The sequence below is a fragment of the Labrenzia sp. R5_0 genome, from assembly GCF_017743835.1.
Classification (GTDB): Bacteria; Pseudomonadota; Alphaproteobacteria; order Rhizobiales; family Stappiaceae; genus Roseibium; species Roseibium algicola.
Window position 1 is genome coordinate 1,483,410 of the sequence record NZ_JAGHRK010000001.1, and the last position, 57,671, is coordinate 1,541,080.

The 57,671-nt window shown below is 57.5% G+C and carries 39 protein-coding genes (2 of these 39 cut by a window edge); 22 read left to right on the forward strand and 17 right to left on the reverse strand.

Annotated elements, in window-relative coordinates:
• Together J7447_RS06805 and J7447_RS06810 are read left to right on the forward strand one after the other, a co-directional pair.
• Positions 1 to 546, forward strand: the 3' portion of a protein-coding gene (locus J7447_RS06805) for a FecR family protein (protein ID WP_209169139.1). It extends 468 nt beyond the left edge of the window; only the last 546 of its 1,014 coding nucleotides appear in the window; its start codon lies beyond the left edge, outside the window; its stop codon occupies positions 544 to 546.
• Between the two features lie 76 nt (positions 547 to 622).
• Positions 623 to 3,388 carry an EAL domain-containing protein gene (locus J7447_RS06810; protein ID WP_209169140.1) on the forward strand — a complete coding sequence of 922 codons (2,766 nt, stop codon included), beginning with the start codon at positions 623 to 625 and terminating at the stop codon, positions 3,386 to 3,388.
• Positions 3,389 to 3,421: 33 nt separating this feature from the next.
• Here J7447_RS06810 and J7447_RS06815 read toward each other — a convergent pair whose 3' ends face one another.
• From J7447_RS06815 to J7447_RS06840, 6 genes are all read right to left on the reverse strand, one after another.
• Positions 3,422 to 4,879, reverse strand: coding sequence for an NAD-dependent succinate-semialdehyde dehydrogenase (locus tag J7447_RS06815; protein ID WP_209169141.1), 1,458 nt, complete (start codon positions 4,877 to 4,879; stop codon positions 3,422 to 3,424).
• A 426-nt stretch (positions 4,880 to 5,305) separates the two neighbouring features.
• Positions 5,306 to 5,677 (reverse strand): helix-turn-helix domain-containing protein, encoded by a 372-nt coding sequence (locus J7447_RS06820; protein ID WP_228148044.1) that lies wholly within the window; start codon positions 5,675 to 5,677, stop codon positions 5,306 to 5,308.
• Positions 5,678 to 5,874: 197 nt separating this feature from the next.
• Positions 5,875 to 10,221, reverse strand: a complete 4,347-nt coding sequence (locus tag J7447_RS06825; protein WP_209169142.1) for a translocation/assembly module TamB domain-containing protein — start codon at positions 10,219 to 10,221, stop codon at positions 5,875 to 5,877.
• Positions 10,222 to 10,226: 5 nt separating this feature from the next.
• Positions 10,227 to 12,209, reverse strand: coding sequence for an autotransporter assembly complex family protein (locus J7447_RS06830; protein ID WP_209009516.1), 1,983 nt, complete (start codon positions 12,207 to 12,209; stop codon positions 10,227 to 10,229).
• A gap of 240 nt (positions 12,210 to 12,449) precedes the next feature.
• The gene (folD, locus tag J7447_RS06835) at positions 12,450 to 13,361 is read right to left on the reverse strand and encodes a bifunctional methylenetetrahydrofolate dehydrogenase/methenyltetrahydrofolate cyclohydrolase FolD (protein ID WP_022999442.1); all 912 of its coding nucleotides are present in this window, start codon (positions 13,359 to 13,361) and stop codon (positions 12,450 to 12,452) included.
• Between the two features lie 136 nt (positions 13,362 to 13,497).
• Positions 13,498 to 14,682, reverse strand: coding sequence for an AGE family epimerase/isomerase (locus J7447_RS06840; protein ID WP_209169143.1), 1,185 nt, complete (start codon positions 14,680 to 14,682; stop codon positions 13,498 to 13,500).
• A 237-nt stretch (positions 14,683 to 14,919) separates the two neighbouring features.
• On the opposite strand from J7447_RS06840, the gene J7447_RS06845 reads away from it, so the two are divergent.
• The 5 genes from J7447_RS06845 to J7447_RS06865 all read left to right on the forward strand — a co-directional run bounded on the left by J7447_RS06845 (position 14,920) and on the right by J7447_RS06865 (position 21,345).
• Positions 14,920 to 16,050 carry a polysaccharide biosynthesis/export family protein gene (locus J7447_RS06845; protein WP_055653909.1) on the forward strand — a complete coding sequence of 377 codons (1,131 nt, stop codon included), beginning with the start codon at positions 14,920 to 14,922 and terminating at the stop codon, positions 16,048 to 16,050.
• Between the two features lie 73 nt (positions 16,051 to 16,123).
• A complete protein-coding gene (locus tag J7447_RS06850) occupies positions 16,124 to 17,473 on the forward strand; it encodes a capsular biosynthesis protein (protein ID WP_209169144.1) in 1,350 nt (449 codons plus the stop codon).
• Between the two features lie 52 nt (positions 17,474 to 17,525).
• Positions 17,526 to 18,779: a capsular biosynthesis protein gene (locus J7447_RS06855; RefSeq protein ID WP_209169145.1), complete on the forward strand. Its 1,254-nt coding sequence runs from the start codon at positions 17,526 to 17,528 to the stop codon at positions 18,777 to 18,779.
• A gap of 290 nt (positions 18,780 to 19,069) precedes the next feature.
• The gene (locus J7447_RS06860; RefSeq protein ID WP_209169146.1) at positions 19,070 to 20,515 is read left to right on the forward strand and encodes a capsular biosynthesis protein; all 1,446 of its coding nucleotides are present in this window, start codon (positions 19,070 to 19,072) and stop codon (positions 20,513 to 20,515) included.
• Positions 20,516 to 20,535: 20 nt separating this feature from the next.
• Complete coding sequence (locus J7447_RS06865) at positions 20,536 to 21,345, forward strand: SDR family NAD(P)-dependent oxidoreductase (protein ID WP_209169147.1); 810 nt, start codon at positions 20,536 to 20,538, stop codon at positions 21,343 to 21,345.
• 70 nt (positions 21,346 to 21,415) lie between these two features.
• Here the strand turns inward: J7447_RS06865 and J7447_RS06870 are convergent, their stop codons facing one another.
• The 3 genes from J7447_RS06870 to J7447_RS06880 all read right to left on the reverse strand — a co-directional run bounded on the left by J7447_RS06870 (position 21,416) and on the right by J7447_RS06880 (position 32,316).
• Complete coding sequence (locus tag J7447_RS06870) at positions 21,416 to 22,774, reverse strand: aminotransferase class I/II-fold pyridoxal phosphate-dependent enzyme (protein WP_055653918.1); 1,359 nt, start codon at positions 22,772 to 22,774, stop codon at positions 21,416 to 21,418.
• 26 nt (positions 22,775 to 22,800) lie between these two features.
• Positions 22,801 to 30,408, reverse strand: coding sequence for a type I polyketide synthase (locus J7447_RS31515; RefSeq protein WP_209169148.1), 7,608 nt, complete (start codon positions 30,406 to 30,408; stop codon positions 22,801 to 22,803).
• Positions 30,409 to 30,777: 369 nt separating this feature from the next.
• Positions 30,778 to 32,316 carry a trimethylamine methyltransferase family protein gene (locus J7447_RS06880; RefSeq protein ID WP_209169149.1) on the reverse strand — a complete coding sequence of 513 codons (1,539 nt, stop codon included), beginning with the start codon at positions 32,314 to 32,316 and terminating at the stop codon, positions 30,778 to 30,780.
• 348 nt (positions 32,317 to 32,664) lie between these two features.
• Here J7447_RS06880 and bmt point away from each other — a divergent pair, with 348 nt between their 5' ends.
• Positions 32,665 to 33,693: a betaine--homocysteine S-methyltransferase gene (gene bmt / locus J7447_RS06885; protein WP_209169150.1), complete on the forward strand. Its 1,029-nt coding sequence runs from the start codon at positions 32,665 to 32,667 to the stop codon at positions 33,691 to 33,693.
• A gap of 296 nt (positions 33,694 to 33,989) precedes the next feature.
• Positions 33,990 to 35,267, forward strand: coding sequence for a ferredoxin reductase family protein (locus J7447_RS06890; RefSeq protein WP_209169151.1), 1,278 nt, complete (start codon positions 33,990 to 33,992; stop codon positions 35,265 to 35,267).
• Between the two features lie 42 nt (positions 35,268 to 35,309).
• Here J7447_RS06890 and J7447_RS06895 read toward each other — a convergent pair whose 3' ends face one another.
• Positions 35,310 to 36,224: a hypothetical protein gene (locus J7447_RS06895; protein WP_209169152.1), complete on the reverse strand. Its 915-nt coding sequence runs from the start codon at positions 36,222 to 36,224 to the stop codon at positions 35,310 to 35,312.
• A 240-nt stretch (positions 36,225 to 36,464) separates the two neighbouring features.
• Between J7447_RS06895 and J7447_RS06900 the strand changes: the two genes are divergently transcribed.
• The 4 genes from J7447_RS06900 (at position 36,465) to J7447_RS06915 (ending at position 39,847) form a co-directional block, all read left to right on the forward strand.
• The gene (locus J7447_RS06900) at positions 36,465 to 36,890 is read left to right on the forward strand and encodes a PaaI family thioesterase (RefSeq protein WP_209169153.1); all 426 of its coding nucleotides are present in this window, start codon (positions 36,465 to 36,467) and stop codon (positions 36,888 to 36,890) included.
• A 459-nt stretch (positions 36,891 to 37,349) separates the two neighbouring features.
• Positions 37,350 to 37,817 carry a 50S ribosomal protein L13 gene (gene rplM, locus J7447_RS06905; protein ID WP_006935155.1) on the forward strand — a complete coding sequence of 156 codons (468 nt, stop codon included), beginning with the start codon at positions 37,350 to 37,352 and terminating at the stop codon, positions 37,815 to 37,817.
• Between the two features lie 2 nt (positions 37,818 to 37,819).
• The gene (rpsI, locus tag J7447_RS06910; protein WP_022999426.1) at positions 37,820 to 38,296 is read left to right on the forward strand and encodes a 30S ribosomal protein S9; all 477 of its coding nucleotides are present in this window, start codon (positions 37,820 to 37,822) and stop codon (positions 38,294 to 38,296) included.
• 135 nt (positions 38,297 to 38,431) lie between these two features.
• Positions 38,432 to 39,847 (forward strand): MATE family efflux transporter, encoded by a 1,416-nt coding sequence (locus J7447_RS06915; protein WP_209169154.1) that lies wholly within the window; start codon positions 38,432 to 38,434, stop codon positions 39,845 to 39,847.
• Between the two features lie 8 nt (positions 39,848 to 39,855).
• Here J7447_RS06915 and J7447_RS06920 read toward each other — a convergent pair whose 3' ends face one another.
• Positions 39,856 to 40,302, reverse strand: a complete 447-nt coding sequence (locus tag J7447_RS06920) for a helix-turn-helix domain-containing protein (protein WP_051990147.1) — start codon at positions 40,300 to 40,302, stop codon at positions 39,856 to 39,858.
• Between the two features lie 70 nt (positions 40,303 to 40,372).
• Between J7447_RS06920 and J7447_RS06925 the strand changes: the two genes are divergently transcribed.
• A complete protein-coding gene (locus tag J7447_RS06925; protein ID WP_209169155.1) occupies positions 40,373 to 41,596 on the forward strand; it encodes an MFS transporter in 1,224 nt (407 codons plus the stop codon).
• 43 nt (positions 41,597 to 41,639) lie between these two features.
• On the opposite strand, the gene guaD is transcribed toward J7447_RS06925, so the two are convergent.
• The 3 genes from guaD to J7447_RS06940 form a co-directional block, all read right to left on the reverse strand.
• Positions 41,640 to 42,935, reverse strand: a complete 1,296-nt coding sequence (guaD, locus tag J7447_RS06930) for a guanine deaminase (protein ID WP_209169387.1) — start codon at positions 42,933 to 42,935, stop codon at positions 41,640 to 41,642.
• A 182-nt stretch (positions 42,936 to 43,117) separates the two neighbouring features.
• A complete protein-coding gene (locus J7447_RS06935) occupies positions 43,118 to 43,303 on the reverse strand; it encodes a hypothetical protein (protein WP_077293015.1) in 186 nt (61 codons plus the stop codon).
• Positions 43,304 to 43,394: 91 nt separating this feature from the next.
• The gene (locus J7447_RS06940; protein WP_209169156.1) at positions 43,395 to 44,342 is read right to left on the reverse strand and encodes a cation diffusion facilitator family transporter; all 948 of its coding nucleotides are present in this window, start codon (positions 44,340 to 44,342) and stop codon (positions 43,395 to 43,397) included.
• A gap of 286 nt (positions 44,343 to 44,628) precedes the next feature.
• Here J7447_RS06940 and speB point away from each other — a divergent pair, with 286 nt between their 5' ends.
• Positions 44,629 to 45,591 carry an agmatinase gene (speB, locus tag J7447_RS06945; RefSeq protein WP_209169157.1) on the forward strand — a complete coding sequence of 321 codons (963 nt, stop codon included), beginning with the start codon at positions 44,629 to 44,631 and terminating at the stop codon, positions 45,589 to 45,591.
• Between the two features lie 18 nt (positions 45,592 to 45,609).
• Positions 45,610 to 46,254, forward strand: coding sequence for a hypothetical protein (locus tag J7447_RS06950; protein WP_209169158.1), 645 nt, complete (start codon positions 45,610 to 45,612; stop codon positions 46,252 to 46,254).
• Positions 46,255 to 46,289: 35 nt separating this feature from the next.
• Here the strand turns inward: J7447_RS06950 and J7447_RS06955 are convergent, their stop codons facing one another.
• Positions 46,290 to 46,895, reverse strand: coding sequence for a DUF6653 family protein (locus tag J7447_RS06955; RefSeq protein ID WP_152510960.1), 606 nt, complete (start codon positions 46,893 to 46,895; stop codon positions 46,290 to 46,292).
• Positions 46,896 to 47,222: 327 nt separating this feature from the next.
• Between J7447_RS06955 and J7447_RS06960 the strand changes: the two genes are divergently transcribed.
• Complete coding sequence (locus J7447_RS06960) at positions 47,223 to 49,544, forward strand: EAL domain-containing protein (protein ID WP_209169159.1); 2,322 nt, start codon at positions 47,223 to 47,225, stop codon at positions 49,542 to 49,544.
• Between the two features lie 29 nt (positions 49,545 to 49,573).
• On the opposite strand, the gene J7447_RS06965 is transcribed toward J7447_RS06960, so the two are convergent.
• A complete protein-coding gene (locus J7447_RS06965; protein WP_209169160.1) occupies positions 49,574 to 50,155 on the reverse strand; it encodes a hypothetical protein in 582 nt (193 codons plus the stop codon).
• Between the two features lie 117 nt (positions 50,156 to 50,272).
• Entirely contained in the window at positions 50,273 to 52,078 is a 1,806-nt protein-coding gene (phaC, locus tag J7447_RS06970; protein ID WP_055653945.1) for a class I poly(R)-hydroxyalkanoic acid synthase, read from the reverse strand.
• Between the two features lie 233 nt (positions 52,079 to 52,311).
• Here phaC and J7447_RS06975 point away from each other — a divergent pair, with 233 nt between their 5' ends.
• The 5 genes from J7447_RS06975 to glpX all read left to right on the forward strand — a co-directional run.
• Entirely contained in the window at positions 52,312 to 52,563 is a 252-nt protein-coding gene (locus J7447_RS06975; protein ID WP_152506738.1) for a hypothetical protein, read from the forward strand.
• A 141-nt stretch (positions 52,564 to 52,704) separates the two neighbouring features.
• Positions 52,705 to 53,940 carry a GGDEF domain-containing protein gene (locus J7447_RS06980; protein ID WP_062488910.1) on the forward strand — a complete coding sequence of 412 codons (1,236 nt, stop codon included), beginning with the start codon at positions 52,705 to 52,707 and terminating at the stop codon, positions 53,938 to 53,940.
• A 342-nt stretch (positions 53,941 to 54,282) separates the two neighbouring features.
• Positions 54,283 to 55,500: an LL-diaminopimelate aminotransferase gene (locus tag J7447_RS06985; RefSeq protein ID WP_022999411.1), complete on the forward strand. Its 1,218-nt coding sequence runs from the start codon at positions 54,283 to 54,285 to the stop codon at positions 55,498 to 55,500.
• Positions 55,501 to 55,522: 22 nt separating this feature from the next.
• Positions 55,523 to 56,845 carry a homoserine dehydrogenase gene (locus J7447_RS06990; protein WP_022999410.1) on the forward strand — a complete coding sequence of 441 codons (1,323 nt, stop codon included), beginning with the start codon at positions 55,523 to 55,525 and terminating at the stop codon, positions 56,843 to 56,845.
• Positions 56,846 to 56,896: 51 nt separating this feature from the next.
• On the forward strand, positions 56,897 to 57,671 hold the 5' portion of the coding sequence (gene glpX / locus J7447_RS06995; RefSeq protein ID WP_022999409.1) for a class II fructose-bisphosphatase. It continues 221 nt past the right edge of the window; only the first 775 of its 996 coding nucleotides appear in the window; it begins with the start codon at positions 56,897 to 56,899; its stop codon lies beyond the right edge, outside the window.

A 57,671-nucleotide genomic window follows, 5' to 3' on the forward strand; every position in this document is an offset into this window, starting at 1 on the left:
GTCGAACGTGGCGTCGTCGCTGTGGAAGATTTTGCTTCCGGCGACAGGGTGAACCTGACAGCCGGTCAGGCTGCTGCCAGTGCACCGTCGAACCGGGTTGGCCTGTCTGTAAGCGGTCGCACCAAACCGACCGTAAAATCTGGAGCCAAGCGCGCGCCTGCATTCGAAACGCCGGCCGTGAAAAACGTGCCATCAAATGCAGCAGAAGCGAAATCGGCGAACTCGAACGGGAATGCCGGCAAAGGTAACAACAATTCCGGCGGCAATGGCAACGGAAATTCCGGTGGAAACGGTAACGGGAATTCTGGCGGAACCGGTAACGGCAATTCCGGTGGCAATGGCAACGGGAATTCCGGTGGCAACGGAAATGGCAATTCCGGAAGCGGTAACAACAACGCAGGCGGAAACGGTAACGGCAATTCCGGTGGTAACGGCAACGGGAATTCCGGTGGCAATGGAAATGGCAATTCCGGGAGCGGAAACAACAATGCCGGCGGGAACGGCAAAGGCAATTCCGGAAACGGAAACGGAAAAAACAAGAATTGACGGTAATCAGGATGCCGCAGGTGCGAGGCTATGCCACTGACACCTGAAGTGCGGACTGAGAAAGTGGGCGGTGGGTGTGCTGATCGGAAGCTCTGAACAGCGGAAACGGATAGCGAGCGCGGTCTTGATCGTGGTCGGCGTGATCGCCGCTGTGGCTGTTCTGCGCACGGTTGCCCTGACCACGGCGTTCGACCGGTTTCTATGGGAGTTTCGTTTCCACACGATCGAAAGACCGGTCTCCGGCGACATCGTGGTCGTGGATATCGATGCCAGAAGCCTGAATGAACTCGGCGTATGGCCATTGCCGCGCCGTCTTTATGCCGACCTGACAGATCATCTGGCTGAAGCGGGCGCCCGCGACATCGTATTCGACATCGATTTCAGCTCAGCTTCCAATCCTGAAGATGACACGCTGTTTGCAGCCGCGATCGAGCGCGCCGGTAACGTCAGCCTTGCCGTGTTTCGGCAAGCTGCTTCGGCTGAACAGCACGCTGGGGAAGTCGTCAACCAGCCGATCGAACAGTTTCTGAATGTAGCCTGGCCGGTCGTCGTCATGGTTCCGATGGAAACCGACAGCCGCATCTGGCGAAATCTGTACGGTTTCGAAATCAATGGGAATTCGGAGATCTCTGCCGCGACTCTCCTGGGTGAGTACACCGGAGACGCAGCCGGAAGTTTCGGCATTGATTACAGTATCTCACTGGAACAGATTGAGCGGGTATCGCTTGTTGATGTCCTGAACAAGTCAGCGGCCCCAGGTCTGTTTCTGGACAAGAAGGTGATCGTCGGTGCAAGTGCGCAGGAGCTTCGCGACCTGTTTCCTGTTCCCGTCTACGATGTCTTGCCGGGAAGTGTAATCCAGGCTCTCGGCGCCGAAACGCTGTTGCAGAACAGGGCCATGGAAGTCAGGGGTGAGGGGATTGCGGTCCTGTGGGCTCTCCTTGTTTTCTTCGCTCTGCTTCTGACGAAAATCGAAGGCTGGTCCCTCAAGATCAGCATTCTGGCACTCTGTGCGATCATGTTTGAAATTGGTGCCATTGCCATCCAGAAGTCGGCTCCCGTTCTTGTGCCGACCGCAAGTTCGCATCTCATTCTGCTTTTGGCAGCCGCAAGCATCGTCCTGCGGGAACTGGGCTTTCACAAGTTCCTCTCGCACATCGCCAACGTCAGACGCCGCAACAGCGAGCGTATGCTCGGTCTTGTCTTCGACGACAGCTTTGATGCAATCGTCGTCCTTCAGAATGACGGTCGTGTCTCCGCTGCAAGCCAAATGGCCCGCTCGTTGTTCCAAAGCGATGCTCTTGTCGGTAAGCCTGCCAGGAATGTACTGCCGCTGGAGCTGGTTGAAGAAGCATTGTCAGTTCTTGCCGACCCCGGAAACCGTCAGCCAGTGGCCAAGATCCTGGACATGCGCCTGGATGACGGAAGACGCCGGTTTATCGAATATGTCGTCACGCGCTCGGAGCGCACGGTCGCGAAATCGAAGAAACTGCGCGATATGGAAATCGAAGCGGTCGCCTGTCTGACATGTCGGGATGTGACGGAAGAAAAGGAATCCGCGGAACGCCTTGCTTATCTCGCACGGTTCGATCCAAGCACCGGGCTTTTCAACCGGAACGGTTTTGAAGAAGAAGTTGCCGCAACGCTTAAGCTGGCTCGCGGCACGGGCCAGGAAGTGTGTCTGGTTCAGTTCGCGATCGCCAATTTCGATCAGATCGTTGCTTCGCTCGGATTTTCCTACGGTGACCAGCTTCGTGAAACGGTCGCAATGCGTCTGAAAAGCCATCTTTCCGCTCGCACGACATGGGCAGCCATCACAGCAGATGTTTTTGCAGGCGTATTTCGCTGTGAGCCGGATCAGGATCTGGCGCTGATCGAGTCACTTCAGGAAGTGATCGGCGAGGACTACAAGATCGAAGGCGCCAGGATCTCGGTGCAGCTCAAGTTCGGGTACATCGTTTCCAGTGGGGACATGACACCCGAGCATCTTTTGAAGAAATCCGGCAATGCCCTTGCCAAAGTCCGGCGAAACAACCGGTCGCCGGTCCTGCGTTTTCTGCCGGAGATGGACGCAGCACTGCAGCGCCGGCGCCAACTGGAGACGGAACTCTTCAAGGCAATCGTTCGAGACGAGCTGCACATGGTCTATCAGCCACTCACCAACCTGGCCGACCGGTCGATCTTCGGTGTTGAAGCCTTGCTGCGATGGGACCATCGGGAACTGGGACCGATCTCGCCCGCCGAGTTCGTCCCGATTGCAGAGGAGAACGGTTATATCGTGGAATTGGGCGCATGGGCACTGAACAGGGGAATGAAGGAAGCGCTGACCTGGTCGAGCCACCTCCGTCTGTCCATCAATGTGTCGGCCATACAGTTCAGTCGCGGCAATCTTGTTGCCACTGTCGGCGAGGCACTGCAAAGAACGGGCTTTCCTTCGGACCTACTGGATCTGGAAATCACGGAATCCCTGTTCATCGATGAAACGCTCGACCTGAAGTTTGCCATGGAAGAAATGCGGGCATTTGGCTGCAACTTCTCACTGGACGACTTCGGGACCGGCTATTCTTCACTCGGCTACCTGCCCAAGTATCCGTTCTCGAAGATCAAGCTCGACAAGACATTTGTTCGCCAGTCGATCGCCAGCAAACAGGACATCTCCGTGATCGAGGCAGTGCTGCATATGGCGAAGGGCTATGGAATGTCCGTCATCGTCGAGGGCATCGAAACCGGTGAACAGGCAGAGCGGCTTCGCGAACTGGGCTGCAAGTACGGTCAGGGCTACCTTTTCGGGCGCCCCATGAGTTCCGCCAATCTCCAGTCGACACTGCTCAACGCAGCGTAATGCGTCCCGGCGTTGGGCCGGGACGCAAGGCAATTACATGCCGAGGCCGCCGATGCAGCTGTATTTCACGTTCAGATAATCGTCCAGGCCGTACTTCGAGCCTTCGTTGCCCATGCCGCTGTCCTTGACACCGCCAAAGGGGGCAACCTCTGTCGTGATGACGCCTTCGTTGACCCCGACAAGACCGTACTGAAGCTGTTCCATGACGCGGAAAGTGCGGCCAAGATCCTTGGTATAGAAGTAGCAGGCGAGGCCGAATTCGGTGTCATTGGCAAGTCGCACCGCTTCTTCTTCAGTGTCGAACTTGAACAGAACGGCAAGCGGGCCAAAGGTTTCTTCGCGCGCCACTTTCATATCGGACGTCGCCTTGGTGATCAGTGTCGGCTCGAAAAACGTTCCCGGGCCGTTGGGGCGGTGTCCGCCAGCAATCAGTTCACCACCCTTGGACAGCGCATCCTGCACGTGATCGGCGACCTTTTCGACCGCAGCTTCGTTGATCAGCGGGCCTTGGGTCGTTCCGGCTTCAAGACCGTTGCCGACCTTCAGCTGCGCCGCCATCGCGTCCTTCAGCTTCTGGGCAAAAGCGTCGTAGACGCCTGCCTGCACATAGAGCCTGTTGGCACAGACACAGGTCTGCCCGGAGTTGCGGAACTTGCTGGCAATTGCTCCTTCGACGGCCTTGTCGAGGTCGGCATCGTCGAAAACGATAAAGGGCGCGTTGCCGCCGAGCTCCATGGAGATCTTCTTCATGTTGCGGCCTGCATTCCCGGCCAGCAGCTTGCCGACACGGGTTGAACCGGTGAACGTCAGTTTCCGCAGGACGGGGTTCTCGCACATCTCCTCGCCAATCGCCGGAGCGTCACCTGTGATGATGTTGATCACGCCCTTGGGAAGACCGGACTTTTCCGCCATCACGCCGTAGACCAGCGCTGAATAAGGGGTGAATTCGGCAGGCTTCATCACCATTGTGCAGCCGGAGGCCAGGGCTGCGCCAAGCTTGCGGGCAATCATCGAATTCGGAAAATTCCAGGGAGTGATCGAGCCGACGACCCCGACAGGTTCCTTGGTCACCAGAATGCGGCGGTCTGCCCAGGGCGAGGGGATGGTGTCGCCATAAACCCGTTTGCCTTCCTCGGCAAAGAAACGGATGTATTTCACACCAAGCGCAATTTCGCCTTTGGCTTCTGCAAGCGGCTTGCCCATTTCCGTGGTCAGGAGGGCGGCCAGGTCGTCCAGGTCGGCCATGATGGCATCGCAGAGAGCGTGCATATGATTGGCCCGCGCCTCGGCCGTCAACGCTTTCCAGGCGGGAAGCGCGGCCTCGGCAGCCGCAATCGCCCTTGCGGTTTCAGGACGCCCGCAAAAGGGAACGGTTCCGATTGTCTCTCCGGTCGCAGGGTTGGTTACGGCGACGGTCTGTCCGCTGTCCGCGTCGCTCCATGCTCCGCCGATAAACACTTTTTCCTTCAAGAGTGCAGCATTCAATGACATGGGTAGTTTCCTGAACCGTGAGAGGGGCAGACGCTGGTGGTCTGACGGATCGCCCGGCAGTGAGTGCATTCTGACGAACGCGAGGAGCGGAGCCAGAAAGGCTGGAGGGTCCAGCTTTCGGGCCTTCGCTCGATTCCGGCCAGGAAATCGTTGACCTAGAGATAGGGGGGAGGCGCGAGGTCTGGCAAGCGCTTTTCCCGGCCAAGCGTACTGTGCCGGAAAATAGTAGGCAGACAAACAAGCAGTCAGGCCACCGTCTGGCGACCCAAGAGGGGCGGGGATGCGGCTGATGCACTTAACGCCGGCGCCGAAGGACACCAGTCCCATTGCTTTGCAGAATTTTGAGCCAAGCAAATCACACGTTTGAAAACGGCCACCTTTTTATTGGCGGCCGTTACAAGAAGATTGGTCATTCAGCGAAATGGATCAGCCTTCAAGACGATCCTGTAGCGTGGCAATCTCGTCGGCAAGTGCCTGAGCCTGGCGTTGAACCCTGTCGAGGGCAACACGCATGCTGTCGAGATCGGAGGTCGTGCTGCTTTCCGAAACCGGCGGTGTCCCCCGGCCAACCAGCAGCCACGTCGGGCTTACATTCAAGATACCGGCAAGCAAAACGAGTTTGTTGGAACGTGGCTCGGACCGGTCACTTTCCCAGCTCTGCAGGGTGGATGTCTTGATGCCCAGCCGACGTGCAAGCTGGGCGGTCGAAAGATTGGAGGCATCGCGCGCCTTGCAGATCCGTTCACCCAGAGTGTAGTCACTGCTGTTCACCGACATGATTGCACCCCCGTCATTCACGGCTGTCTCCGTCACCGAAAAAACGGTTTCCTCCGGATGGGACGGAGTATTTCTCATAAATTGTTTGGTCATGGCGGGCACACTCGCACGAGACACGAGTGCACCGCAACCGTTGGCGGGCAATTTGTCGCAATCGCGGTTTCCAGCGGCGGCTACACGCTTCGCCCCTGTCAGATTTGCCGGGAACGGGAGTGGGCTCAATACTCGCGTTCAAAAAAGATACCGGCCTTAGAAGATCCGTCCGCACCGACTTCACCACGGACCTTCAGTCCGCGGTCCAGGTCAATGTCGACCTTCACCCGGCTGGAACCGGTACCCGTGCCTTGTTCAACGCCGACGTAGATGTTGTCATTGATGTATTTGCCGACAGCGACCGAAGGGCCGTTGTCCCCGTCCGTGTTGATGTCGATGGCATCCAGACCCAGAGACTTCCGGATCGTGGCAAGCGGTCCGTTGTCGCTGCCCCCGGTGAGCGTGGCTATGGCCGCCGCAAGCCGTGCCACCTGTGTGGGCGACAGGTTGCCGACGCTTTTGCCGAACAGAAGCAGTGCCAGAACTTCATCTTGCGGAAGTTCGGGGGACGAGGAGAACGCGATCTGGGGATCGTCTGCCTCGCCGCTCACGGTAACGGTGATGGTGGTGTCGCTCACGACTGTCGTTGCCGCAAAGTCGAGGACTGGTGTCAGTGAGCCCTCGAAAGTGGCGTTGCCGCGAGAGAAGATCAGGCGGCGTGTGAGAATGTCGAGCTGGCCACGCTTCAGTCCGAAAGCACCGATTGCCTGCGGCGAGGCCGTTGTGCCGACGATCTTGAGATTGCCCTGTAGTTCCGCATCAAGACCACGACCGCGAATGAAGATCCGTCCCGGTGCGGACAGGACGATGTCCAGACGCGGCGGGAAGGTCTTTTGCTGGGTCTGTGTTTGGGAGACTTCGCCACCAAGTTCTGCAACCTGCTGCTGGATCGCCTTGGAAGCATTGATATGCCGAACATCAACGGGAGGTATCGCACCGGGCAGATACTCGGGAATTGAGACGTCCGCCTTGTTGATCGATACCTGACCGCTGATAAGAGCAGATGCGCTGGTAGAAGCAAGCGGACCGGAAACCTTGAGATCCGCATCCACTTCCGCAGTCACCAGGCCAGGATCGACGTAGCGCCCATTGTCCAGTTTCAGGCTGAGATCCGCCGGAAATCCGTCCTTCATGCCAACAGTGCCTGACGCAGACATGGAGCCGCCCGTCGCAAGGTCACCGGCAATGCCGTTCAGCGACGCTTCGTTCTGGCTGACCGAAGCCGTGCCGCGAATGTTCTGAACAGTGATACCTGTCGACAGGCTGGTGATCTTCAAACCGTTGGGCGTGGCGGTGATCTGGTAAGTGGGGGCTGCCGCCGAACCGCCGACATTGCCGCTCAGGGCGATTGTACCTTCACCGCGCAAACCTGCCTCGATCATGGGGCGTCTGAGCGCCGCAGTCGGCACGTTGCCATTCAGGGTAAGAGCAATCGGATTGGGTTTCTGCAGCCCGACCGTTCCCGCAGCCGTGAGGTTCAGTCCATTCGGATCGCTGACCTTGGTCGTCTGGTCGATCCGGTTGTCCTTCAATGTGCCTGAGGTCGACAGACTGAGCGCGGCCAGACCGTTGTTTCGCAATTCGTTAGCCGTCAGACCTGTTCCGGAGATCGACCAGGTCGCCTCTGGAGCCGATGAGCTACCTGTGGCAGACACTTTCCCGGAAAGAGCACCGCCGAGACCAAGCGAGGGGACAAAGGCGTTGGCAAGATTGAGCGGAATGGATGTCAGGTTGGCGTTCAGGTCAAGCGTCTCGCCGGCCTTGCCGGACACCGCAAGCGAGCCATTGCCAAGCTGAAGCTCCAGTGGTTCGATCGTCGCTTCACCGGCCGCATAGGAAATGGTCGTCGGCTGCTTCAACTGGCTGGCGATACCCTGATATCGCATGGCAAGCTCGGACAGGGCGACGACGTAGGAGCCAGCTTCCGGTTCGTTCACCTGCGCTGCAAGCGTCACGCCATCCTTGCCGTTCTTGTCCAGCTTGACGTCCGCCGTGATTGCGGTGCCGCCGTTTTGAGGCTGGGCCTGAAGGCTGACCGCATGAACCGGTGTCGCATCTGTCAGGATGTCTGAAAGCTGAATGTCCGCAGTAACGGTCTCCGGCTCGTAAGGGGCAGTAAGATTGGCCTTGAGCTTCACGCTGCCGAGACTGACTGCGGGCACGCTGATATCGCTTCCGGAAACGTCGAGTGCGAGTTGCCGCGTTTCCGGATTGGCTGTCACTGTGCCTTGAACACGTCCGGCGATTTCCGTCAGAAGGAGAGGAGAGAGCGAGGCAAGGTCCGGAGCATCGATGTTCAACGTGCCCTTGAGCGTTTCAACAGGCTTGTCGAGATCTGCCAGAGAAAGTTCACCGGTCACGGTGTTGCCGGCCAGTTTGACGGAAAGCGGGCTGACACTTGCCCCACCGTCCTTGCTGGTGAGCTCGACATCAACGGCAATGGGTTGGCCGTTCAGGCTGGCACTGCTGGTAATCTTGGCTGTAGGCGCGGCTGGGTTGGCCGTTGCCTCTGCAGAAAGTTTCAAGTCATCCAGAGGTGTGCCTGCAAGCATGATCTGCTTTGAAGAGGCGACCGCCTGCACTTCAAGCGCGTCGATCGGACCTTCCGTGCTCGCTTCGAGTTCTACCGAGCCAGCAAGTTGCGGATCGACCTTTGCGAGATCGGCAAGGCTGGTCGTCAGGCTGGAACTGAGTTCGTTCTGCCGGTAACGGGCATTCCCTTTCGCATCCAGCGCCTTGTTCGAAACAGCGAGACTGGTGACGGAAATATCGTCCACGCCTTGAAGATCGACGGACACGTCGATGCGTGTTTCACCTTCAAGAAGCGCGTCGGCCTGAGGAATTGCCGTCCCGACATCCCTGGTGACGAGAGCGCTGGTGATCGTGCCCGACAGTTGGCTTGGATCAAGATCCAGCGAAAATGTTCCGTTCAAAGCACCGGCCAGATCACGGCCTGCCAGGCCCGACAGACGGGAAAGGTCGGCGAGCGAAAGCCTGCCCGATCCATTGACAGCGTCGGCTGACAGGTTCGTGTCCGACAGAGCGAGCGAGGCGACAGCGGTTGAAAGGGTCAGATCCTTGATCTCGGCCGATTGGGTTGCGCCGTTCACGGCGCCCGTAGCCTTCAATTCAAGCGAACCGGTCAAAGGCTCTGTTTGCGGGGTAATGCCTTCCAGCCTGTCAATGGCGAGCGACAACGAGAAGGGTGACGTCAGCATTCCTTCGGAGAGATCTGCTCCATTTCCGAAGGACGACAGCGTGATGGCTCCAGTCCTGGCTTCCGTTGTCTGCAGTGACTTCAGGTCAATCTTGGTTTGCCAGTCGACCGCGGAGCGTTGTCCGGAAACACGTACCGTTCCGGTCAACGGACCGAAGGCAATGCGCCTCTCGCCAAGGTCGAGCGCAATCAGCGCGTCATTCCCGGCACTTACGGCAAGATCCGCCGTGGCATTGACAGCATCGTCCTCAAGATCGGCCTTTGCTTCCAGAGAAAGCGTTTGTGTTTTCAAGGTCAGTTTGGCCGAAAGAGGGGCGAACTCCGTAGAGAACCTGGCAGCTCCTTTGGCATTTGTCGTTCCGAGCAGAAAGGCTTGTGCCGCGGGAGGTGCAAGCGGCGCGAGATCGCCGTCCAGATCGAAGGCCAGATGCCGTTCAGATGCATTTTCCTCGATTTTTGCCGAACCGGTGACGGTGGTCCTGCCATCGAGAGCCACACTCAGGTTGGCTGCCCAGTCGGTCAGGGGACCATCACCTTTGAGCGACAGATCCAGCGCGGGCAGGTCGGGAACTTCAAGAAGCCGTGCGGCAAGGCCCCCACGCGGTTCGGACACTTCAATATCGAAGGCAAGCGTTTCGGCGGCGGGTTCAAACTGTGCCTTGGCCACAAGACCGGCTTCTATGCCGTCGATCCGGTGCAGGTCGAGATCGGCAGTGACAAGTGCCGGGTCGAGCGCGAAAGAGCCTGATCCTGCGGCCGTCAGGGAGACAGGTACTCCCAGCAGGGGAGCACCAAGGTTGATTTCGTCAAGGCCCAGACGTTCGAGAGTGACGTTAAATGGTAGCGATACACCACCCGATGAGCTGCTCTCCTCGGTCACAGCCACCTCTTCTGCCGGTGGCTGGACAGGTGTTCTTTCCAGATCTATCCGGGATGCGGTGAGAGAAGAAATATCGAGATTGCCGGCAAGGAGCCGCATGGGATGCCAGTCGGCGGCAATGTTCTCGACGTTCAGCCAGGTTCCTTCCTTGTCGGCCAGGGAGACCTTGCCGACTTCAGCCTTCAGCCCAAAGCTGATGTACAAATCTTCGATCGTGATGGTCTGATTGTCGGACGAGGCAAGAGTGCTGACGACGCTGGACATAAAGGTGCGGCCCGCCGGCACTTGCAGGGCACAAATGGCGAGGACGGGAACAGCAATCGCAACAGCGATCAGGAATCCGAAGATTCGCAAGGAAAGTTTCAGAAAACGCATCTGCGTTAGAACGCCTGGCTCAAACCTACATAAAGGGCGAAGTCCGGGTCATCCTGTCCCGGATCCAGCGGCACCGCAGCATCGACTCGAAGCGGGCCTATTGGAGTAAAGTAGCGCAGACCAGCGCCAACGCCCACCTTCAGGCTCTCGGAAAAATCAGGAATGCTGTCTTCGTATGCATTACCTGCATCAACAAATCCAACGATTCCAATAGTTTCAGTTACCATGACGCGAACTTCACCGGAAAGCTCGATAATTGAGCGTCCACCGGTAACTTCACCATCCTTGCGTGGACCGACGTTGCGATAGGCGTAGCCCCGGATGGACCCGCCACCACCGGCGATGAACCGCCTGCTGGCGGGAACCGATTCCACGGACGGCGCCAGGATCGACCCTGTGGAGACGCGGCCCGCAAGAATGAAACGCTTGGCCTGATCGAGCGCATAGTAACTGGAAACAGTGCCTTTGATGAAACCCATCGCGTTGCTGTTCAGGGTATCGTAAGCGGGCTCTGCAAACAGGGCAGCGAAAATCCCCTTGGACGGATTGAGCTTGTCATCACGGTTATCGAAGGTCAGGTCCGCCGGCAGTCCAACCAGCAGATAGTCGCCATCGCCGAAGGCGTCTTCTTCATTGGCGTAAAAGACCTCGGCGCCCGCGCGGCCTTTCAGCTGCTCGGAAAATTCCCTGTTGAGATAGGCGTCATAGGTAATCGACCGGCTCTTGTAGGCGTCAGGATGTTCCTGGCGTGCCTGCAGGCTGGTCGAAAAGCTGGTAAGCGGGCCGAAAACGCCTGGCTTTTCAAAGGCGATCCGCGCCGAGTACTCCATGTCGAGGACGCTCTCGTTGCCGATCCTGCCAACGGACCCTTCAACAGAGAGCAATTCTCCCCGGCCGAAGAGATTTCTTCTGCGCCAATAGGATTCGACACCAAAGCCCTCGGTACTGGACCAGGAAGCACCGGCACCGATCACGTGGCGCTTGCGCTCGCTCACCTCGATGGTGACCGGCATGGTGCCGTCTGGCCCTTCGATTTCGCCTTCCACGAGCCGGATGGACGAGAAGATGCCGAGTTCGTTGAGCCGTTTGCGTGCACGGGCCAGGTCTTCAGGCGAATAGACGCCTCCGACCGGAAGCATTGCCTGCTGGACGACGAAATCCGGGTCAGTGACTTCCGTACCTTTGACCGAGACCGGGCCGAAACGTGCCTGATGGCCGGCATCGGCGATCAGCACCACGGCGAGGGTATTGGTGCTATGGTCCGCCGTTATCCGGCGTTCAGCGATCCGCGCCTTAGGATACCCGCGATCTCGCAGAACCGCGATCATGCGCTTTTCCGCCGTCAGGATCTTGCCGGAAGCAGCGACCTCGCCTTTCGCGAGGCCCCAGAAGGACGGGTCGGTGGACAGATCGCCGTCCTGGGACGAAACGTCGATATTGCTGAAGGTGAAGACCGGCCCCGGATTGACCAGGATCTCAACCTTCACCGGCCGAGCGTCAGGCAAATCACTTTGTTCAAGAGCGGTTTCAAGCGGAATGCCTGCAAGCGTGATATCGACAGTTCCACCGTAGCGGCCATCGGCATAAAGCTGGGCGATCAGCCGTTCGCGATCAGAAAGAGAGCGTGCGAGCAGGCCTGCCTCGCCGGAGGGCGGCTTTTCCTGTTGCTGTACCAGCAGCGAGGCGTCTTTCAATTCCTTGGTGAGATCATCCGCACCATTGGAGATTGTCAGGTCTGCCTCGTAGGGCAGGGGATCGGGAACAGCGTTGGCTTCGTCTTCCGCCGATTCGAAAAACTTCCAGCCGAATATTTCAAAGGAATTTGCGGGAAGGGGAGCAGCAAGAAGAAGGGCACAGGCCAACCCAGCACCAGCCGGGCGCAAGGCAACAAAAGAAACACCGCCAGCCAACCAGGCTGCCAATGAGGAAAATGCGTTGAAACGCTTGCCGGCGAACCTGCCGGACTTGCAAGACGGTAGACCCTTCACTCACTGCCGCCTGTTTAATTGGTCAGCCGAATTGCATCTGATAACAGCGCAATTCAACCATCTGCGTTTGCAGCCCCTACGTTACGCACCTTAAAGGGCCATGGTTAAGCGAATACAAACACGATAGACCATGGCGCCGGAACGAGTTCAAGAGAGAAGGTGGCACAAGACTTTAGTGAATGTGCCGCAAGAACGCGCGAAAGTATTCTTGCGCGCGCTTTCGTGCCGGCCGGTTATTACTCAAAAAAGCGCTTCTTCCTCCGGAAGGTCAAGCAGACGGCGAGCAGCCGTCAAGGTGTTGACCATCAGCATGGCAATCGTCATTGGACCAACGCCGCCGGGAACCGGTGTTATGGCACCTGCAACCTCTGCTGCTTCTGCAAAGTTCACATCGCCAACCAGGCGAGCCTTGCCTTCACCCAGGTCCGGAGCCGGGATTCGGTTGATGCCGACATCGATAACGGTCGCGCCCGGTTTGATCCAATCGCCCTTGATCATCTCCGGCCGACCGACCGCCGCGACGACAATGTCTGCGGAACGCACGACGTCCGGCAGGTCTCTGGTGCGGCTGTGAGCGATCGTGACAGTGCAGCTTTCCTGAAGCAGAAGGCTCGCCATGGGTTTGCCGACGATGTTGGATCGGCCCACCACGACTGCGTTGAGACCCGAGAGCGTGTCACCGAGTGTGCGCTTCAACAGCACCAGACTACCGGCAGGTGTGCAAGGCACCAGCGCACTGTCCCGTTCTCCGGCAGTCAGCAGTCCAACATTGACAGGATGGAAACCGTCGACGTCCTTTTCCGGGCGGATGAGGCGCAGCACCTTGCTCTCGTCGATATGTCCCGGCAAAGGCAGCTGCACCAGAATTCCGTGAATATCAGGGTCGTTGTTGAGCTGGTCGACAAGTGCCAGCACAGCGTCCTCGCTGGTGTCGGCAGCGAGCGTGTGTTTCACGGAGTGAAAACCGCAGGCTTCGGCGGCCTTGTCCTTGTTGCGTACGTAGACCTGGCTGGCAGGATCCTCACCCACCAGGACGACCGCCAGGCCGGGGCGTTTGCCGCTGGTTTCCAGCAGTTTGGCTGCCCGGTTGGTGATTTCTTGCCTGACACTTTCCGCGATAGCCTTGCCATCGATGATCTGAGCCTTGGGCATTCGGCCTCCTCATTGGTCGCACGTCTTCTTTAACCGGCGACAAGCTATAGAGCTCTGTATCGAAATGAAAAAGGCCGAATGCGTCTTTTACTGCTCTGGTTTCGCCATGCACGCCTTTTTGACGCCGACGGCCCGGTCAAAGTGATTCTGCGAAATCGTGAAGTTCCGAAATGGCGCAAACGATGTGATAGAGCGAACTTGCCGGTGCAGGTTCATCGACGAAGGTTCCGTCGGGAGAGAGCTTGTCTCGCCACAAGCCGGCGGGGACATCTGCAAAATAGACCTTCAGTGCCTGGACGGCTTCCGGAATATCCGCCAGGTAGGCGTCCCTTTCCGCGCCGGTTGAAACTTCTGCCAGAGCGACGGCGGCCTTGATCCATTCCGTCTGTCCCCACAGGCGTGCCATGGGGTCACGGACGGAAAAATCGTCGTTCAAGGCCATGAAGGCGACGCCGCGGCTTTCATCTATGCCGTAGGTCCATGCAATGTCATAGAGACGCCGCGCAGCAATCAGGGCGCCCGCATCCATTCTCGATTGCCCCCATCTTGTCAGGAGCCACGCCCATTCGAACTGGTGACCGGGCTCCATGACACGGCCCTTGTCACCGTCAAATGGGGTCCAGTCGCTGTTGAAGAATTCTCGAAGCCCGCCCGAAACCGGGTCGATGAAACGCGTCAGGGCAAGTTCGGCGATTTCATCGGCAAGGTCCGCCCAGGCAGAAACTGAGGAGGCTTTTTCCCATGCGAGGCACGCTTCGAACATGTGCATGTGCGGATTGGAGCAAAGCGGTGCCTTCGCGGGAGAGGCTTCTTGAAATCCTGCTTCCGGATGACGATAGGCCGTCATCAGATGAGCCCGCAGCTTGTCGGCGTGTTCGCTTGCACTGGTTTTACAGGCGGGAAGATCCGCTGCCAGCTTGGCGAAGCCAAAGAGGGAAAAAGACTGATTGTAGAGGTCGAAACTCGTGTCTGTGACGGTGTTATTCATGTCAACGCAAGAGGCGTAGTGTCCGTCCGGCATCAGGAACGTGCTCGTGTACCAGCCATAAAGTTCCGTCGCTAATTCCTCGGCTGGTCCCGTCCACCCGAGCTTCTTGCCTTCCAGAAAGGAATAGATCTGCCTGCTCACGACCCGCGCGCGCCGCGTGACCGGAAGGCCGGCGCCAGTTTTGAGGTCAATAACGTCAAGACTGGTTTTTGTTTTCGGGTCGATTCCGGCAGTTGACCAGAGCGGCAAGGCCGAATCCCGCAGCCAGATTGTTAATTCTGACGAGAGAATTTTAATGTTTTTAATGTCGTTATGCCGGTTGCTGGCGGTCATAAGATTCCCCGAAGACAGATGTTGGAAGCTCTAACGCTGAATTCGATTATCGACGCTCACATGCCGAACAGAAGACGATAAATTGGAAATTTATCAATTCACTAGGAAAAGACGGTGTAGTGTTACAGCAAAGTCACAGCTGGGAGGTTTCTCCCGGGGAAAGCTGCGATGCGTCTTGGACAACCTTGCAAGAGGGTGTTACCAGACTTGGCAGCAATTTGGGTGGATTGGGTACTAATGCGTTTTTTGTCAGTATTGGCGGCTGCCGGAGTTCTGTTTGGATGCTCCGCCCTGCCGGGCGAGGGCCCGGCTGCGATAAATATTTCATCGCAAGATGTCGAAACCAGCGCGCAGACGGGTGATTACACCGTTGTCGTTGTCGAACCGTCCAACATTGACACCATCAAGAATTACCGCCCACTCGCTTTCGCCAACCAGTTCCACGGAGTGGGGAGTGGCGGGTCTTCAACGCTCCTCGGCGTTGGCGACACGCTGAATGTCACTATCTGGGAAGCGTCGCCGGACGGCCTGTTCAGCAGTGGCGGTGGCGGGTCGAGCAACATTCCGTCCGTTGTTGACGAGAGCGGCTATATCTTCGTGCCGTACGCTGGCCGTATACGGGCGGCAGGCCTCAGCATTGAGGGCTTGCGCCAGTCGGTGCAGCAGAAACTCGTCGGGAAGGCCGTTGAGCCGCAGGTTCTGATTTCCCTCAGAGACAAACTGAGCTCAACCGCGGTTGTCGTCGGCGATGTCGCCAAACCCGGCGTTTATCCGCTGCCGCTGCGAAATACCCGCTTGCTCGACCTCGTAGCGCAGGCAGGTGGCGCGCGCGACGCGACCTATGAGACCGTGGTTACGCTGAAGCGCGGCAACCGCGCCGGTACCACTCGTCTGGAAGACCTGATCGATTATCCGGAAAACAACGTTCTGATCGCGCCGAACGACAACATTCTTCTATCGCATCGCCCGCGTACTTTCTCTGCTTTCGGTGCCCTCAAGGCCAACCAGCTTGTTCCGTTCAGGACGAAAACCGTCACGATGGCCGAGGCGTTGGCGACGGTGGGTGGTTTGCGGGATGATCGCGCGGATGCAAACGGTGTGTTCCTGTTCCGCTTCGAAGATGCTGCGCTTGTGCGAAAGCTCAAGCCTCTTCTCGCGGACAAATTGACGGGCTCGCAGAGCGTTCCACTTGTATATAAATTGAGCCTTCGCGATCCGAAGGGCTTTTTCATGTCACAGAAATTCGAAATGCGGGACAAGGACATCCTGTTCGTTTCGAACCATCCGACTGCTGAGCTTGGCAAGTTCCTGCAAATCATCGCACCGCTCATCAGCAACTACTCTGTGGTAAGTAACCTCACAGAATAACAGTTGCCGTAAGAAGATTTAACGGCTCAGATAAACATGGTGGGCCGTTAAAGCCGGTAGGTTGGCAGATTGCATGGTTTCAGTCAGTTCAATGGTGGTGCTGTTTCTGCAAGGGCCGCCTGGCGTTTTTGCGCGAACCATTGCCGACAGCCTTGAAAAAGCAGGGGCGTCCACACGCCGGGTGAACCTGTGTGCCGGCGACTGGATCGGTTGGCACGACCGCAGATGTACATCCTATCGCGGTTCATTGCGAAACTGGCCCAACTGGCTTCGAGCCTACTGTCTCGAGCAGAGGATTACCCACATCGTCTATTACGCGGATCGTGTGCCTTATCATGTCGCAGCGGCGGAAGTGGGGGCGGAACTCGGCATAACGTGTCTGACCTTTGAGAACGGCTATCTGCGTCCGGACTGGATAACGCTTGAACATTGCGGAATGTCCGCGCACTCCCGGTTTCCGGATGATCCGGAACTCATAATGAAGGTAGGCAGCAGCCTTCCGGATATCGACCGGCAGGCACTCTACAAGTACCCGTTCATCAACGAAGCGGTGAACGAGGTAACCTACAATATGTCCAACGTGATCTTCGCGTTGTCATATCCCAGGTATGTCCGTGACAAGCTTTATCATCCGCTGATCGACTACCTGAGCAATATTCCGCGATTCTCGCTCGCCAAAAGCCGCAACAGGCACGCCCACCACGTGATTGACGACATTATTGCGACTGGCCTGCCATACTACGTCTTTCCCCTTCAGCTTCAGAGCGACTATCAGCTGCGCTATAACTCCCAGTACGACCATATTGCGGATGCTGCGGAGGAGGTCATCAAGTCGTTTGCAGAAAACGCACCTGCCGCGGCGCGCCTTGTCTTCAAGGTTCACCCTCTGGACAATGGCATGGAGCCCTGGGGGCGAATCCTGCGGACGCTCGCCAAGAAGTACCGGGTCAAGAAGCGTGTGGTTCTGGTGGATGGTGGGAACCTGAACCGGCTACTGGAACACGCAGCAGGCTCTTTGACAATTAACAGCACCACCGGTCTTCATGCCCTCAGGGCGAATTGCCCCACGAAGGTTCTTGGCATCGCACTTTATGATATCGCGGGGCTGACCTGCCAGAACCCTCTTGATGATTTCTGGCGCAACCCGACGATGCCCGATCAGGATCTGCTGGATGCGCTTGAGCGGTTGCTTGCAGCGTCCATTCAGGTCAAGGGATGTTTCTACACCAAGGAAGGCAGAGAGGCCGCTGCCGACATGATGGCGGAACGGATGATCGCGGACACGGTTAATTTGCCGCAAGCCTTCTGTGAAATGCCGCCTCGTTTGCAAAAGGCGCAGGCGAGAGGGATCGCGACGACCTTCTCCGAACAACTGGAACGGCGTGGCAAAACCGAACGGTGGACACATGTCTGGCGCGGTTGAGCCGTCTCTGGCAACGGAAGCTCGCCCAAACGTCGTAAGACGGGTCTTATTCTTGCAGGGACCGTTATCTCCGCTCTACAAGCAAACGGGTGATTGCCTCAAAGCCCTCGGGTTTGATGTTCACCGGATCAATTTCTGCGCTGGTGACTGGCTACATTGGCACGGAAAGGGCTGTATCAGTTTCAAGGGGCAGCCATCCGAATGGCCGGCCTACATAGAAGACTATCTGCGCAAACACGAGATTACAGATCTCGTTCTTCATGGGGATCAGCGCCTTTACCATCGCCTTGCTGTCGAAAAGGCAGTCCAGCTAGGCGTTTATGTTGCCGTCACAGAACTCGGGGCGTTGCGGCCCGGCTGGATGACGCTGGAGCGAGCCGGTTTGTCCACGCTCAGTCACTTTCCTTCCGACCCGGCTGCGATAAGGCGTATAGCCGAGACTGCGGGGCCGGTGGATCTCTCTCCGCGTTATCCCTCCAGCTTCTGGCTCCAGACAGCGCCTGACGTGGTTTATAACCTGACCAATGTCTTCCTGAAGCCGCTCTATCCTGCCTATCAGCGGCACACGATCTATTCCCCGGTCGCGGAATATCTGCGCGGAGCAGTCAGGCTGTTGACGGAAAAGCGGAGGAACAGGGCAGCAGAACACCAGCTTGCGGAATTGCAGGAGAAGGAGGTTCGCTATTACGTGCTGCCGTTGCAGCTGGAGGGAGATTTCCAGTTGCGCAGACATTCTCCATTCCGCAGTTTTGAAGAGGTTCTGGAAGTCGTTTTCCGCTCCTTGGCCGAAGTGGCAGATGACGACGTTCATCTGGTCCTGAAGAGCCACCCTCTCGATGTCGGCTTCGAAAACTGGCCGGGTGTTGCCAATCAACTTGCAGACCGCTTCGGCTTGCAGCACAGGGTACATTTTCTCGATGGCGGCGGTCTTGCAAAGCCGTTCGAGCAGGCGCTCGGGGTCGTGACGCTGAATTCCACCGCCGGGCTTGAAGCCTTGCAAGCTGGCGTGCCGGTGAAGACGCTGGTGCCGGCCCACTACGACATTGCAGGCCTGACCCACCAGGGTGATCTGGCGAGTTTCTGGAATAAGCCGGATCAGCCGGATCGTGACCTTCTTCTCATTTACGTTCAGGCGCTGGCGGCATCCACGCAGGTACGAGGGGCGATTCACAATTCGGAAGGTGTCGCAGTGGCGGCAAAAAACATTGCCGAAAAGATTGCCAATAGAGACTTGAACGCCTTCGGAGCCTATGTCGATCCTCCTCCCAGGCTCGCCAGGGCACGTGCGCTTGGAGTGCCGTTGTGATCGGTTGGTTGAAGGGGCATAAATCGGCGTTGAAGATTGTCGACCCGGAGCTTCGGCCTTTGGAAGCCCGGCTTCAGGCGGCTCTCGAGGGCGGGATCCTTGAGAGCTCAGATACCAATCCATATCAGGCAGTTTGGCTGAAAAACGCTAATACGTTCAGCGGAATGAAGCCTGTCACAGGCAGCCTTCTTCTGGTCCTGGAAGGACCGACCCCTGCACAAGCCCGGCGGCTGCCCTCCAGCTTAATTCTTTTGCCAGTGAGCCGCACTGAGCTGAAAGAACGGTCTTTGATGAGCGTTGCCTGTGACACGCTAATCCGGCAGTTCGTCACACATGGCCGAAACATTGCGTCGGTTTGCGATTTTGCAGGCACTTGGCGTGAGCAGTTGCTCTCCTGTTCCGCTGCGGGCGAAACTGCGGTTGCTGGAGCCGAAGGTCTTTCGCTTCAAAGGCTTTTGGCCGGAGACGAAGTCCAGCAAGAGGGCGCCTTGTTCTGGACCGAGCTCAAAAACAAGGCCGCTCTTGAGCAGATAGCCATCGACGATCTGCTGAACTGGATACTGTCTTGCCAGACTGCCTGGTTCTCACCTTATACAGGCGATCTTCTGCACCCAGGTGATGCGCTGGAGATCCACTCGCTTGTGCAGGAGCAGTGGCAGGACAACGCCATGCCCGGCCATTGTTACGGCGCGCAGTATTGGAACCATCCTTCGATCAACGCCACCTTTTCCGGAAAAGGCGGGGCGGTCACGTTTCACGAAACCCAACAGGACGCGGTCTCAGCCGCACGGAGTGACGGCGGGCGGATATATTCCTGGGCGGGGCGCACCGATCCCGCGTTCGAGCAGATCTGCATACAAAACGGGATTCAGCTGTCGCGCATAGAAGACGGTTTCTTGCGCTCCGTCGGTCTTGGTGCAGGCCTTGCAAGAGGGGCTATGCTTGCGGTCGATGACCTCGGCATCTACTACGACCCCTCTCGGCCCAGCCGGCTTGAGGTTCTACTGAAAGAGTACGTGCTTTCACCGGAAGAACGGAACCGGGGCGAAGCTTTGATCGACCTGATCATTCGCGCCAGGGTCTCCAAATACAATTTCGGCAAGACGCGTTCATTTGCCTATCCGGCCAACAAGGAAAAGATCCTTGTACCAGGGCAGGTTGCGGACGATGCGGCAATCAGAAAATCCAGATCTGCGACAATCGATTGCGCCAACACACCGAACGTGAATCTCGATCTGCTTCGCCTCACCCGTGCCCGTCATCCCGAGGCGTTCCTGGTTTTCAAACCACATCCCGATGTTGAGACCGGTTTGCGCAAAGGCAAGGTGCCTCGTGAAACCGCGCTGGAATACGCCGATGAAATTGCCGAAGATGCGAATATCATCGACCTCATAGAGGCAGTCGATGGCGTCGAGACTTTTTCTTCGTTATCGGGGTTCGAAGCTTTGCTGCGGGGCAAGAAGGTATGTGTCCATGGAGCGCCCTTTTATGCCGGCTGGGGCCTTTGTGAGGATTTGACCCAGATTGAAGGCAGGGGCACAAGCCGCACCTTGCCGGAGCTCGTCTATCTGGCTCTCGTGAAGTATGCCCGCACAATTGACCCGGTTTCCTTGTTGCCATGCTCACCGGAGTTTCTGGTTGCGCGGCTAGCGGAGCAGCGGACAGACAAGCGGCACCTTCTGGTGACTGCGATCAAGCGGCACTCGTCCTGGCTAGGCAGAAAACTTGGAATCTAACCCTCATGGGAGAGGCAAGAATGGCAGGCGAAACACAAAAGGTCGTCGTGTTGACTGGTGCCAGTGGCGGCATAGGGCAGGCGCTTGCACGTGAATACGCTGGCCCTGGGATCTACTTCGCCCTCATTGCCCGGGACGAGGCGCGTCTGGAAGCTCTGCTGAAAGAAATCCGCGAGCTTGGCGCAGACGGTGAAATCAGCGCCATCGATATTCGTGATCGCGAAGCACTGCATGGCTACCTCAGTGATCTGGATGCACGGCATCCTGTCGATCTGGTCATTGCAAATGCTGGTGTGACTGCCGGGCTCGGTCCCAACCGAACGCGCGAAACGAATGCCGACAGCGATCGGCAGATCGATGTGAACTATCGAGGCGTGGTCAACACGCTCACGGGCCTCGTCGACAACATGCAAAAACGCCGGCAAGGGCAACTGGTGCTTATCTCGTCTCTGGCCGGAATGCGTGCCTTGCCGGATATGCCGAGCTACAGCGCCACGAAGGCGGCACTGATTGCCTACGGGCATTCCCTTCGCGGTTGGTTGAAGCCCTTCGGCATATCCGTGACGATCATCTGTCCGGGGTTCATCACTTCACCGATGTCTGCGCGCCACAACGGTGCCAAACCATTCGAAATGCCAGCTTCAAAAGCAGCCGCATTAATGCGACGGGCCATCGACCGTCGCAAGCCGTTCTATGCGTTTCCGTTTTTGCTGGCCTGGGGCATTCGCCTTCAAAATCTGTTGCCGACGAAGATCGGCGATCTCTTCATGGGCGGTTTTGATGTGACGATTGATCAGGATCCGCGTTATCGAGAGAACTCTGACAGGTAGGCTCTCACTGATCCGGACACGACAGCATATCCGTGTCCGGCAATTGTGGGAGGCATGATGCCCAAATCTTTTAGCGCGTAGCCTTGATAAGCCTGTCGACGGCGGTTCCGTCCGCGCGCATGGCGTCGAGTTCGGAAGCCGTTGTCTCTACAGCGCGCCGGATCTGGTCTTCGGTATGTTCGCTCGTAATGAAGAACCGAATGCGCGCTGATTTTTCAGGCACGGCCGGAAAAATGATCGGCAGGGCATTGATTCCCTTTGCGAGCAAACGATTGGAAAGTGTTGCGGCACTTGCAGAATCGCCGACAATGACGGGAACCACCGCGTAGCCGGCACTGGGGCCGGTGTTCAGTCCGGCTTCCTTTGCGAGCTCCAGAAAGAGTGCTCCGTTCTTCTGAAGCTTTGCGACCCGCTCAGGTTCCTGCTCGAGCAGTTCGGCAGACGCAATGGCAGCGCCCGCGAGCGCGGCGGAAAGTCCAACGGAAAACACGAAACCCGGAGCAGACACTTTGAGGTAGTCGCACAGGACCTTGGATCCGGCGATATAGCCACCGCAGGATGAGAAGGTCTTGGACAGCGTCCCCATCCAGATTTCGACTTCAGTCGGGTCTATCCCGAAATGCTCGGCGATGCCCTTGCCGGTCTTGCCGAGGACACCGATGGAATGTGCTTCGTCGACCATCAGCCAGGCGTCATAAGCCTGTTTGAGCTTCACGACCCGCTTCAGGTCCGGGAAATCTCCATCCATCGAATAGAGACCTTCCACAACAACAAGCACCTTGTCGAACTTGTGCCGATGATCTGCGAGCATCTTTTCCAGAGCATCAAGATCATCATGAGGGAAGTTCATGCGGGTCGCGCCGGACAGGCGAACACCTTCGGCAATCGAGTTGTGCACGAAAGAGTCTGTCAGGACCAGATCGCCCTTGTGGACTAAATGGCCGATCGTCGTGACGTTGGTGGCATGACCGGACACCATGACGATCGACGATTCCACACCGTGAATTCTCGCCAGCGCTGCTTCCAGTTCTGCGTGGAAAGGGCGCTCGCCGGCAACAATACGGCTTGCGGAAACGCTCGTGCCGAATTTGTCGACATAGGCCTTTGCGGCCTCGTTGACCTTGGGGTGCCCGTTCAGGCCGAGGTAGTTGTAAGAAGCGAAATTGTCGTAGTTGCTGCCGTTGATGACGCTCGTACCCGCTGCCAGCCCGTCGTGAGGTCGGAAAAACGGATTTTCGATCCCCATCATGTCTGCCGCAGCTCTGTGCATCTGCAATTGCTTGACCTGCGGCAGCTCCTTGAAGTCATAGACCTTGCGCTTCGGGGCTGCCGCTTGTGGGCGCGCCGACGAAGACGTCGCCCGTCCACGCGCAGAACGGCGGTTGGCTTTCAAGCTGTCCATCAGCTTGGCGCGATCATCAGCGCCCATACCAGTCAATCCTTTTATGATGCCGCTTACAGGAAGGAACCAAGTTCGCGGCTCTTGTTCTCAACTTCGGCAGCAATGTCGGAAAGATCTTCCGTTTCCTGACGCTGGTCATCCACGTGCAAGCTGGCGAGCTGCTGCGTTTCATCCGAAATTCCGGAGGCATTTTCTTCGCCCAGAACCCGGTTTGCAACACGGCTGGACAGGTCGATCAACGTCGCGCCGTTTGCGAGAGACATCAATGGAATGTCGATCCCCAGCTGCCGTTCCGCACTCATGCGCAGTTCAAGAGCCATCAGGGAATCCATGCCGATGTCCGACAGCGGTTTGTGCGGATCGATCTCTTCAGGTGCAATCCGCAGGATCTTGCCGATTTCGGCGGCCAGAAGCTTGGCAACAGTCTGTGCGGCAGTGACCTGATCCATGCCTTCCAGCATGGCTGCAAGGTCGATCGCTCCGTCCGCGCCGGTTTCGTCCTCGTCACCAAGGCCAAGCAGACCGACCAGAGGTGTGCCGACCAGTGCCAGATCCTTGCGTGCCGCCTGCCAGTCGATACGCGCATATCCAAGCGCCGCAAGGCCAATGTCTTCCTGCGAAGGCTGCACCATAAGGGCCATGAGCCCGTCGAGCGCTTCCTTGGCAGTCAGGGCATGGCGTCCGAGCTTGCGGGACAGCATCTCGTTGACATCTTCGTTGCGGGCCAGATACCCGGCGTCGGAGATTGCACCCCAGGCGACAGCAAGGCCCGGCCGGCCTTCGGCCCGGCGTTTGCGTGCAAGACCTTCCAGGTAGCCGTTGGCGGCGACGTAGTTGGCCTGACCAGGGTTGCCGACAAGGGTCGTGGCCGATGAATACAGCACGAAATGATCAAGCGGATCGTCGGATGTCAGTTTGTCCAGCAGTTCCGCGCCGCGGACCTTGGGCGCCAGCACTTTTGTCAGGCCGTCATGATCCATGTTGGCGATCAGCACGTCATTCAGCACCATCGCCGTGTGGAACACGCCTTTGATCTGATGTCCTTCAGCCCGGATCTCTGCAAGCGCCTTCTTGACTGCTGCTTCGCTGGTGATGTCGCAGGCATAACCCTTGATCGAGATGCCGCGCTTGGTCAGTTGCGCGAGAACCTCCTGGGCATCTTCACTTGAAGCGCCCCGGCGGCTAAGAACCGCAAGCGACTTGGCACCGTGATCGGCAAGGCGGTGGAGCAATGCTGCACCGAAGCCGCCGAAGCCACCGGCAACGACGTAAACAGCCTCACCGTCAAACGAGATCTCGCGCTTGGTCGGCACGTTTTCGGGAACTGCGGGCGGGCGGATCACGATCTTGCCGATATGGCCCGCCTGCTGCATCAGCCGGAAGGCGTCTACCACATCTGCGGCTTCGAACAGGCGATGCGGCAAGGGACGTAGCGTGCCCGCTTCGAATAGCTCGACAAGCTTGACGAACAGGTCGACGGCCAGCTTTGGCTGACGGGTCAGAAGCTGGTCGGCATCGATGCCGAAGTAGGTCAGGTTCTGACGGAACGGACGCAGGCCGATCCGGGTGTTGCCGTAGTAGTCGCGTTTGCCCAGTTCCAGGAAGCGGCCGAACGGTTTCAGAACCTCAATGCTGCGTTCCATGGCTTCGCCGAACAGCGAGTTGAGAACCACATCGACGCCTTCGCCGGCAGTTTCTTCCATGACTGCGTCAACGAAAGCCAGACTTCTGGAGTCCAGAACAACATCTGCCCCGAGCAGCTTCAGGGTGTTGCGTTTGTCTTCGGACCCTGCAGTCGCAATGATTTTCGCACCGCGCCACTTGGCAATCTGCAAGGCGGCCAGGCCGACGCCACCGGCGCCTCCGTGGATCAGGACCGTTTCCCCTTCAGAGAGCGCCGCCAGATGCACAAGGGCATAATAGGCAGTGAGGAAGGTGACCGGTATCGTCGCAGCTTCTTCCGCGGAAACCGTACTCGGCATCGGCGCACAGCCACTTTCGTCGACCGTGACGTGAGACGCAAAGCAGGCCGGGGCGAAGGTGATGACCTTGTCACCCGGTCGGAAGCGGGTCACGTCCGGACCACAGCCCACAACATGACCACAGCACTCCATGCCGAGTGTCGGTCCGGCAAAGCCATCTTCGAGAGCTTCTTCCGGCAACAGGCCAAGTGCCCACATCACATCGCGGAAATTGAGACCGCTGGCTTCAACGGCGATTTCCACGTCCTTGCCTTCAAGCGGCTTGCGCTCAACGGCGTGCCAGGAGAGCTGGTCCAGGGAGCCTTGGCGCAGGATATCCAGCCGCATGGCGGGTTTGGCGCCTTCCGGCAACGTGACGCTTGATAGGACGCCACCTTTAACAAGGCGGATACCGGAACGGGTTTTGCTGTCGAGAACGATTTCCCGTTCGCAATTGGCTACCAGGATTTCGTCGGCAACACGTGCAGCAGCTATCCCTGGCTCCAGATCTGGTGAGACGTCGATCAGCTTCAGGTTCGCGTCCGGGTATTCATTCATGACCACACGGCCAAACGCCCAGATCCCGGCTTGCTCGGGAGCGGCTGGCTTGCCACCGGCTATATCCTGCGCGCCGGCTGGTGCCAGAACCGTGAACTCGCCGCCGTTTGGTCCCAACGCCTTGAGAAGTGTCATCAGGCTGAAGGCACGACTATCGACAGATGCGAGAGCGTCGGCCGGGGCAGCATAGGCACCAAGCAGGTGAACGACCCGGCCGTTATGTGCGGCAACAAGCGCGTTGAGCGCTTCGTCGGGCACCTGGGCATCAACTTTGTCGCCAAGCGCAACACTCCAGATGTCGTCGCCGAGCTGTTCGGTAACTTCACCTGGAACAAGAAGGGTGGCTGTATGACCTTTTCGGGTCAGGCAAGCTTTCAGACCTTCGGCGAGACGGTGAGACGCGCCCTCGGAGCTGGTCAGGAGAAGATATTTTTTCTTCTCGGCTTCAGTTTCCGGTGCTTCTTCTTCGGTGTCCGATGCTTCCTCAGCGCGATCACCCGCACGCGCGCACAGGAGATCGGCTTCAATCAAAGTGCTCTTCAGCGGTACGGTCTGGACCTCGGTCAAACCGGCAGCTTCCAGCGTCTTGGTCCAGTCTGCCTGTTGCCTGGAAATCGGGAACTCGGCAGTTGCGCCTTCGTCCCACCACGACGAGCCGACGCCCATGATTAGGTCGGTGAGCGGATGAGGCAGCGGTTCTGCGCCAAGCACCAGCCCGCCCGGAACGATGGATTTCGTAAAACGCTTCAGCGTGTCGGCATCGATTTCCGCAAGAGACGTATCGAACAGCACGATGTCGAAATGCCGGTCGAAGGTAAAGGATGCTTCGCCTGGTTCAACAAACTCGGTCGCCGAACTGCCCTGCCACAAACGCTCGCCCCTGCCAACTGCGGAGGACGTTGCATCTGTTACGGTCAGCGCCATGTAGGTGGGATCAAGCGCAGCATCGATCGCCGCAGCGAGGCCACCGTTTGCCCCAACCAGAAGGACCCTTAGTGCCTGGTCACTTGGCCAGCTGGAAATCAGGCTTTGCACACCAGACTGCAGGGCCGACGACAGGGCTCGCTTGCCAGGAGAGGAGGAGCGGTAGGCGTCGAACAGGCTGGAAGAATATTCCTTGCCGGAAGCTTCCTGAAGGCCGAACTTCAGGATATCGGACAAACCCGTCCAAAGTCGTGCCAGCAATGCTGCCTCGGCGATATGTTCTCCGCCGCCATCGGTCAGGGCTTGCAGAAGCGCCGATGCATCTGGATTGCCAGACGGATCCGTGAGTTCAAAACCTTCGTCACTTTCCGTGCACAGCCCGCTCTCGGCCAGCCAGCCAAAGAGACTTGCTGCAAGCGGCACTGCCGTTTCATGCAGATCGCCGGCCGCGACAAGCGACGCCAGTTCAATTTTCCGATCTGCGAAAAGATCGAAAAGAGTCTTGTGCGCAATCGTGCGACCCAGCGCTTCGATCAGAACACGGCTGTCGTCGAGTTCCTGGTCGTCGGCGCCCAGAAGGTCCAGATTGCCTGCCAATGAAGGCAAGCCTTCGAAGGTTTCCTGAAGCGGCGAGATACGGTCCTGCGCAGGAAGAAGCGTCGCAATCTGGCGGTAGACCAGATCGTCGGGACGTGTGTCCTGTCCAAGGGTAACCGCCTTGAACCGGGTCTTGGTCAAGCGGGCGATCGTCAGGCCTTCGGCATCCAGGAACTCGAAGCTTGCTTCGATCGAGCGCGGAGACGCCTTTGTGACTTCGATACGCACGGAAGCCGGCAGGGTTTCCGGTGCCAGAAGACGCAAGGTGCCAAGTCGGATCGGCAGGAAGGATGTGTTTTGCGGAACGTCCTCGACACCATCCAGGAGCGCAAACAGGCCATGGAAACCGGCATCCACCAAAGTCGGGCAGAGCGAGAACGAGTAATCCGCGAGGCTCTCGTCCTGCGGCAACAGCATAACGGTCGCGCTGGTATTCGAGTGCTTGACCACTTTATCGGCACGGCGGAAAGCTGGACCGTAATTCAGGCCAAAGCTCTTGGTGACCGTGTAAAGCGTTTCGTGATCGAGTTCCGACAGAACGCTGTCGCCGGGTTTCGCCCATGGGGTCCTGGAAGTCGTTGAAGGCGTCAGGAATGTTCCCCGGGCATTCAAGGACCAGTCGTTGTCGGACAGGCGCGGTCGAGACAGGATCTCGACCACATGATCGTCAGGCGAGATACGGACCTGGGTTTCCCAGACTTCATCGCCTTCGATCACCAACGGACGAAGAATGTCGAAGTCGCGCAATTCGATCTGGTCGCTCCGGCTCCACCGGAGCGCTGCGCGCAGGCTCATCTCGATATAGCCCGCGGCCGGATAGACGATGCTTTCCTCAACCTTGTGATCCTGCAGGAAGGGCAGGGAACCGCTGTCAATGTGGTTGAACCACTCCGCAGTATCCTGACGCAGACGGTATCCCAGCAGCGGCCAGGTCTGACCGAACATGAAATCGACGCGTTCAGGGCTGTTTTCCGGGCGATACTCGGAGTTCTGCCAAGGGTAGGACGGGAGCGGAACCAGATGCCCTGGGCGTTCGCCGACAAACCGGATCAGGTCGGTCTGGCCGCCATGTGCCACAACGGATGCGGCAATTCTGTCAAGCGGATTGCCTGCTGCGGCAGCTGCTTTCTTGGAAGGTTCCTTGAGCGTTTCAAGAACCTTGGCCTTCTTGCCTTTGGCCCGCAGGACGTCGTTCACATAGGTGCCGAGAACAGGCTTGGGACCGATCTCGATCAGGACAGAGAAATCATCTGCTGCCATGTTTTCCATGGCGGCAGCAAACCGGACTGGCTGACGAACGTTGTGCCACCAGTATTCGGCATCAACGCGGACATCGCGTTCATCCGGTGTAACCGTCGAATAGAATGGAAGCGACACGTCTGTGGGCGCAAGACCATCCAATGCAGCAAGCAGAGGCTTTTCGATCGGGTCAACCAGAGCGCTGTGGAACGGATACGCCAGGTTCAGGCGCCGCATGGCCCACTTTTTCTTGCGGGCAAACTTCGCAAAAGCATCCAGGCTTTCGCTGTCGCCGGAAATTGTGACGCTTCGCGGGCTGTTGTCGGCAGCGAGTTCAAGTCTCGGCAGTCCGCTTTCCGCGATGGCGGCAACTGCCTGATCTGCCGGCAGAAGCAAGGCAGCCATGGACCCGAGATCCCTGACGACTTCCTGTTCGCTGGAACGGGCACGGATGACGCGGACTGCTTGTTCGAGGTTCAGGGCGTCTGCACACCAGGCTGCGGCAACTTCACCGACCGAATGACCTGCGGTCCCGGCAGCAGTAATGCCGCGCTGGCGCAGTGATTCCACAATGCCGACCTGAATTGCAAACAGAAGCGGCTGCGCGATTTCGGAGCGCTCAAGATCGGCTTCAAGGTCTTCTGCAAAAAGCGTTGTGACGAGCGACCAACCGCTCAGACCCATGAAGATCTTGTCGACCTTGTCAAATGCGGTCCGGAATGGCGTGTCGGCCTGGTAGGCTTCCTGGCCCATACCGGCCCATTGAGACCCGTTTCCGGAAAAGACAAACCCGACCTTCGCATTCGACTTGATGACGCTGCCAGACACGACATCTGCGTTTTCATCGCCGCTCTCTGCGAATGAACGCAGTGCGTCGAGTTTTTCCGCCTTGGTCTTGCCGAGAACAACAAGTCGCTCTGAAAGCAGATCGCGACCGTGGGCACTCGAGGCAATCACATTACCGGCTGTTTCATCCGCCTCGTTGTCGAGACGTTCGGCGAACTTGCCGGCAAGTTGCTGCAGGGCTTCCTTGGACCGGGCACTGATGACCAGCGGCGCGTCAACCGGTGCTGTCGAAGCTTCGGCAGTTTCGGGATCGGGATCGCCTATGACGGCGTGAGCGTTTGTGCCACCGAAACCGAAGGAATTGACCCCTGCAAGTCTGCGGGTGCCATTGCGCTCCAGGGAAATGGCTTCACCGGCAACCTTGAGGTTCAACTCGTCAAACGGAATATCCGGGTTCGGATTTCTGAAGTGCAGCGACTGCGGCAGGAGGTCTTCTCGCAGCGCCATTACGGATTTCAGAAGTCCGACCAGACCGGAAACAGGCTCAAGGTGGCCGACGTTGGTCTTGACGGACCCGATAGGCAGCGCCTTGTCGCGTTTCTGGCCAATAACCTTGCCAAGCGCATCCGCTTCTGCAGGGTCGCCAACGCGCGTACCGGTACCGTGGGCCTCGACGAAGGCAAGATCCGTCGGGTTGATTTCCAGGCCTTCGTAAATTTCACGTAAGAGGTCTGCTTGCGCGTACGGGGACGGAAGCGACAGGCCGACAGTGCGACCGTCGGCATTGATGCCGGTTGCAAGCAGCTTGCCGTGGCTCTTTGCACCTTCCGGAATGCCAGCACGCGCAGCACGCAGAACGACCACTGCGCCGCCTTCGGAGCGCACGTACCCGTCGCCATTGGCGTCGAACGCTTGGCAGAGGCCTGTCGGCGACAGCATTGTGGCGCGGGAGAAGCCGACAAAGGCAAACGGGCTGAGCAGAAGGCTGACGCCGCATACGATCGCGGTATCGATCTGGCCGGACTCGATGGCGGAAACCGCTTCGTGCAATGCGACGATGGAAGAGGAGCAGGCGGTGTCGACCGTGAAGCTCGGGCCTCTGAGGTCGTAAATGTAGGAAATGCGGTTGGAGACGATCGACAGCGTGTTGCCGGTCATGAACTGCATGTCGGCCATGGCCGGATCGACCAGGAAGCGATGGTGGTAATCGAGAGACGACGCACCTACATAAACGCCGGTGTTCGAGCCGGCCAGGTCACTGGGGCGGATATTGGCGTGTTCCAGAGCTTCCCAGACCAGTTGCAGCAGCAGCCGCTGCTGCGGATCCATCTGCACGGCTTCACGCGGAGAGACACCAAAAAAAGAGGGGTCAAATCCCCACACATCATCCAGCTGCCCGGCAGCCCAGGTGTAGGTCTTTCCAGACGTGCTTTGGACCGGGTGTCCGAAGCGGGCCAGCGGCCAGCGGTCTTTGGAGACAGACGTAACTGCGCATTCGCCGTTTTTCAGCAATGACCAGAATTCGGCAGAATCGTTGGCGCCGGGAAGGCGGGTAGAATAACCAAGAATATCGATATTTGATGTAAGCGACGCCACAGAACAACCTGTTTTTATTAGTTGGGTACAGTCAAGCTATTGATTTTCATAAGAAAACTTACAGTTTATAAACAGTCATTTCCGCATGCTCCCTCGAGATAAATCGCAGACCGGCGCGACCCAGTCCCAGTGCTGCCATGCGTAAGCTTATCCCATGCCAAACAGCGTTTCCAGCTACCTTGCAAACGCAGGGTTTGGCAACCTTTATCCCATGGAGAAATGCTGGAAAAGGCTAGATACATAAAAAATCGTATTTCTTCTGAGTGTTGTTAAGAAGCGTCGATGCGTTGCAAGAACAGATTTTGAAAATCTCTTGAAAAACAAACGCCCCGCACGAGGGCGGGGCGTTTTTTGGTGTTCGGCTGCGGATCAGACGTTGCTGTCCGGGAAAGAGGCCTTGCGTTCGGTCATGAAAGCCAGCAGCGCCTCGTCGATGCCCGGGTCAAGTTCGGGGCCCGTGTAACCCGCCAATTGTTCCTTCCAGCGGGCATTGGCACGTTGTGCGGCATCCAGTTGCCCGTCTGCGAGCCATTGCTCGTAGGAGTTATTGTCGGCGATCGAGGACCTGAAGAACGCGCTCTCGAAATTGCGCTGCGTGTGCGCAGCGCCGAGGAAATGGCCACCGGGACCGACTTCCTGAAGCGCGTCCATCGCCAGAGTTTCATCAGAGATTTCGATGCCCTTGGCAAGTACATGCATCATGCCGAGCTGGTCGGCATCCATGACGAACTTTTCGTAGGAAGAGCACAATCCGCCTTCCAGCCAGCCGGCTGCGTGAAGGCAGAAATTCACACCTGATTGCAAGGTGGCCAGAATGGTCTGCGCGGATTCCTGCGCAGATTGCGCATCCGGGCTCTTGGATGCGGTGAACGAGCCACCTGAACGGAACGGCAGGTTGAGCCTGCGGGCGAGTTTTGCTGCCCCGTTGAGAAGCAGGGAGCCTTCCGGACTGCCGAAAGTCGGGGCACCGGACTGCATGGAGATCGAACTGACGAAGGCACCGAAAACGACCGGAGTACCGGGACGAATCAACTGGGTCAGGGCACAGCCGGCCAGAGCCTCGGCCAGCACTTGCGACAGCGTACCGGCAACGGTTACCGGGCTCATGGCGCCTGCCAGGATAAACGGCGAAACGATACAAGCCTGATTGTGCTTGGCATAAACCTTGAGAGCACCAAGCATGGTGGCGTCGAAAACCAGTGGTGAATTGGCGTTGATCAGCTGGATCATGACGCAGTTCTGATCGACGAAGTCCTCACCGAAGGTGATCTGCGCCATCTTCACGGAATCTTCGGCGCGTTCCGGTGCGGTGACCGACCCCATGAACGGCTTGTCGGAATATTTGATATGGGAATAGACCATATCGAAGTGCCGCTTGTTGACCGGAAGGTCGACAGGCTCACAGACGGTGCCGCCGGAATGATGCATCCACGGTGACATGTAGGCGAGCTTCACGAAGTTGCGGAAGTCCTCGATCGTGCCGTACCGCCGGCCCTTGTCGAGATCGGTGACGAAAGGGGGGCCGTAGACCGGAGCAAAGACAAGATTGTTGCCGCCGATTTCAACGTTGCGCGCAGGGTTGCGGGCATGCTGGGTAAATTGGGAAGGGGCCGTCTTTACCAGCTCCTGAAGCATGCCCTTTGGAAAGCGGACACGTTCGCCGTCGACTTCCGCACCGGCTTCTTTCCAGATACCGATAACTTCGGGGTCGTCACGGAATTCAAGGCCGATTTCAGCGAGAATGCGGTCGGTATTGGCTTCGATCCGTTCCGCGCCTTCATCGCTCAAAATGTCGAAGTTCGGAATGTTGCGCGAAATGTAGGGAATGGCCAGGCCGGCAGGTCCGGCTTGCCGGCGCTCGCGGCGGGCGCTTCTTCCTCGACGGCCAGATGGGGCGGCGTCTGACATCTTATGCTCCCAAGATGATTTTGGTTGCGCGTAGTCTTTATCAGGAGCCCTGACAACCCGGCTCCATAACCGTCGCACAATACCGTAAAAGCGTCATGGCGCTTTGTTGCTTCATTTTCGCTGGAAAGTCCATTGACTTCGCACAGTGAAAAGTGGTTTCGGAATTGGCGACCAAGCGAAGGTCGAGGTCACCTTGCCGTACAGAAATACCGCCTTTACGCCTAACCGCGCAGGCCAGGGCTTCGTAGAAGATAATTTGCGCACATGGATTTCCCGGTGCGGTCTGCTATTGCAGAAACAGGCCTGAAAACGGGCGAAGACGACACCAACAAGACGAAAGACTGCTGAATGTCCAAGCTGGAAGAGCTCCTTGCCCAGAAAGGGGCGTTGCTTGCCGATGGTGCAACCGGAACGAACCTGTTCGAAATGGGTCTCGTTTCCGGTGACGCTCCGGAATTATGGAACACGGACGAACCGGAAAAGATCACTGCGCTTCACAAGTCGTTTGTCGATGCGGGATCCGACATCATTCTGACCAATACCTTCGGCTGCAATCGTCATCGGCTGAAGTTGCACAAGGCGGAGGATCGCGTCAGGGAACTCAACATTGCCGCCGTCAAGCTGGCGCGCGATGTGGCCGAAGCTTCCGGACGGACGGTTCTGATCGGAGGTTCCGTCGGACCGACCGGCGAACTTTTCCAGCCCCTTGGCGCACTCAGCTATGAAGAGGGTGTTGCAGCCTTCAAGGAACAGATGGAAGGCCTTGTTGAAGGTGGTGCCGACATTTTGTGGGTCGAAACCATGTCAGCCGTCGAAGAAATGAAGGCCGCCGCTGAAGCAGCGCAGAATTTCGACTTGCCATTGGTCATTACTGCCAGTTTCGATACAGCCGGCAAGACGATGATGGGTCTTTCACCCAAGGGGCTTGGCGACCTTCAGAGCCAGTTTGCCTGCACGCCCGTCGCGATCGGGTCCAATTGCGGTGTCGGTGCGTCGGATCTGCTGGCAGCGATCATGGACATCACCGAAGCCTATCCTGATGCGATAATCGTGGCGAAAGCCAACTGCGGCATCCCTCAGATCAAGGGCGATGAAGTGGTCTACACCGGAACGCCGGAGCTGATGGCAAAATACGCACATATGGCCCTTGATGCAGGTGCGCGTATTGTCGGTGGCTGCTGCGGTACGTCGCCAATCCATCTGGCTGCAATGCGCGCAGCCTTGGATGCCCACAAGGCGGGTGCCCGGCCGACGCTGAACGAGGTGATCACCGAAATCGGTCCGCTTGTTTCGCCTCCGAACAAGGAAGCTGATGCCGCCCGCGCAGAAAACGACGGTTCGGGCTCCGGTCGGCGCAGGGGGCGCAGGCGCAGCTAGATCTTGCGCTCAAGCCACAAGTCAGGGTTTTAAAAAGGCGCCAATCGGCGCCTTTTTTCGTCGAAAGTCCAGCAACAGTGTTGCAGCTGTCACGTAAGCCCTCTAACGCATCCCGATCGTTTTGCGGATGGCCGGCAAGTCGCGATGATGCTTGAGCAGGAACTGCGCGCCGTCCGACCCGCAAGCTTATGGAACCGCTTCGAGCCTGAAGCCAGAAACGGACACATGTTTTGCGCCCTGTTGGACTTGCACTGATTGCTCTCGCTGCCCTGATCCCTCTTTTCTGGTTCGCCCCGATGGCTGCGTCGCGAGATCCGGTGGCGCTTTTCAGCCAGTATCTTGGAACCGCTGCATTGATCGTGATGGGGATCAACCAATTCCTGGCGACGCGCGTGCCGGGGCTGGAACTGGTGTTCGGGCCGCTCGACCGGATCTACGTTTTGCACAAATGGCTGGGTATCATCGCGATGGTGGGCCTGGGACTGCACGACATCATCGATGCGGATATGGACGGTTTGCGTGGCGGACCGCTGGCCGATGCTGCTGAAGACATAGGTGAGGTGAGCCTTTACGGTCTTCTGATCCTGGTGCTGGCATCCGTCATCACCTTCATTCCCTACCACTTGTGGAAATGGAGCCATCGGTTGATCGGCGTCTTCTTTTTCATGGGAGTATTCCACTACTTCTTCATTGAAAAGCCGTTCGCGAACGCAGACCCGCTCGGGCTTTACGTTTCTGCGTTCTGTGTGCTCGGCCTTGTTTCCTATGTCTGGATGTCAGTTCTGCGGCCCTTGGCACCACGTGGCCACGCCTACAAGGTTGCCTCCGTTCGTCACATCAATGGCCTGACGGAAGTGCTCCTGGAGCCCAGGGGGCGAGGGCTGAAACATGTGGCCGGACAGTTCGCGTTCCTTTCGGTAAAGGGAGGAGGCTTGACGGAGGAACATCCGTTTACGCTCAGTGCCGCGCCACGCGATGACAGGTCGCTGCGATTCACGATCAAGGATCTCGGCGACTACACCAGCCGCCTGTACCGCGAACTGAAGGAAGGTATGGAGGCTACGGTTTCCGGTCCTTATGGCAATTTCTCGATGCCGTCTGGACGGGACCCTCAGGTGTGGGTTGCCGCCGGTGTCGGAATAACTCCCTTCCTTGCGTTTGCGCAGAGCCTGAAACACCGGGAGAGTGGGCCGGTAAAGCTCTACTATTGTGTGCGCGAGCGTGGCGACATTCCATATGTGGTTGACCTTCAGCAATTGGCCGAAGAAACCGGCAAGCTTGAGCTGATAATCGTCAATTCGCTTGAAGGCGTCAGACTGACGCCCGAACGGATTGTCGAAGACCTGAAGGGCGATTTACGCAATGCCCATGTCTACTTTTGCGGGCCTGCGCCTCTTCGCAAGACACTGAAGAGCAGCCTCGTGTTGAAGGGCTTGAGAGCCAGCCGGTTTCACTTCGAGGAGTTTCAGATGCGAACCGGTATTGGCCTGGGCAGACTGGCGGTCTGGCTTTGGGATCGGGGAATTTACGCCATCGAAAAACGCCGCGCCGAAAAGACACAGCCAGCAGAATAGGGCCTCCGATCTGCGAAAGCCCACTTCGTGCGGGAATGGCGCTTATTGCAGCCAGGGGGCTGACGCACTCCAGAAGATGATGTCAACGCCAAGATAATCGGTGGCAAACTTGATAAATTCCGATCGGGTAAAGGTCTTGCCCGTTTCCGGATTGATGTACTCCAATGTGGGCTCCTGGATCGCCATCGCAATCACCGGCAATTTGTCCTTGAACTGGTGAAAGAAGGGGTAGGAATTCTTCATCTGTGCCTTTCGATGCGGAACGATATCGGGACCGCCCAGACCGATTCCGAGTTCGGCTGCCTTTTCGAAACTGCGCTGCATGTAGCCTTCACTGTTTTCCCACTCGCATGGCCAGAAGTTGACGTATTGAACGACATGGGACGCCTGGAACGCTTTGCGCGCATGGACCATGTTTTCCAGTGTCGCGTTGAAATAGGCGTCGCAACTGAAGCCCGTCTCGTCCTTGCGTCTGTCAATGTCGATCGAGCTTTCCGGCAGGTTGAGGCCTTCGATGCGGCCATCGAACTGGTCCGCCAGGGCGGTCAATAGAGCCTGGTAACGGGTGCGAACCGCTTCGTTCCATTGAACGGCTACCCAGCCTTCTGGTGTCGGGGTTTCGGCTTCACTGTCGTCCACCTGTCGGGCAAGGCCGCCTGCATAGAGCGGATCCTTCAGCAAATAGTCCGGCACAAAGCGAGCACCTTCCCAGAAGAAGCGGTCCTGAAGTTGGAGAAAAAACGCCTTGTCGAATTTTTGGGCTACAGCGAGGTCCCGCTCGATTGCGGAAAAGTCATAACGACCTTTTTCCGGTTCCAGCATTCGCCAGTTGTAGAGGATCTGAACGCCGGAAATCGCTGGATTGTGCAATAGTTCACGTGTCTCGGAAAACGCGCCTGCACTGGTGTAGAGGTAATGTTTGACGTCGGCCAGGGCGATACCGGGGAACGTCATCATCAAGACAGCCGCAACAAGCGACGGCAAGGGGCGAAGGCTGCGAGCGGAAAATACTTTGCACAAGGCTGCAATCAGTCTGATCAATTGAAGACCCTCATTATCTGAAAAACGAAAGCCTGACAGAGGACTGAAGTGAGGCCCTTGTGTGTCTGGATCCGCTTTTGCCCAAGAAACGAATTGACGTGAACGTAAGATGAAATCAGATTATGGGTTGAAAAAGAAAGTGGTAGGGGAGGCTACATGACACCGGTTATGACCGAGACTGAAATCATGGAAATGCTGGACAAGGAATTTCCGCAAATCCATGCAGGTGGCCGTGTTTATTCGATCGACAGCGTCTCACCCGGGACAGCGGTCCTGCGCCTTTCCGCCAACGAGCTGCACCTGCGCCCCGGGGGCACAGTCTCCGGTCCTTCCATGATGGCGCTTGCGGACCTGGCCGCCTATGTCGTGATCCTGGCTCATATTGGCCCGGTTGCGCTTGCCGTGACCACAAATCTCAACATCAACTTTCTGCGGAAACCTGAGGCAGGAGATCTTCTCGCCACGTGCCGCCTGTTGAAACTCGGCAAGCGACTTGCCGTTGTCGATTGCGAAATTGCAGGTGAGGGACAGGAAGAACTCGTGGCTCATGCCACCGCGACCTATTCCGTTCCTCCCCGCTGATTGTATCCGGACTGGCGGCCTCGATGTCAGGCTGATTGCCTGCCGCGCCTTAGGGCATTACGAGTTTCTCCTTCGGGACTGCAGAAATGGAGGCCCGGTTCATTGGGCCGGCCAACTGTTCGAATCTTGTCAGATCGGGAAGCTTTTGGCCATTTTTCCTGATCTGGTTGGGGCGATAGACATTGGCCGATACGGGGAATGCAGGCATCACCGTTGTCCGGATGATCAGCATCTGGCCAGGTTTGGCACCGATTTATGGGTTCTAATTTGCGGTATTATAATACCGTTTTTTTAAGTCATTGAAAAATATAAAGAAATAAGAGGGCTGTCGAAAATATCGTGCTTGACGCTTATTCTGGGTGAGCGTATAAGCGCCTCCGAACGAAATTTCGGTCCGTTCGCTGGCTTGATACAGGCCGCGCGGGCCTTTTCTTTAACCGACCAGTACGGATCAATCTCATGAAGACCTTCTCTGCCAAGCCGGCTGAGGTCGAGAAAAAGTGGATCTTGATCGACGCAGAAGGAATGGTTGTCGGCCGTCTCGCCGCATTCATCGCCAATCACCTGCGTGGCAAGCATCTGCCGACCTTCACGCCTCACATTGACACCGGTGACAACGTCATCGTCATCAATGCCGACAAGGTTGTGTTCACCGGCCGCAAGTACGACAACAAGAAGTACTACTGGCACACCGGCCACCCGGGCGGCATCAAGGAGCGCACAGCACGTGCAATCCTCGAAGGTCGTTTCCCGGAGCGCGTCCTGGAAAAAGCCGTTCAGCGCATGATGCCGGGCGGTCCTCTGTCCAACAAGCAGCTGAAGAACCTCAAGGTCTACGCTGGTCCGACCCACCCGCATGAAGCTCAGTCGCCGGAACTCGTCGACGTCAAGGGCCTCAACGCAAAGAATGATGGCAAGAGGGCTTAACGATGGCTGAGCTGCAATCCCTGGAAGAACTGGGCGGTGCGGTCGAAACCGCTGCCCCCGAAGCTCCGGTCCATGTCCAGAAGCTGGACGCCAATGGCCGTGCATATGCAACCGGCAAGCGTAAAGATGCTATTGCCCGCGTCTGGATCAAGCCGGGCACCGGCAAGATCGTGATCAACAAGAAGGACTACACCGAGTATTTCGCTCGCCCGGTTCTTCAGATGATCCTTCAGCAGCCGATCATGCTGACCGACCGTGCAGGCCAGTACGACGTTATCGCAACGGTTACCGGTGGTGGTCTTTCCGGTCAGGCTGGCGCTGTGCGTCACGGCCTGTCCAAGGCTCTGACCCACTATGAGCCGGAACTGCGTGCGGTTCTGAAGAAGAACGGCTTCCTGACCCGCGACAGCCGCGTTGTTGAACGTAAGAAGTTCGGTAAGCGCAAGGCACGCCGGTCGTTCCAGTTCTCCAAGCGTTAATCGCTGGATCTGGAAGTTACCAGTTCGAAAAACCCGCCGGAGCGATCCGGCGGGTTTTTTGTTGGCATCAATGCCTGCTAGGGCTTTGGCACGTTTGCAGCCACGCATGACGAGGACAATCCGCTGAGTTCGAATGTGAAAGATCACGCATCTGCAACCCAGGCAAAATTTCTGTCTGGAAGTCTGTTTCGCCATGTGACCGTGATGTCCCTGACCGCGTCTATCGGTCTGATGGCGATCTTTGCTGTCGATTTTGTCGACATGATCTTCATTTCCATGCTGGGCAAGGCGGAACTGGCGGCGGCAGTCGGATATGCCGGTGCGATCCTTTTCTTCACCACCTCGTTCAACATTGGTGTTGCCATTGCCGCCGGTGCGCTGGTGGCCAGGGCACTGGGGGCAGGGGACAAAGAGGAGGCACGGCAACAGGCTTCAAATGCTCTTACAGCGGGTTTCCTTTTCAGCGCGGTCTTTGCACTGGCCGTCTGGGTTTCGCTGGGGCCGCTTGTCACGTTGATCGGCGCAACCGGTCGAACCCATGATCTCGCGGTTCATTACCTGGCAATCATCGTTCCGACGTTGCCTCTTTTATTGCTGGGCATGGCAGGCGGAGCTGTTCTGAGAGCGCATGGCGATGCCCGGTGGGCGATGATGTCGACCATTGTCGGCGGGCTGGTGAATGCAGTGCTTGATCCGATTTTGATCTTCGGCTTCGACCTGGAACTGACAGGGGCAGCAATAGCCAGCGCAGCGTCCCGCGTCGCCATTGCCGTGTTCGCGCTGTTACCGATCTTCCGCTACCACGGTGGCCTGAGTTTGCCGCGCCCGAAGGCCCTTTTCAGGGACATGTCGCCAATTGCCGCGATTGCCTGTCCAGCAATTCTCACCCAACTCGCAACACCGGTGGGGCAGGCCTGGGTTACCCGGTCAATGGCCGAATTCGGTGAAGAGGCCGTGGCCGGCATGGCGGTTGTCGCGAGAATGTCGCCTCTCGCCTTTGCAACCATCTTTGCGTTGTCTGGAGCCGTGGGACCCATCGTGGGGCAGAACTATGGGGCGGGACGGTTCGACCGGGTGCGTGACACGTTGCGCGAAGCGCTTCTGTTTACGGCACTTGTGGTCGGCCTGGCCGCGCTGGTTCTATTCATGCTCCGTGAACCGATCGCGCATCTGTTCGAAGCCGAAGGCGTTGCCCTGACCCTGATTTTCCTTTTCTGCGGTCCCTTGGCGCTGGCCTTCTTTTTCAACGGTGCCATCTTTGTTGCGAACGCCTGCTTCAACAATCTGGGTCGGCCGTTCTATTCAACCATGCTCAACTGGGGACGGCACACGGTTGGTACGATTCCCTTCGTCTGGATCGGCGGAGCGCTGTATGGAGCGCCAGGTGTCCTGATCGGTCAGGCAGCCGGAGGCGTCTTGTTCGGTGTCGCTGCCATCCTCATCGTGCGTGGTGTCATTCGCTCCGTCGAACAGCATCATGAGAAACCGAGAGAACCGGGGCTCTTTCAGCGTCAGGCGCGTCAGGTCATCCTGTTCTTTTCAAGAAGGTAGCAGGACAATCACATTCGACCCGGTTTGACCGGAGGCAACTTGTGGGTGACGCGCTCACTTCGGCTTCTGCGGCCACTGATACGGATCAGCTGCTGGAACTTCGGGCATTCCATGTGTGACGGTGCAGGACAGTCGGCGACGTGACGGATCATGTCGCGAAGTGCTTCCAGCGTGTGGATTTGCCTGTCGAGTTCATCTGCTCTCATGTGAAGGCCTGGCCGTGAGAGGGCGGGGCGGCCGTCGGAGCCGAACATTGACTTGATCTCTTCCAGCGAAAAGCCGCCCGTCTTGCCAAGCGTGATCAGGGCAAGCTGGTCCAGCACCTCCGGTCCGAACAGGCGCTTCAGCCCCCGGCGACCGACGGACGTGATCAAACCCTTTTCCTCGTAGTGGCGAATGGCCGATGCAGCGATGCCTGTTTGCTTCGATACTTCGGAAATATCCATTAATTTCATCTATTGACCTCAAGTCGACTTGAATTTGTAGGCTGTGCTCCTGGCTTTCAAAAGGCAAGGAAAATCCATTATGTCTTCTCAACCTCGATCAACAGGTCGACCGCTCTGGCTGGAAACGGCAGCAATCGCGCTGCTGATGACGGCAACCTTGAAAATCATGGCGAATGCGACCATCAGCCCGGCGCTTCCCGCGCTCGAGGCAAGCTTTCCGGATGAACCCGCGGCGGCCTATCTGACCCGCTTCCTGGTCGCGGCGCCGTCGCTGTCCGTTGTTCTGATCGCACCGTTCGCCGGGCTGGCGGCAGACAGGTTCGGAAGAGGTCCGCTACTGCTGGCTGGTGTTCTTCTGTTTGCCTTTGCCGGTAGCGCTGGAGCCTACCTGCCAGACCTGCAGTCGATCCTGGTGAGTCGTCTTTTGCTGGGTGTTGCGGTCGCCATGACGATGACTGCGCAGGTTGCGCTGGTTGGGGACCTGTTTTCCGGTCAGCGCCGAAGTGCTTTCATGGGATGGCAGACGGCGGCGATCAATTTCAGTGGCTTCCTGTTCATCGGCTTTGCCGGCTGGCTTGCAGGCCTGTCTCCACGTTTGCCGTTCCTGGTCTATTTGTTGCCTGTTCTGCTGGTGCCGCTGTTGCTGCCGATCCTGCAACAGGAAAGAAACACTCGCCGCGAGAGTGCGGCCAACACAGCCGCAAATGCAGACCTTGCCCCGCAAAAGGGATGGCTTGTTCCCGCACTGGCAGTTGGCCTGTTGACCATGGTCACCGTCATGTTCTTTTTCCTGATGCCCAGCCAGTTGCCGTATTATCTGGATGAAAACGGCATCGATAGCGCTTCTGGAACGGCAATGGGGCTAGGTGCATTGACACTGACCGGAGGCCTGGTTGCGATTGCCTACAAGAGGATCAGCTCCCTTGTCGGCCTGTCTGCGTCTTTCGGCATCGGCTTTGTGTTGATGGGGCTGGGATTCGCCGTTCTTTCGATAGACGCCCTCTGGCCTCTCATCCTCGGCGGTGCCGCTCTGGTCGGAGCGGGCTATTCGATGGTTCAACCGTCGTTCTTGCTGCTCGCCTTGCAAGTGGCTCCGGAAGAACGCCGTGGTAGTGTTTCGGGCATCGTGACAACGGCGATGTTTCTGGGCCAGGTCGTCTCGCCGCTACTCCTGACCATGCCCATTCAGGACTTCGGTTTTGCCGCCGTCTACCGTGGAACGGCGCTGGCGCTGTTCCTGTTTTCCGCTGCCGGATTCAGCTTGTTGCTGTTTCGCCCGTTCCGGGCAAGGCACGCAGGCTGAGGCGGCCATAAGCCGGGGCATGTAGGCTTGCCCCGGCAAAGTGTCAGGACTTCAAGGCCTGTCCTGCAGCGTAGGTTTCAACGACTGCACGATCGTCGCCAAGGGTTTGCAGCACGAAAAGTTCTTCCGAGAGACTTTCGGCAGTCTCCATCCGCAAGGCCATCGGTTGGGTCGCGCGTGCATCGAGCACGACAAGATCTGCATCCGTGCCCGGCTCCAGGGTGCCGATCCTGTCTTGCAGTGAAAGCGCTTCGGCATTGCCAAGCGTTATCCAGTGGAAACAGGCAAGCGGATGCAGCCGCTGACGCTGGAGCTGCAGAACCTTGTAGCCTTCATCGAGCGTGCGCAGCATCGAATAGTTGGTGCCGCCGCCAACGTCGGTGGCGATGGCCGTGCGAACGCCAGCCTGCTCCAACCCGGCCTTGTTGAAGAGACCGCTGCCAAGGAACAGGTTTGACGTCGGGCAGAAAACGGCAACGGAGCCGGTTTCCCGCATGACGCCAAGTTCCCGGTCGTTCATATGTATGCAGTGACCGAGCAAGGTCTTTCGGCCGAGCAGGCCAAACCCTTCGTAAACGCCAAGATAGTCCGCCGCTTCCGGGTAGAGCTCCAGCGTGTAGGCGATTTCGTTGTGGTTTTCGTTGATGTGGGTCTGCAAATGGCAGTCCGGATATTCCCCCAACAAAGTTCCGGCAGCTTCAAGCTGCCCGGGTGTCGACGTGATTGCAAAGCGCGGGGTGACGACATAATGTGCCCGTCCGCGTCCATTCCATTTTTTCAGCAAAGCCTTGCTGTTGTCATAGGCGCTTTGAGCAGTGTCGCAAAGGTCGGCAGGCGCGTTCCGGTCCATCATCGTCTTGCCACCCAGCATCAACATGCCGCGCCGTTCCGCCTCCTCGAAATAGGCGTCGACCGAGGCGGGATGGCTGGAACAATAGGCGGAGGCCGTGGTGGTGCCATGGGCAACAAGCGCGTCATAAAAGGCCTTGGCGATCCGTTCCCCATGAGCCTTGTCCGCAAACTTCATTTCTGCCGGGAACGTGTAGTCGTTCAGCCAGTCCAGCAGTTGATCCGCCCAGGACGCAATCACCTGTGCTTGGGGGAAATGTATATGGGTGTCAATGAAGCCGGGCAGGATCAGATGTGGCCGATGATCGATGATGGCCGTTCCTTCATCGGCGGAGGCAGCAACGTCCGCAAACTCGCCGCAAGCAGCAATCTTGCCGCCACGAAGCAGAAGCGCACCGTCCTCGATATAGCTGTAGGCGTCCGTGTCATCCGGCCCATTGGGGGCGGCGGAAAAAGAAAGCAGCCTGCCGCGCAGGATCTTCGGGGTCATGTCTGCCACGGCAGGAATTCCTCATGGAGATGGACCGGCAATTGCCGGTTTGTTCCACGTTTTAGTCCTGAGGGCGCAAGGCGACAACGGTTCCGTGTTGGTATCCCGTGGATCGCCGCGAAATCCGGAGAAAGACGGGAAACAATCCTGAGGACAAAAAATGTGTGTGAGGCAAGCCGACTTTATTGCCCGGATCCTGTCAGGGAAAATAGCGCTCCACCCAGGGCTGCCAGTGTGGCGAGAATGGCAAGGCAGGCATAAAACGTGAAAATGGTGGCCGCACCTTCCGGAGGTGCGGTGTTTTCGTTTCTGGCGTTCCAGGCCGTTGGTGCCGGGTCCTGCGCCGAATTTCTGTCATAGCCAGCCATCCTGACTTCAGGCTAACCGGCAAGAGATAATCTCGCGTAAACAATCGGGGACTTCAAAAGAGCGGCAATGATCGGGGGGGGGCTCAGAAACTCAGGAGCCTTCAGTTACCTCGATCGTCACGTGGCCGATGCCATGCCTTGTCTTCAACCGCTCGCGGATCTGCTGCAAAACGGCATCCGGACTGTCTTCCGGTTTCAAGATGGCATGCATGGTGGCATTCACCTTGCCTTCGGCCAGCGACCAGAGATGGATGTGATAAACGTCGGCGAGGCCAGGGACTTCATTCAGCAGATCGGTTTTCAGGGTGTCCCTGTCGATGTCTGCCGGTGCACCTTCCAGCAGGATATGCGCGGACTGGCGCATCACGGCGACCGCAGAACGAACAATCAGCACAGCGACGAAAACCGACAGGATCGGGTCAATCGGATACCAACCCGTGAAATAGATGACGATAGCGGCCGCGATGGCCGCAACGGAGCCGAGAAGATCGCCGAGCACGTGCAGGATCGCAGAGCGCATGTTGAGCGATCCGTCTCCGCCACGCTGCAGAATGAAAAAGGCGCCGATATTCACCAGAAGGCCGATAACGGCAATGATGAACATCGGACCTGCAAGCACGGTCTCCGGCTCCATGAAACGCCCGGCAGCTTCCACGCAGATCCAGCCTGTCACGACCAGCAGGAATATGGAATTGGCGAAGGCAATCAGCACCGGCAACCGGTCGCGGCCATATGTCAGCCGGGCATCTGCAGGTTTCTTGGATTGCTGAAAGGCCCACCAGGCCAAGCCCAGTGATGCGGCATCCGTAACCATGTGGACGGCGTCCGCCATCAGAGCCAGAGAACCTGAAAGCCAGCCACCGATCAGCTCCGCAAACATGAAGGCAGCGATCAAAAGACCTGCCCATGCAACAGCGCGCGCGTTCTTGTCCGTCACTTCAGGGGTGTGATCATGGTCATGCCCTTGACCATGATCATGGTCGTGAGAATGGCCGTGCACACTGCCGTCGGCATGGTCGTGATGGCCGCTGTCGCTCATGGCTGTGATCCTTCCTTTGCACGGAGAGGTGGGCGACCCGATCTTTCGACATATCCCCACGGTTGACAAGAAGCGGAACCGGAACAGCACCAAAGACACGGGGGACAAGTGCTGGCTCAACACTCCGTAGCGGACCTTGCGGCCTGGGATTGGCGGGACGATCCATCACTGGTAAAACCTGAAATACCGTCCTCGGGTGTCCGGTAAATGACACACCCGGCAGTCCGTGCCGCTTGATCCGGAGCGGCGCAAAAATCCTGCCACACCAGACTTCAAGGATATTGTCATGTCAGCAGAATTGCCGCGGGAAACCGACAACGCATTTCTGGGTAAATCGGTCAAGGGCGGTTCGCATGAACCGACCTATGCAGGCGCGCTGTCCTTCATGCGTCGCCGCTATAGTCGCGATCTGACCGGGATTGACCTGGCGGTTTGGGGCATCCCGTTTGATGCGTCTGTTTCCAATCGTCCGGGGGCTCGGTTCGGTCCTCAGGGGGTGCGCCGCGCATCCGCCATTTTCGACGGCGACCCGCAATATCCGTTCGAAATGGACCCTTTCGAGGTTCTTGCCTGCGTGGACTACGGCGACTGTGTTTTCGACTATGGCCGCAACGCCGATATTCCCGGACACATCCAGTCTCAGGCCTCTGATATTCTGGCTTCCGGAGCGCATCTGTTTTCCATCGGTGGCGATCATTTCGTCACCTATCCGCTTCTCAAGGCGCATGTGGCCAAACATGGTCCGCTCGCTCTGGTGCAATTCGATGCCCATCAGGACACCTGGAACGATGAAGGCGACCGGATCGACCACGGCACTTTCACCGGACGCGCCGTGCGAGAAGGCCTTGTCGACCCGGACCGTTCGATCCAGATCGGCATCCGTACCCATGCCCCAGAAACTTGCGGGCTGGAAATCATTCATGGCTATGAGATGGACGAATTGGGTATCGGCGGTGTGATCGACAGGATCAAGGCCCGGGTGGGCAATGGCCCGGCCTATATGACATTCGACATCGATTGCCTTGATCCGGCGTTTGCTCCCGGTACCGGTACGCCTGTTTCCGGCGGCCTGTCCTCTCGCGAGGCATTGTCGATCCTGCGTGGGCTGGGGTCATTGAACTTCGTCGGTGGTGATGTTGTCGAAGTCGCACCGGCTTATGACCATGCCGATATCACCTCGATTGCCGGCGCTAGCGTCGCGCTGACCTACATTTGCCTGCTTGCTGAAAAGCGCAAACAGGAAGGCTGAGGCCAGAACAGGGGCAACATGGAAACGATCCTCAGCTTCCGATTTGTCAAAACGCCGGGCAGCATGCCGCTGCCGCCCGGTGTCGCCAGGCAGTTCAAGGTGTTTGGCGCCGGGCAAAGTCTGGAGGAAGCACCTGCCATGGTGTTCGAACTGGACAAGCCACACATGAGAGGCGTCACAAGCATCCGCATCGGCTCACAGACTGCCTGGGCACTCGAGTGCAGATCCAGGTCCGGTACTGGCAGCTGGGAACTGAGGACCGGTGCCGACGTCAGCATCGGACAAATCGGGGGACGGGGATCTTTGAAGCAGGGCTGGCAACTGGAAGTCCCAGGAGGCAATGTTCAGTTCAGCCTTGCCAATCCTGACAGTGTCGCCAAACAAGCTGTCCGCACGATGCTTGGTGGCGACACGGAAGCTCTGTTGCTGTTGGCAGACGGTAATCCAGCGGGGACGCTGGTCCGCAAACATCGGGATCAGGCAGAGGGCAAGAAAGCCGGTTTGCTGTCAGGTTTGAAGAGATTCGTGACGGGCAGGGATTGGGTGCTCGACATTCACGAGCCGGATTTGCGCAGCAAGATCGCGGTTCAGGAGCAGCAAGTTGCGCTTGCCGCACTTGGTCTGGTCGCCATCGTGAGTCTGGAGTTGAGCACAGCTGACTGAACAGCGACCCGCTTCAGGGAGACACTCAAAGGAAATCAGCCGTGTTTGCTGCGCGCTGCCTTCCCGGGAAGGTTGTCGTTGTGCGGAACAGCAGTCCAGAACCGGTAGAGCGGGGTTTTGTCCTTCATGGTCTGGTAAAGCTGGATCAACTTGCCGAAGCTGACGAATTGGGCCGCATACGCAACGGCCAGACCTGTCAGTGACAGGATTGGCGATGACAGGAAGCCGCCGAGCAACGCAATCAGCCCACCCATCCAGAAAACGAGATAAAGCGTTGTTATCCGGGCACTGTCGGTGGCGGGAACGGGGAGGAACAATCTGTTGAGCCAGATCTTTTCTCCAAAGCTCACTCGTTTGGCCCAACTGGTGGCCTTGCCGGTCTCACCGACAAGCCTGGGGACTGCAATCACGCCCGCCAGAACCGCAAAAGCGAGCAGAAGTGCGCCCCAGACACCAAGCCAGGCTTGCGTCCACAAGGCACCGGTCAACATGCCAGGTGCGAGTATCTTCATGAAAGTTGCCAGGGCAGGCGCTGGCTTGCCGGTCGCTGCTTTGGGCAGAAGAACGGGAGCTCTCAGGCCGTTGGCATCTTTCAATGCCGGACGGGCAAGGGGGCTCGGGTGACGTTGCGTGGTTTGCATATGCTGAAGCCGGCCTTTCGGATATCCGGCAATCTTACCCGGCGAAATGGGGACTTGGCAAACAACATTCTGTCGCAAGCAACAGTAAAGATCGTGAAAAATACCTAGGCCAGGGCCAGGTATCACTAAGTATTTGAATCGATCTCTCCTAGAGATTTTGGTGTAGTTTCAATGCGCTTGCCCGGATGGGCTAGTTCGATTGATGAATAACAAATCGCTAATGAGTAAAAAGGCCTGCATTCTGTTCAGTTCATTGTTTTTTAGTTTGAAATCGGCAAAGATGGCCAAATACTTGAGAGTGATAAATCCAATCAATTGGACTGGAGCATGGTCTTACAAACAAGCCAGGATGAAGGGGACGCGGAGAATAGCGAAATAGTCTCGTCCCTGGCCTCCGAGCTGGATCGGCTTAACCACATCACGAAGCTGTCAAGAAGTGACGAACTTCGCCTCAGCGGCGACTGGCTTCATACACTGCTTAACGAGGTTTCCGATTATCTCTATGTGAAGGACCGCAGCTCGCGCTTTGTCATGGCGAACTTGCAGGTCGCGCTTGATGTCGGTCTCGATGACGCTTCGCAATTGATCGGCAAGACCGATCTGGAGCTGCATCCGGAGGAGACCGGGTCCAAGTTCCATGCCATCGAACAGGAGATAATGGCCTCGAATATTCCGCGTATCGATTTCGAGGAGCCGTCAATTCTGGCGAACGGCAAGCGGAAATGGTTCTCTTCGTCCAAGTACCCGGTCACAAACAGCAAGGGTGAAGTCGTCGGCATTGTTGGCCTCTCGCGGGACATCACCGAGCGCAAACGGGCGTTACTGCTGCAGCAGGGGCAGAACAAGGTCCTTCAGGAAATTGCCGCGGGCAGTCCCTTGAACGAGGTGTTGACGACACTCGTGTTGACCATTGAAGACCAGCTCGATGGAGTTATGGGGTCGATCATGCTTGTGGATGACACAGGCGAGCATCTTCTGGCGACTGTCGGTCCCAACCTGCCGCAAGACTACCTGGACATCACCGATGGCATACCCGTGAGCCCGAAAATGGGTTCATGCGGAACCGCTGTGTTCCGCCGCGAGAGTGTCATCGTCGAAGATATCCAGAAGGACCGACTGTGGGAGGATGTACGCGACCTTGTTGCTCCTTTCGAATTGCGGTCCTGCTGGTCGGTGCCGTTTTTCGGCAAGGACAGCAAGGTTCTGGGCACGTTTGGGCTCTACACCAAGTCAACGCGCAGCCCGACGGATCACGAGCTGAAGCTTGCACTGGAAGCCGCCCGGCTTGCGTCCGTAGCGGTCGAGCGTGACCGAGCCGAACGCAAGATCCGTTATCTGGCCAATCACGACGTTCTGACAGGCTTGCCCAATCGGCAGGAGTTCAAGACCAAGCTGGAAGAAAAGGTGTCCGAAAGTGACAGGACCGGCGTGCCTGTTGCCGTCGTTTTTGTCGATCTCGATAATTTCAAGTTCGTCAACGACAGCTTCGGACATGCGATAGGCGACCAGGTGCTGATGATTGTCGCGGAACGGATCATGGCCGTCCACGACGGTGCACATCAGGCCATCCGTTTCGGGGGCGACGAATTTGTCCTGATTGTCGACCGTGACACGGCAGAGAAAGCCGCCCTCAACGAATTCATGGCAAGGCTGCGGGACGAGATCACCAAAACGATCCAGATCGATGACCTGTCGTTCCATGTTACCTGCAGCATTGGTGCTGCCTGTTACCCGCAGGATGCAGACAGTGCGGCACAGCTTTTACGGAATGCCGACAAGGCGATGTTCGAAGCAAAGTCCGCAGGACGTGACAGCTTCAAGGTCTACGAGCAGACCCGTCCGGAACGTTCGGTCAACAAGCTGACACTTCTGGAGGAAATGCGGACCGGCATCGAGAACGGCGAGTTTTTCCTGGAATACCAGCCGCAATACAATCTGGTTAGCGGCCGTATCGTAGGTGCGGAAGCGCTGGTGCGCTGGCAACATCCGGCACTTGGTCGCATGATGCCGGGCGAGTTCATCACCCTGGCGGAAGAAAGTGGCCTGATCGTGCCTCTGGGCAGATGGGTGACACGCGAAGCCTGCCGGCAGAACAAGGAATGGCAGGAAAGCGGCCTGATGCCGATTACGGTTGGCGTCAATGTTTCCGCCCGCCAGTTCCGGGACGACGGTTTGATTTCGGATGTTCGCGATGCACTCGAGGAAACCGGACTTGCCGCGACCTACCTTGAACTGGAGCTGACCGAAAGCCTGTTGATCAAGAATGCAGATCAGGCCGTTGGACTGATGGACGATTTCCGCCGGCTGGGCGTGAAGCTCGCCATAGATGATTTCGGCACCGGGTATTCAAGTCTCGCCGCGCTGAAAAGCTTTCCGCTGACAAGGCTCAAGATCGACCGCAGCTTCATCAGTGATCTGGATTTCGACGAAAGCGACCGGTGTATCGCAAAAGCCATCATTTCCCTCGGGCGGGAACTTGGGCTCTGTGTCGTGGCTGAGGGCGTGGAAACCGCAAAGCAGCAGGCCTTTCTTGCCAGCTGCCGTTGTGAAGTCGTCCAGGGCTATCATTTCGGTCGCCCGATGGCCGCCCGCAAGTTCGGCAAGCTGCTGGCCATGACATTGACGCCTCTGGACGCACATTTCGGGTAGGAAATTTCAAGGCCTACAGGATCTGAGTGTCAAAATCGCCCGTTAATGCCCAAAAATTCGGTTAGAATGTCCGCACGAATTTCTGGCGTATGCCGTCTGCCGGTGAATACCGACCAGATTGCTTTCGCGTGATCGTGAGAGTTCTTTCGAAGACGTAGCCCGTCTCCGCCACAGCGAAATTTATGCCAGCGATGCACAATTCGACTCTTACCTGGGTCGTCTGAGGATGGAGCTGCAGCACTCACATTCATCGACCTAGGAATCCAAAGTTTGTCCAGAACGACGGTGTATCCCTCGCCAGTTTGTATCTCTGACTCCGGGCCTGTGCTGCGTTTGTTTGGATTGAACGGATATTGAAACGCAATGACTCGGACGTCTCCTTCGGAAAAAGATCCAATAAAAGAATAGGTTATCCGGAACGATAAGGTTTGCTCAAAGTAACCGTCTTCAAGGGCGATGATTGGCCCAGCCGCAAGTAATTCGCCTCTGAACACAAACTCTGAACGCAGCACACTTCGCAGTTCTGGTCCCCGACCTGACACGCAAGCCTCGGAGGGTTCGGAAATCAACCAAGCTGCTAGAAACGCGGTCAAAAACTTGAACAAAGGCAAAGCGGTTCTCGTTGATGTCGGGATTTCTATATATTTTGAAGAACCGACTATGGTCGTTAGTTATGCATTGCACGCACTACCAAATGAACTTCGCGCAGGAGCGCTTCTGCTAGTTAACTAGACCTTGGTCATCACATAAGAGCCGGGCGCATCTTCAAGGATCTTGACCCGGTTCGCACCTGGTTTGCGAGCCTTGACCTTGGCGTCGTCATGCGAACGGATCCACTGATCCCAGTAAGGCCACCAGGAACCAGGGTGTTCCTCGGCATTCTTGAGCCAGTTTTCCAGAGTTCCCTTGGCTTCCGCGCCTGTCCAGAACTGGTATTTCTTCTTTGCAGGAGGGTTGACCACACCGGCAATATGCCCGGAACCGGCCAGCACATAATCGACCGGGCCACCGAAACAGCCTGACCCCAGAAAGACCGATTTCGGCGGTGCGATGTGGTCTTCACGCGTTGCAAGGTTGAAGATCGGAATGGTCACCTTGGAGAGATCCAGGTGCTCGCCTGCGATTTCCATTTCGCCCTTGGACAGCTTGTTGTCCAGATAACAGTTGCGCAGATAGAACGAATGGTTCGCGGCGGGCATGCGCGTGGAATCCGAGTTCCAGTAGAGCAGGTCAAACGGGAAGGGGTCTTGGCCTTTCAGATAATTGTTGACCACATAGGACCAGATCAGATCGTTGGAGCGCAGCATGTTGAAGGCGGACGACATCTTGGAGCCGTCCAGATAGCCGTGTTCTGCCATCCTCTTTTCAAGGACCGAGATCTGTTCTTCATCGACGAATACCTTCAGGTCACCTGCGAAAGTGAAGTCGACCTGTGTGGTGAAGAAGGTCGCGGTCTTGATGCGGTCGTCGCCGATCTTTGCCATATAGGCAAGCGTGACCGCCAGCAATGTGCCGCCGACGCAGTAACCGATGGAATTGACCTCTTCCTGGCGCGTTGCCCGCTTGATGACGTCGAGCGTATTGAGGATGCCTTCCTTCATATAATGCTCGAAGCTCTTTTGAGCCTGGCGTTCGTCCGGGTTGACCCAGGAAATGACAAACACCGTGTGACCCTGGTCGACCGCCCACTTGATGAAGGATTTTTCCGGATTGAGGTCGAGAATGTAGAACTTGTTGATCCACGGCGGAACGATCAGCAGGGGACGCTTCAGGACCTCGTCTGTAGATGGCGAATACTGGATTACCTGGCAGACGTCATTCTGCGAGATCACCTTGCCTGGCGTGGTGCCGAGGTTCTCTCCGAGCTTGAATTTTGTCGGGTCGGTCTGGCGGATCTTCAGCTCGCCCTTGCCGGTTTTCAGATCCTCGACCAGGTGCCGCATGCCCTTGACCAGGTTTTCGCCGTTGCTTTCAAGTGTCAGACGTAACAGCTCGGGGTTTGTAAGCACGAAATTGGACGGGGAGACGGCATTGGCGATCTGGGTAACGTAGAATTCGGCCTTGTGGCGTGTGTGCTCATCCAGTCCCTGGGCGTCGTGGACCATGTCCTCCGCCCATTTGCTGGTGATCAGGTAGAGCTGCTTGATGAAATCGAAGAACTGGTTTTTTTCCCAGTCCGGATCGGCAAAGCGCTTGTCACGTGCCGGCGTTTCGATCGCCGGTGTAGACGGTTCGCCCATCATCCGTTTCAGCGAGGAATTCCAGAGATCGATATAGCCACTCCACAAGCGCGACTGGGCCTCGACGGCGCGCTGCGGATCGGACGCCCAGTATTCGCCAACCTGAGCGAGGGTCTTTACGACACCGGTCAGCTCGTCGGTCGAATCGTGGGTGATCTTGCCCTGTTCCCGGGGCTCGATATAGGCCGCCAGTGCCTTGCCTGCCTGCTCGAGCGTCTTTGCAAGATTCTGTGCAAAGGCTTCCGGGTTGTTGATGATATACTGCAACATGGGATGGTCGCGGTCATCAGCCATAGGCAGGGATTTCCTCCGGTTGTCTTGCCCCATTCAGCCCACGAAAGGCCTGTGAGCCCTTGTTGTTCAATCGCGTTATCTTGTTATTTTTTCGCCGATATTTTGAACTATCGGCTATTTATGACACAAGGTAACGTCTCCGTCGATTGGATTTCAATCCACGTTCAGGCCCTCTGGCTAGTGGAAATTTGTGACGATCGGATGGACGAGGAAACAAAGTGGTGGAGGATCGGTTGAGCTGCATGCGGAACGTGCTGGCACTGGGTGGGTGCCTGCTTCTCGCCTTTGGATTGTCGGCATGCGCCGTCGGGCCAGGGACACCCTTGCTTGATGCGCTGAAAACCGAACCCGGGCAGGGGAGAGGCAACGTCCCGGCACCGAAAGGCTATGGTGCAATCGTCAATCCCGGCGAGTCTTCCGGCCTCATCAATCCGAAGGAGAGGCAAGAGACGCAGGCCTATCTGGAAACACTTGCGTCTGAGTGACGCAGGGGACGATGCCCAATACATATGCGGATGATGTGAGGTGGCTAAAGAAGATAAAATATTGATAAATATACGGATTAAATCTTTCCTTTACGACTGGCGGTCTAGGCTGCAAGCCTTGATCGCAAGGCCTTTGTTTTCATGACGCTCGATACACCGACACTGTTTACCTGCATTATGATTGCCGAGTTTGCCGGTAGCGTCATCCTGTTCCTTTTTTACATGTTCTGGCCCGGGCGGAGTGTTGCCTGTTCGAGAAGCCTCGCCCTGTGGTCTGCAGGAATGTTTCTGGCGGCTTGTGGGACGGTTCTCCTTGCATTTCGCGGGACAATTCCGGACCTTTTCAGTATCGTTGCCGCTAATTTCCTGGTCATTCTCGGGACCGGCCTGAGGCGAAGCGGCTTCGCCGTGTTCCTGGGCCGCAGCGGTCATGTCTGGGTGTTCGCAACGATAGCGTTTGCCTGGCTCGTTCTATGCCAGTTTCCCGAATTTCAGGACAACTTCCTCACCCGGGTGAATTATGTTCAGTCGGTGCTGATCCTGAGTGGTCTCTGGGTCGTTTGGATGGCGTTCTTCGAAAATCGGGAGAAACTCTATTCAGCACGTATGCTTGGCATGACAACGCTGGTCGAAACCGCGGGGTTCATGTGGTTTACCTTTCACCAGAACATACTGCTGTTCCCGTCCTTCCAGTCGACGTTCACGGAAGGGTTCATGAGCACCTACCTGATCACCGTTCTGTTTTCGATCATCATGACGATCGTCCTGCCGGCTTCCATGGTCATCGAACGATCCTTGCACGGTTTCAGGGAGCAGGCTCTTCAGGACGACCTGACAGCTCTGCCGAACCGACGGGCGTTTCTCAACGATGCGGAGGACTGGATCGCTTCGAACTCCTCCCCAAAGGGCATTTACAGCCTCATCCTGTTTGACATGGACCAGTTCAAATCGGTGAACGAGCGTTTCGGTCAGGCGATGGGAGATGCGCTCCTGCAGCTATTCGCGCGCATCTTGAAGGATACCCTGGTCGAAAACGCCATTTCAGGGCGGGTGGGCGGTGCCGGATTCGCCGTGTTCCTGCCGGAGGGCAACAAGGAACTCGCCCATTTGACTGCCCAGAGAATCTGCAGGCGTTTCGGGCTGGAATGTCAGGAAGCGTCTGGCGGCCGGCTGATGGTGACAGCGAGCGTCGGTCTGGTGAGTGCCAGCGTTTCGACGCCGCTGGAGCGTGCGATGGAAGCTGCCGAAGGTGGCCTGCACAGGGCAAAGAAACAGGGCCGCGCACAAATCGTCACGATGGATCTTGCGCCCAATGGCCGGCTTATCAAGGACGCAAAAAGAACCGGTTTTTCCGTGCTTCGGAAAAAGGCGGCCTGACCTCTTCCTTTCTTTGATCGCCGCGACACGCCCGGCACAATGGATTGATGGATCCGGCTCCGGAAGGCGGTCCGCTTACTGCTCCCTTGCCATTCACTCCTCGCCAGATTTTTGCTCCTGCACACCGCGATTTGTAGGACATTTAAGCCGTTAGTGGAGCTCTGGCAGGCGAGGACTACTGCCAAAGCAATCATGTTCTAAAAAACGCTACAAATTTAGTCGGCTAGCGACGCAAAGACGGGTGCGTATTTTTATTCGGACTGCTAAAAGAGCCCCGCTGCGCCGTCGCCGCGCCCGGCAAGGGAGCGCAGCTGATACTGTCAACTCGCAAGGATTCGCGTCATGGAGGAATTCCATAAGATCAAGCGGCTGCCGCCGTATGTGTTCGAACAGGTGAACCGTTTGAAGGCGAAGGCGCGCGCGGCGGGGGCGGACATTATCGATCTTGGCATGGGCAACCCTGACCTGCCGACACCGAAGCACATTGTCGACAAGCTGACCGAAGTCGTGCAGGACCCACGCACGCACCGTTATTCCGCATCCAAGGGCATCGGAGGCCTGCGCAAGGCACAAGCGGCTTATTACGGTCGCCGGTTTGGCGTGAAACTGGATCCCGATACCCAGGTGATCGCGACACTCGGCTCCAAGGAAGGCTTCGCCAACATGGCGCAGGCCATCTCCGCACCCGGGGATGTGATTCTGAGCCCCAATCCCAGCTATCCGATTCACACCTTCGGCTTCTTGATGGCTGGTGCCTCGATCCGCAACATTCCGGCGGAACCGGGCCCGGCGTTCTTCGATGCGCTTGAACGCGCGGTGATCCATTCCGTGCCGAAGCCGATCGCAATCATTCTATGCTACCCGGCGAACCCGACGTCTTATTGCGCGGATCTCGACTTCTACAAGGACGTGGTCGCATTCGCTCGCAAGCACAACATCTTCATCCTGTCTGACCTGGCTTACTCCGAAATCTATTTCGGTGCGACACCGCCGCCGTCGGTTCTGCAGGTGCCGGGTGCCATGGATGTCACCGTCGAATTCACGTCACTTTCGAAGACCTTCTCCATGCCGGGTTGGCGCATGGGCTTTGCTGTCGGCAACGAGCGGCTGATTGCTGCGTTGTCGCGGGTGAAATCCTATCTCGATTACGGGGCCTTCACACCCATTCAGGTTGCAGCAACCGCGGCCTTGAACGGATCGGATGACTGCATCCGTGAAACCCGCGAGATCTACAAGAAGCGCCGCGATGTGGTGGTCGACAGTTTCGGCAGGGCCGGCTGGGATATTCCGGCACCGGAAGCCAGCATGTTCTGCTGGGCACCGATCCCCGAGAAGTTCCGGGCGCTCGGCAGTCTGGAATACTCCAAGCTGCTACTGGAAAAGGCGGAAGTGGCCGTCGCACCAGGTATCGGTTTCGGTGAACACGGAGACGAGTACGTCCGCATCGGACTGGTGGAAAACGAACAAAGACTGCGTCAGGCAGCCAGAAATATCCGCCGCTTCCTTGAAACTGCGGATCAAAAGCTGCACAACGTCATCCCGCTCGGGACCAAAGGTTGATAAGAACTGGACTCATTTCCGTATGGCAGACGCATTGAAGGTAGGCATCGCTGGCCTTGGCACCGTGGGGGCGGCCGTGGTGCAGCTCCTTTCAAAACACGGCGGACAGATTGCAACGAAAACCGGGCGAGCAGTGACCGTGACAGCGGTCAGTGCACGTGATCGGACCCGTGATCGGGGCATCGATGTCTCGGCATTCGAATGGTTCACCGATCCGGTGGAAATGGCCCGGACGGCAGATGTCGATATTTTTGTCGAACTGATCGGCGGCGACAACGGCCCCGCTGAGGAAAGTGTGCGCGCTGCTCTGGCGCGTGGCATTCATGTCGTAACAGCAAACAAGGCGCTGCTTGCGCGCCATGGCGTTGAGCTGGCAGTGCTGGCGGAGGCCAACGACGCCTGCCTCAACTACGAGGCAGCCGTTGCCGGAGGCATTCCGATCGTCAAGACGCTGCGCGAATCCATGGCCAGCAACGACATCAGCCGCATCTACGGTATCCTGAACGGCACCTGCAATTACATCCTGACCCGGATGGAGGCAGAAGGCATCAGCTTTCAGGATTGTCTGTCGGATGCACAGCGCCTCGGCTATGCGGAGGCGGATCCGACCTTCGACATCGAAGGTAATGACACCGCCCACAAACTTGCCATCCTCACCAGTCTTGCCTTTGGCACGGAAATCTCGAGCGACGACATCTACGTCGAGGGCATCACCTCGATCACGACCGCCGATATTCAGGCTGCGGACGAACTCGGTTTTCGCATCAAGCTGCTGGGCGTTGCCCAACGCACTGATACGGGCATCGAGCAACGTGTTCATCCGACCATGGTGCCGAAGTCCTCTGCGATTGCTCGGATCGACGGCGTCCTGAATGCTGTGGCTGTCGACGGTGACTTCGTTGGTGAAATCGTGCTCGTCGGACCGGGTGCCGGCGGCAATGCGACGGCGTCATCCGTCGTGGCCGATCTCGCCGATATTGCCCGGGGCGACGAAACGCCCGTCCTTGGCATGCCCGCTGCAGAGCTTAACAGCTATCAACGTGCCCGCATGCGGCTTCATGAAGGCGGATATTACATCCGCCTGTCCGTATTCGATCGGCCGGGTGCTTTCGCCGAAATCGCCAGATGCATGGGCGATGCCGGCATTTCACTGGAATCGATTGTCCAGAAACGTCATGCAAATAAGGACGTTCCTGTGAAATTTGATGCGGACCTGCCTCAACCTGTCATCCTCATCACGTATGAAACGACTGAAGTGGCAATCAAAGAGGCATTGGACGTGATCATGTCCAAGGGGGTAGTTTCCGAACAGCCTCAGATGATCCGCATTGAAAAACTGAACTGACGAGTGAGTGCCCGCCGAGGCGTCCTGCGGAGGGAGAGACTGGAGATGTTGATGTCCAATACTGATAAACAACCGTCGAGCGGCCTGGACCGTATTCTGACGCTCGAGCTGGCCCGCGTCAGTGAAAGAGCGGCTGTGTCGGCAGCCCGGTTGCGCGGTCACGGCGACGAAATGGCCGCGGACCAGGCGGCAGTGGACGCAATGCGGCGCGAACTGAACCGCCTGCCTATCGACGGTACTGTGGTTATCGGTGAGGGGGAGCGCGACGAAGCTCCGATGCTCTACATCGGTGAAAACGTCGGCACGAAGCAGGGACCGAAAGTCGACATCGCTCTCGACCCGCTGGAAGGCACGACCATCTGCGCCAAGAACCTGCCGAACTCCCTGGCGGTTATCGCATTGGCGCCGGCGGGCGATCTTCTGAACGCTCCGGACAGCTATATGGACAAGATTGCCATCGGGCCGGGTTACAAGGCCGGATTGATCGATCTGGACGCACCGATTGCCGAAAATATTGCTGCTGTTGCCAAGGAAAAAGGCGTCAAGGTCAGTGAAGTCACCGCCTGCGTGCTCGACCGTCCGCGCCACGCCCGCCTGATTGAAGAAATCCGGGCGACCGGTGCTGCAATCCGCCTGATCGGAGATGGTGACGTCGCCGGCGTTATTCACACGACCGATCCGGACGAAACCGGCATCGATATCTACGCAGGTATCGGCGGGGCCCCGGAAGGTGTGCTTGCAGCTGCCGCGCTTCGTTGTATCGGTGGCCAGATGCAGTCTCGTCTTGTGATCACGCGCGACGAGCAGGTCGAGCGTGCGCATCGCA

What these genes read in the sequence shown, in the direction of transcription:
- J7447_RS06815 (WP_209169141.1), bottom strand. Translation starts at nt 4,879, where the DNA reads ATGTCATTGAATGCTGCACTCTTGAAGGAAAAAGTGTTTATCGGCGGA.
- J7447_RS06825 (WP_209169142.1), bottom strand. Translation starts at nt 10,221, where the DNA reads ATGCGTTTTCTGAAACTTTCCTTGCGAATCTTCGGATTCCTGATCGCT.
- folD (WP_022999442.1), bottom strand. Translation starts at nt 13,361, where the DNA reads ATGCCCAAGGCTCAGATCATCGATGGCAAGGCTATCGCGGAAAGTGTC.
- J7447_RS06840 (WP_209169143.1), bottom strand. Translation starts at nt 14,682, where the DNA reads ATGACCGCCAGCAACCGGCATAACGACATTAAAAACATTAAAATTCTC.
- J7447_RS06845 (WP_055653909.1), top strand. Translation starts at nt 14,920, where the DNA reads ATGCGTTTTTTGTCAGTATTGGCGGCTGCCGGAGTTCTGTTTGGATGC.
- J7447_RS06850 (WP_209169144.1), top strand. Translation starts at nt 16,124, where the DNA reads ATGGTTTCAGTCAGTTCAATGGTGGTGCTGTTTCTGCAAGGGCCGCCT.
- J7447_RS06860 (WP_209169146.1), top strand. Translation starts at nt 19,070, where the DNA reads ATGAGCGTTGCCTGTGACACGCTAATCCGGCAGTTCGTCACACATGGC.
- J7447_RS06865 (WP_209169147.1), top strand. Translation starts at nt 20,536, where the DNA reads ATGGCAGGCGAAACACAAAAGGTCGTCGTGTTGACTGGTGCCAGTGGC.
- J7447_RS06870 (WP_055653918.1), bottom strand. Translation starts at nt 22,774, where the DNA reads ATGGGCGCTGATGATCGCGCCAAGCTGATGGACAGCTTGAAAGCCAAC.
- J7447_RS06880 (WP_209169149.1), bottom strand. Translation starts at nt 32,316, where the DNA reads ATGTCAGACGCCGCCCCATCTGGCCGTCGAGGAAGAAGCGCCCGCCGC.
- bmt (WP_209169150.1), top strand. Translation starts at nt 32,665, where the DNA reads ATGTCCAAGCTGGAAGAGCTCCTTGCCCAGAAAGGGGCGTTGCTTGCC.
- J7447_RS06890 (WP_209169151.1), top strand. Translation starts at nt 33,990, where the DNA reads ATGGCTGCGTCGCGAGATCCGGTGGCGCTTTTCAGCCAGTATCTTGGA.
- J7447_RS06895 (WP_209169152.1), bottom strand. Translation starts at nt 36,224, where the DNA reads ATGATGACGTTCCCCGGTATCGCCCTGGCCGACGTCAAACATTACCTC.
- J7447_RS06900 (WP_209169153.1), top strand. Translation starts at nt 36,465, where the DNA reads ATGACACCGGTTATGACCGAGACTGAAATCATGGAAATGCTGGACAAG.
- rplM (WP_006935155.1), top strand. Translation starts at nt 37,350, where the DNA reads ATGAAGACCTTCTCTGCCAAGCCGGCTGAGGTCGAGAAAAAGTGGATC.
- rpsI (WP_022999426.1), top strand. Translation starts at nt 37,820, where the DNA reads ATGGCTGAGCTGCAATCCCTGGAAGAACTGGGCGGTGCGGTCGAAACC.
- J7447_RS06920 (WP_051990147.1), bottom strand. Translation starts at nt 40,302, where the DNA reads ATGAAATTAATGGATATTTCCGAAGTATCGAAGCAAACAGGCATCGCT.
- J7447_RS06925 (WP_209169155.1), top strand. Translation starts at nt 40,373, where the DNA reads ATGTCTTCTCAACCTCGATCAACAGGTCGACCGCTCTGGCTGGAAACG.
- guaD (WP_209169387.1), bottom strand. Translation starts at nt 42,935, where the DNA reads ATGACCCCGAAGATCCTGCGCGGCAGGCTGCTTTCTTTTTCCGCCGCC.
- J7447_RS06935 (WP_077293015.1), bottom strand. Translation starts at nt 43,303, where the DNA reads ATGGCTGGCTATGACAGAAATTCGGCGCAGGACCCGGCACCAACGGCC.
- J7447_RS06940 (WP_209169156.1), bottom strand. Translation starts at nt 44,342, where the DNA reads ATGAGCGACAGCGGCCATCACGACCATGCCGACGGCAGTGTGCACGGC.
- speB (WP_209169157.1), top strand. Translation starts at nt 44,629, where the DNA reads ATGTCAGCAGAATTGCCGCGGGAAACCGACAACGCATTTCTGGGTAAA.
- J7447_RS06950 (WP_209169158.1), top strand. Translation starts at nt 45,610, where the DNA reads ATGGAAACGATCCTCAGCTTCCGATTTGTCAAAACGCCGGGCAGCATG.
- J7447_RS06955 (WP_152510960.1), bottom strand. Translation starts at nt 46,895, where the DNA reads ATGCAAACCACGCAACGTCACCCGAGCCCCCTTGCCCGTCCGGCATTG.
- J7447_RS06960 (WP_209169159.1), top strand. Translation starts at nt 47,223, where the DNA reads ATGGTCTTACAAACAAGCCAGGATGAAGGGGACGCGGAGAATAGCGAA.
- phaC (WP_055653945.1), bottom strand. Translation starts at nt 52,078, where the DNA reads ATGGCTGATGACCGCGACCATCCCATGTTGCAGTATATCATCAACAAC.
- J7447_RS06980 (WP_062488910.1), top strand. Translation starts at nt 52,705, where the DNA reads ATGACGCTCGATACACCGACACTGTTTACCTGCATTATGATTGCCGAG.
- J7447_RS06985 (WP_022999411.1), top strand. Translation starts at nt 54,283, where the DNA reads ATGGAGGAATTCCATAAGATCAAGCGGCTGCCGCCGTATGTGTTCGAA.
- J7447_RS06990 (WP_022999410.1), top strand. Translation starts at nt 55,523, where the DNA reads ATGGCAGACGCATTGAAGGTAGGCATCGCTGGCCTTGGCACCGTGGGG.